38 protein-coding genes are annotated in these 51578 nt (G+C 36.9%); 21 read left to right on the forward strand and 17 right to left on the reverse strand.

Features of this window, described 5'->3' with window-relative positions; translation table 11 throughout:
* Positions 1-444 precede the first annotated feature (444 nt).
* Both FVQ77_06420 and FVQ77_06425 read right to left on the reverse strand, forming a co-directional pair.
* Positions 445-2397, reverse strand: coding sequence for a hypothetical protein (locus FVQ77_06420; protein MBW8049961.1), 1953 nt, complete (start codon positions 2395-2397; stop codon positions 445-447).
* Between the two features lie 37 nt (positions 2398-2434).
* Positions 2435-3451 carry a tryptophan 2,3-dioxygenase gene (locus tag FVQ77_06425; protein ID MBW8049962.1) on the reverse strand — a complete coding sequence of 339 codons (1017 nt, stop codon included), beginning with the start codon at positions 3449-3451 and terminating at the stop codon, positions 2435-2437.
* Positions 3452-3707: 256 nt separating this feature from the next.
* On the opposite strand from FVQ77_06425, the gene FVQ77_06430 reads away from it, so the two are divergent.
* The 9 genes from FVQ77_06430 (at position 3708) to FVQ77_06470 (ending at position 13417) form a co-directional block, all read left to right on the forward strand.
* Positions 3708-4886, forward strand: a complete 1179-nt coding sequence (locus FVQ77_06430; protein MBW8049963.1) for an acyl-CoA dehydrogenase — start codon at positions 3708-3710, stop codon at positions 4884-4886.
* A gap of 436 nt (positions 4887-5322) precedes the next feature.
* The gene (locus tag FVQ77_06435) at positions 5323-6327 is read left to right on the forward strand and encodes a hypothetical protein (GenBank protein ID MBW8049964.1); all 1005 of its coding nucleotides are present in this window, start codon (positions 5323-5325) and stop codon (positions 6325-6327) included.
* 417 nt (positions 6328-6744) lie between these two features.
* A complete protein-coding gene (locus FVQ77_06440; GenBank protein ID MBW8049965.1) occupies positions 6745-7227 on the forward strand; it encodes a 30S ribosomal protein S6 in 483 nt (160 codons plus the stop codon).
* Between the two features lie 25 nt (positions 7228-7252).
* Positions 7253-7504, forward strand: coding sequence for a 30S ribosomal protein S18 (gene rpsR / locus FVQ77_06445; protein ID MBW8049966.1), 252 nt, complete (start codon positions 7253-7255; stop codon positions 7502-7504).
* 228 nt (positions 7505-7732) lie between these two features.
* Positions 7733-8176 (forward strand): 50S ribosomal protein L9, encoded by a 444-nt coding sequence (locus FVQ77_06450; GenBank protein MBW8049967.1) that lies wholly within the window; start codon positions 7733-7735, stop codon positions 8174-8176.
* A gap of 123 nt (positions 8177-8299) precedes the next feature.
* Positions 8300-10336 carry a thioredoxin domain-containing protein gene (locus tag FVQ77_06455; protein ID MBW8049968.1) on the forward strand — a complete coding sequence of 679 codons (2037 nt, stop codon included), beginning with the start codon at positions 8300-8302 and terminating at the stop codon, positions 10334-10336.
* 205 nt (positions 10337-10541) lie between these two features.
* Complete coding sequence (locus tag FVQ77_06460; GenBank protein ID MBW8049969.1) at positions 10542-12356, forward strand: DUF262 domain-containing protein; 1815 nt, start codon at positions 10542-10544, stop codon at positions 12354-12356.
* A 22-nt stretch (positions 12357-12378) separates the two neighbouring features.
* Positions 12379-12564: a hypothetical protein gene (locus FVQ77_06465; GenBank protein ID MBW8049970.1), complete on the forward strand. Its 186-nt coding sequence runs from the start codon at positions 12379-12381 to the stop codon at positions 12562-12564.
* A 10-nt stretch (positions 12565-12574) separates the two neighbouring features.
* Entirely contained in the window at positions 12575-13417 is an 843-nt protein-coding gene (locus FVQ77_06470; protein ID MBW8049971.1) for a hypothetical protein, read from the forward strand.
* 191 nt (positions 13418-13608) lie between these two features.
* On the opposite strand, the gene FVQ77_06475 is transcribed toward FVQ77_06470, so the two are convergent.
* The 10 genes from FVQ77_06475 to FVQ77_06520 form a co-directional block, all read right to left on the reverse strand.
* Positions 13609-18000, reverse strand: coding sequence for a T9SS type A sorting domain-containing protein (locus FVQ77_06475; protein MBW8049972.1), 4392 nt, complete (start codon positions 17998-18000; stop codon positions 13609-13611).
* A gap of 291 nt (positions 18001-18291) precedes the next feature.
* Positions 18292-18909, reverse strand: a complete 618-nt coding sequence (locus FVQ77_06480; protein ID MBW8049973.1) for a nucleotidyl transferase AbiEii/AbiGii toxin family protein — start codon at positions 18907-18909, stop codon at positions 18292-18294.
* Complete coding sequence (locus FVQ77_06485) at positions 18875-19174, reverse strand: hypothetical protein (protein ID MBW8049974.1); 300 nt, start codon at positions 19172-19174, stop codon at positions 18875-18877. Before FVQ77_06485 ends, FVQ77_06480 begins: the two co-directional genes overlap by 35 nt.
* 309 nt (positions 19175-19483) lie before the next feature.
* Positions 19484-19951 (reverse strand): type II toxin-antitoxin system VapC family toxin, encoded by a 468-nt coding sequence (locus FVQ77_06490; protein ID MBW8049975.1) that lies wholly within the window; start codon positions 19949-19951, stop codon positions 19484-19486.
* Between the two features lie 299 nt (positions 19952-20250).
* Positions 20251-20487, reverse strand: coding sequence for an AbrB/MazE/SpoVT family DNA-binding domain-containing protein (locus tag FVQ77_06495; GenBank protein MBW8049976.1), 237 nt, complete (start codon positions 20485-20487; stop codon positions 20251-20253).
* Between the two features lie 93 nt (positions 20488-20580).
* Positions 20581-23454 carry a TonB-dependent receptor gene (locus tag FVQ77_06500; GenBank protein MBW8049977.1) on the reverse strand — a complete coding sequence of 958 codons (2874 nt, stop codon included), beginning with the start codon at positions 23452-23454 and terminating at the stop codon, positions 20581-20583.
* Between the two features lie 10 nt (positions 23455-23464).
* On the reverse strand, positions 23465-23851 hold the full coding sequence (locus tag FVQ77_06505) for a TIGR02281 family clan AA aspartic protease (GenBank protein ID MBW8049978.1): 387 nt from the start codon (positions 23849-23851) through the stop codon (positions 23465-23467).
* On the reverse strand, positions 23839-24069 hold the full coding sequence (locus FVQ77_06510) for a hypothetical protein (GenBank protein MBW8049979.1): 231 nt from the start codon (positions 24067-24069) through the stop codon (positions 23839-23841). The genes FVQ77_06505 and FVQ77_06510 overlap by 13 nt, the downstream gene beginning before the upstream one ends.
* A gap of 69 nt (positions 24070-24138) precedes the next feature.
* Positions 24139-24363, reverse strand: coding sequence for a hypothetical protein (locus FVQ77_06515; protein ID MBW8049980.1), 225 nt, complete (start codon positions 24361-24363; stop codon positions 24139-24141).
* A gap of 1 nt (position 24364) precedes the next feature.
* Positions 24365-25399 (reverse strand): T9SS type A sorting domain-containing protein, encoded by a 1035-nt coding sequence (locus FVQ77_06520; protein MBW8049981.1) that lies wholly within the window; start codon positions 25397-25399, stop codon positions 24365-24367.
* Between the two features lie 116 nt (positions 25400-25515).
* Here FVQ77_06520 and FVQ77_06525 point away from each other — a divergent pair, with 116 nt between their 5' ends.
* Together FVQ77_06525 and FVQ77_06530 are read left to right on the forward strand one after the other, a co-directional pair.
* The gene (locus FVQ77_06525) at positions 25516-31068 is read left to right on the forward strand and encodes a T9SS type B sorting domain-containing protein (GenBank protein MBW8049982.1); all 5553 of its coding nucleotides are present in this window, start codon (positions 25516-25518) and stop codon (positions 31066-31068) included.
* Between the two features lie 115 nt (positions 31069-31183).
* A complete protein-coding gene (locus FVQ77_06530; GenBank protein MBW8049983.1) occupies positions 31184-32134 on the forward strand; it encodes a T9SS type A sorting domain-containing protein in 951 nt (316 codons plus the stop codon).
* Between the two features lie 101 nt (positions 32135-32235).
* Here FVQ77_06530 and FVQ77_06535 read toward each other — a convergent pair whose 3' ends face one another.
* Complete coding sequence (locus tag FVQ77_06535) at positions 32236-32466, reverse strand: hypothetical protein (protein ID MBW8049984.1); 231 nt, start codon at positions 32464-32466, stop codon at positions 32236-32238.
* 84 nt (positions 32467-32550) lie between these two features.
* On the opposite strand from FVQ77_06535, the gene FVQ77_06540 reads away from it, so the two are divergent.
* On the forward strand, positions 32551-33183 hold the full coding sequence (locus FVQ77_06540; GenBank protein ID MBW8049985.1) for a tetratricopeptide repeat protein: 633 nt from the start codon (positions 32551-32553) through the stop codon (positions 33181-33183).
* A 248-nt stretch (positions 33184-33431) separates the two neighbouring features.
* Here FVQ77_06540 and FVQ77_06545 read toward each other — a convergent pair whose 3' ends face one another.
* The gene (locus FVQ77_06545) at positions 33432-34388 is read right to left on the reverse strand and encodes an aspartate kinase (GenBank protein MBW8049986.1); all 957 of its coding nucleotides are present in this window, start codon (positions 34386-34388) and stop codon (positions 33432-33434) included.
* Positions 34389-35230: 842 nt separating this feature from the next.
* Here FVQ77_06545 and FVQ77_06550 point away from each other — a divergent pair.
* Entirely contained in the window at positions 35231-36235 is a 1005-nt protein-coding gene (locus FVQ77_06550) for a class 1 fructose-bisphosphatase (GenBank protein ID MBW8049987.1), read from the forward strand.
* Between the two features lie 329 nt (positions 36236-36564).
* Here the strand turns inward: FVQ77_06550 and FVQ77_06555 are convergent, their stop codons facing one another.
* The gene (locus FVQ77_06555; protein ID MBW8049988.1) at positions 36565-36897 is read right to left on the reverse strand and encodes a hypothetical protein; all 333 of its coding nucleotides are present in this window, start codon (positions 36895-36897) and stop codon (positions 36565-36567) included.
* Positions 36898-36945: 48 nt separating this feature from the next.
* On the opposite strand from FVQ77_06555, the gene FVQ77_06560 reads away from it, so the two are divergent.
* On the forward strand, positions 36946-37560 hold the full coding sequence (locus FVQ77_06560) for a PorT family protein (protein ID MBW8049989.1): 615 nt from the start codon (positions 36946-36948) through the stop codon (positions 37558-37560).
* Positions 37561-37636: 76 nt separating this feature from the next.
* Here the strand turns inward: FVQ77_06560 and FVQ77_06565 are convergent, their stop codons facing one another.
* Together FVQ77_06565 and FVQ77_06570 are read right to left on the reverse strand one after the other, a co-directional pair.
* Positions 37637-38029 (reverse strand): energy transducer TonB, encoded by a 393-nt coding sequence (locus FVQ77_06565; protein ID MBW8049990.1) that lies wholly within the window; start codon positions 38027-38029, stop codon positions 37637-37639.
* A gap of 974 nt (positions 38030-39003) precedes the next feature.
* Complete coding sequence (locus tag FVQ77_06570; GenBank protein ID MBW8049991.1) at positions 39004-39612, reverse strand: YihA family ribosome biogenesis GTP-binding protein; 609 nt, start codon at positions 39610-39612, stop codon at positions 39004-39006.
* Between the two features lie 92 nt (positions 39613-39704).
* Between FVQ77_06570 and FVQ77_06575 the strand changes: the two genes are divergently transcribed.
* The 7 genes from FVQ77_06575 (at position 39705) to FVQ77_06605 (ending at position 51473) form a co-directional block, all read left to right on the forward strand.
* Positions 39705-41741, forward strand: coding sequence for an OmpA family protein (locus FVQ77_06575; GenBank protein MBW8049992.1), 2037 nt, complete (start codon positions 39705-39707; stop codon positions 41739-41741).
* A 275-nt stretch (positions 41742-42016) separates the two neighbouring features.
* On the forward strand, positions 42017-44047 hold the full coding sequence (locus FVQ77_06580; GenBank protein MBW8049993.1) for an OmpA family protein: 2031 nt from the start codon (positions 42017-42019) through the stop codon (positions 44045-44047).
* Between the two features lie 123 nt (positions 44048-44170).
* Complete coding sequence (locus FVQ77_06585) at positions 44171-46249, forward strand: OmpA family protein (GenBank protein ID MBW8049994.1); 2079 nt, start codon at positions 44171-44173, stop codon at positions 46247-46249.
* A gap of 81 nt (positions 46250-46330) precedes the next feature.
* Complete coding sequence (locus tag FVQ77_06590; protein ID MBW8049995.1) at positions 46331-48010, forward strand: hypothetical protein; 1680 nt, start codon at positions 46331-46333, stop codon at positions 48008-48010.
* Positions 48011-48069: 59 nt separating this feature from the next.
* The gene (locus FVQ77_06595; protein MBW8049996.1) at positions 48070-48252 is read left to right on the forward strand and encodes a hypothetical protein; all 183 of its coding nucleotides are present in this window, start codon (positions 48070-48072) and stop codon (positions 48250-48252) included.
* Between the two features lie 63 nt (positions 48253-48315).
* Positions 48316-49974, forward strand: coding sequence for a hypothetical protein (locus tag FVQ77_06600; GenBank protein ID MBW8049997.1), 1659 nt, complete (start codon positions 48316-48318; stop codon positions 49972-49974).
* A gap of 371 nt (positions 49975-50345) precedes the next feature.
* Positions 50346-51473, forward strand: a complete 1128-nt coding sequence (locus FVQ77_06605) for an OmpA family protein (GenBank protein ID MBW8049998.1) — start codon at positions 50346-50348, stop codon at positions 51471-51473.
* The last annotated feature ends 105 nt before the right edge of the window (positions 51474-51578 follow it).

Raw genomic sequence — 51578 nt, forward strand, 5'->3', positions numbered from 1 at the left:
AAAAAAATGTAGTTGATAATCAAACAATTACAACTTTGCGTCTTTGTGTCTTTGCGGTTAAATTTTTATTTTTTGACTTTTTGGAGTGGACTCAATAGTTGAAAAGTTTAAAAAGTTAACCGTAAATCATGGATATGACATTCTGTCATAATTAGATTATAATATACTAAAAATCAGCTATTTATACTAATTTAGATAAACATTTAGTTTAAATAAAAAGTAAATTGGCTATCATCGGATGACTGGATGATTATGATAGGAGGGGTCGTCCGATGAATAAGCTGGAGAAACTACCTACCCATTCATCGGATGACGCCAAACCTCATCCCAGCCAGTCATCCGATGATGGCTTATTTTATAATCATAAATCTTTAACCATAATTCTTCAATCGTAATTGGCACTTCAGCCCATACATTCGTCATTTGTACTTCGTCATTCGTAATTCAAAAAGCGTATCCTGCCATAAACCCTGCACGGATAGGAATGGTAATACTATTTTCACCAACAAAGTTTTCAAACAATTCATCATAATATTGGTCATCCGTATAGTTTTTGTTGAAGATACTATAGCCGAGCCCTATTCCTAAAAATACATCCATCGTAAAACCTGGTTTTGTATAATCTTTCATAAATCGTTCTCCAAATATTAAAGAGAGTTCATAACGGCTTTCGTTAATAGTTGCTGTTAATGGAGGCGGTATTTCTGAATTGGTAGAATCCATAATATTGAAATTAAGATCAATGGATGTAAATCTAAATTCCCAGGCGGAGTATCTCATAAAAGTGTGCCGGGGTTTATTGTAAAACTTCTGCTTCAGATCAATAGAAATTCCTTTTTTGTATATCTCATTTTCTGATAAATTTTTCAAGTTTCTCAGAAAAGGGTTCCGGTAGAGTGTGAATTTAATTTCATACCCCAAACGCCCCTGAATATAATATTCAAACGAAAACGGGATATGGCCTGTAAGCGTAGATGCAAGCCGGAATTTATCAATAACAGAGACAGCAGGGGCAAACGGATTGGTACTTAGAATTACGGTGCTGTATTCATTGGACCTGGCAACAAAATAATTCATCCATTTATGTTTATTGCGAGCCGGTGATGGGTTATAGGTGGGAGGCGAAGCAATCCCTTCATTTGTAGCACTGTCTCCTTTATCAGGAGATTGCTTCGCTCCATCCCCCAAATTCTTCTCCTGGCTCGCAATGCCACGTCTTTTTTCTTTGTAGTAATATGTTTTATAATATCCTGCAAGGCCACCCTCATCAAGGTATAATTTCCATAATCCAACTCTTTTTCCATTTTGCAGGAAACCCTCCATTTTAATATTACCATTCTGATAGAAACCGGTATAAGGCCCCTTACTTTCTTTATATAAACATTTACCTTCCAAAGCGCCAGTTTCATAATAATATTTCCAGATGCTGTCGTTTTCCCCGTTTTTTACAAATCCTTCTATTTTCAACTTTCCACTCTCATAATATTCGTTATATTGACCAGTCCCCTCTCTAAAAGTACCGCTGGCTTTAAACCCTCCGTTATTATAAAACAATTTCCAGTCACCATCTTTTTGCTCGTTTCTATGATTTCCTTCAGCGCTTAAATTTCCGTTATCATAATAATATTTCCACGCTCCCTTTTTTATTCCTTCCGAATAGTTGCCTTCACTTGCCAATGCACCATTTGAGTGATAGAATTTCCAGTATCCATGCTTTAACCCTTCTTTTTCGACTCCTTCTGCACGGATCGGGCCATTTTCATAATAGTATTTCCATAAGCTATCGCTTTTACCATTTACTATCAGCCCTTCCATCTTAATTTGACCTGACAAATAATACTCTTTATATATTCCCTTCCCTTCTACAAATAATGCCTGAGCCATCAGGGTTCCATCTTCATAATAATAATCCCAATGGCCATGCTTTTTACCATTCAAGAAATTGCCGTTTTTCTTCAAATCTCCATTTTCATAATAAAATTTCCATTCACGTTCACGGATACCATTGTCAAAGGTACCTTGCATTGACAACTTGCCATTTTCATAATAGTATTTCCAAACCCCTTGGTTTTTATCTTTCAAAATTTCTCCCTGCATCTTTAATCTTCCGCTTTCATAGTAATATTTCCATAAATCTATAGCAAAGCCATTGCTATAGTTTCCTTTAGATTTTATATTCTGATTTTGGTGATATGAAGTGTAAAGCCCGTCTAACAGGATGTTTGATAGGTGGTTTAAGACATGGTATTCTTCTTTTCTTAATTTTTTTTCATCATCATACCAGATTTCAATTTTTACTGATTGAGAATAACTATATGAACAAATAGATAAGAGAATTAATATAGAAAGCAATAGAAATGCATAGGTTGCTATGGTTTGATGGTTACTTGGCTGCATGGTTTCATGGATTCTTACCGACTCTGCTTACTGCCTGCTAAAGACTGCTACTGCTAATTGTCATCTTTCCCCAGCTTTTCAGCTCTTCCTCTGTCCACAAGTCTGGAAAAAAAACAATTTTTTGAAAACGGGGCGGCAGGTATTTTTGCCAGTTTGTTCCGCCAGTAGCTGCGATGACATCTGGTTTTTGGTCCAAATACCTGACAGCAGATTTATAATGAACCAAAGACCAATTGATATTTGCATTCATATCTAATTGACGCAATGCTTTAATTAAATCTTTGTTCTTTTGGTCCTTCTTAGGTAAAGTTTTATACTTAGCCCATAAATTTATATTTTTATATTCTTTTGCCAGCTTTATAAGCCGGTTGGAATATTTTTTTTCGAAATTCAACAAGGTTAAGGTTTTCTTACCACTGGCCAGCTCGGAGGAGCCCTTCTTCCAATATCTGTGGATGAACAATTCTTCAATAGAAATAGCTGATCTTGTTTCAAATTTTTCCCTGACTTTTGGATCAACCAACCTGATAAGGTCTGTTGAACAAATCTCGATCATTCTGTATTGAGCTGACTGAAAACCGCTCGCAGGTAATAATGCCATTCTGAATTTTAAAAATTGATCTTTTTCCATTCCGTTGATCATAATTTCAAATGACCGTGTTAAGTTTTCAAAATATTTATTGATACGGTTGACTCTTTCAATGAAAAAATCAACAGGCAGTTTATTGCCCCAACCCTCATCCTGTCCGGAGGATTTAACATTTTTTTTGTTATGTGCGATTTGATCAATTTCATGAAGTATGAGCTTAAAGTATAGTTCGGTGATCTGGTGATATATGATAAAAACTATTTCATCAGGAAAATCCGTCTGAGGATTTTGCAGGGTTAGCAAAGTATCAAGATGAATATATTCCCAGTATTTCAGAAAATTGGAATAAAGCAGACCGTCCAGGTAGGAGGTCATATCCTGCCCCATTACCTCATATTTTTGAGCTAATTTTTTTAGCAGCTCTTTATTTTTGTTGTCGGATTTAGATTTATTTCTATTTTTCATTTTTCTTTTGCCACTAAGTACCAAGGCACATATGAATCACAAAGATAATTTTAACCACAGATTACATAGATTTTTTTAAAAAAACTTTGTGTCTTCGCGTCTTTGTGGCAAGGTTTTTTTAAATCAATTTACGAAGTTATGTTAATTTACGTAAATTTGGGGATTAATCTGAAAATTAACAAAAAATGAACTAAGTTTTTAACTTCTAAAAGATAAATATCTCAAGAAAACCTGAGAATTGTAAATAAAGAATACTATGCCAATAGATAAATTCAAAGCCCCGGACTTTTATCAATTAGACGACCTGCTAACCGAAGAGCAGAAGCTCATCAGAAGCGCTATCAGGGAGTTTGTAAATAAAGAGATCTCTCCGATCATAGAAGATTGTTGCCAGAAAGCGGAGTTTCCCGTACAAATTGTAAAGAAATTTGGCAAGATCGGGGCTTTTGGCCCCACGATACCGGCTAAATATGGAGGCGGAGGATTAGATCATATCTCCTATGGATTGATCATGCAGGAATTAGAACGGGGGGATTCGGGTATGCGCTCTACTGCCTCTGTGCAGGGTTCTCTTGTAATGTTCCCTATTTTTACTTTTGGTGATGAAGAACAGAAAAAGAAGTATCTGCCTAAACTTGCATCCGGGGATCTGTTCGGTTGTTTCGGATTGACAGAGCCTGATCATGGTTCTGACCCTGCAGGGATGGTTACCAATTTCAAAGACAAGGGAGATCACTATTTACTGAACGGAGCAAAAATGTGGATATCTAATTCGCCTTATGCTGATATTGCCATTGTATGGGCTAAAAATGAAGAAGGAAGGATCAAAGGGCTGATCGTTGAGAAAGGAATAGAAGGCTATTCTGCACCTGTGACACATAACAAATGGTCATTAAGGGCAAGCTCTACGGGTGAACTGGTGTTTGACAATGTAAAGGTGCCAAAGGAAAATTTATTGCCCAATGCTGATGGTTTGGCCGCCCCACTCAAATGTCTTGACTCGGCAAGATACGGCATTGCCTGGGGAGTAGTTGGAGCAGCTATGGATTGCTATGATACGGCCAGGAGATATTCGCTGGAAAGAATTCAATTTGACCGGCCTATTGCGTCTTTTCAACTCATACAAAAAAAGCTTGCTGACATGCTTACTGAGATCACCAAAGCCCAATTGTTAGCATGGCGATTAGGTGTTTTAAAAAATGAGGGTAAAGCAACCTCCGTACAGGTTTCTATGGCTAAGCGTAACAATGTAGAGATAGCGTTAAATATTGCAAGAGAAGCAAGGCAAATACTCGGGGGTATGGGCATTACGGGAGAATTCCCTATCATGAGGCATATAATGAACTTAGAAACGGTGATCACTTACGAGGGAACCCATGAGATCCATACGCTTATTTTGGGGAATGAAATTACAGGGATCCAGGCGTTTAAATAAAAAGTTGGCAATTGGCAGTTGGCAGTTGGCAATTAGCAAGGAATATTAGTAATAAGTCCATAGTCATTGGTTATTTGCCCTCCCCTACCCCTATAGCTACCCGTGTCATTAGTCTTTAGGTCATTCGTCATAGTCATAGTCATTCGTCACTCGTCATTTGCCCTGTAGAAGTAGCTGTTTTATTATATATTGTCCCAAATACGGGACCATATACCCTGTTATCGGCAAGTGAACTTTTTGGGTACAATAAAGAATTTGGGTTTTTTATTTGAAAAAGTTTATCTAATTTTGACACTAAACAAATTTGAAAAAGTTTGTAGAATTTTATTGTCTTTGTGTAGAAGGAAAAAGACGTATAAGGCAAACCCGTACACTATTTGCTTGCAAAGCGTTGGTACAAATACTAAAAAAATAAGAAAACTTAAAAATTATAATCATGGACGAATTAATAAAAAAGACAATCAATAAAGTACAGAAAAACAGAGACCTTTACGAAAAAGGAAAAGCGGAATTTGCTGTTAGAGACCATCTTATAAACCCGATACTAAAACAGTTAGGGTGGGACACATCCGACCCTGATTTTGTAATTCCTAATTATCGGACGGGAGAGAATGACGAACCTGACTATACATTATTAAAAGATGGACAAGTTGTAACATATATTGAAGCAAAAAAACTTACTCCAAATTTAATTGAACACATTGGACAATTAGCAAGATATTGTACAAATCAGGGAATTGAATACGGAATATTAACCGATGGTATTAGGTGGATACTTTTAAAATCATTTGAAAAGGGAAAAACTATACATGAAAGAATAATCTGGAAAATAGATTTAGAAGATTACAAAAAAGAAGATATAATAGCAAAATTAAACACTATATCTTATCAAAACTTTGACGACCTAAAAGAGCTCACAAGGAAATTAGAAGTAAAAGATGACATTTGGGAAAGTATCATAAATAACCCATTAGCAATAGAAAATACAATAATTGAAATTATGCAAAAAGAAATGCATAAAACGGATTGTGAATTTGAACATTCAGAAATTAAAGAATATGTTTCACGAAAATTAAAAGGAATTAACAAATTATTTGATGTCTCGACAGAAATTGACAAAGAAGAAGACACAACTTTTTTATTAAAAACAGAATCTTCAAGTCAGAAAAAGAAAGCATGGTCATTTGAAACGTGTATCAAACGCCTCAATAACCAAAACACCCTAATATATAAACTTTATCATTACATCAAGGACAAGAAAACAGTATCAAGAGAACGACTTGAAAAATTTATTACAACTGAATGCCGAAAATCAAATGGAGAATTTTATTCATTATCAGGAACTGTCAACAGAAGTATAGAATCTTTGGAACATTATAAATACATCATAAGAGAAGATTGGATAAGTGGAAAATGGAATCAAATACGGATATTAAAATAACAATATTTAAACAAATTAAAATAGACGAGCCGGAACAAATTAATACTCGGTGGAAAGAAAAAAGTTCACCTGCCCATAACAGCGCATATATTTCATTGCGGTTGACGAGAATATTCATACCTTAGCACTATCAATAATCGTTAGGTTTCGGAGACGGAGACGTAGTTCTTGAACCGCAACGAAACATATGCGCGTCCCGTTATCTGCTTGTGGCGGGCTGAGCTGATCATTTTCATCAAATTTATTTTTACCTTTGATTTTTGGAAATTTTTTGTATTTTTGGAACGATCAAAAATTTAATATACAGTAATGTATATATTACAACAAAAAAGATGTAACTTGCGGGCTGTTATTTTTTATTTGAAATTTCATTATTTTATAGAGACAAGTCTCTACAAAAAACCAACTTAATTAACTGTGGATTTAAAAGACTACGAAACCGTATTTATTTTATCCCCTGTTCTATCTGAAAATCAGTTGAAAGACGCCATTGGTAAATACAAAAAAACTATCAAAGACAATGGCGCTGACATTATTCATGAAGAAAACTGGGGGATGAAAAAGCTTGCTTATCCGATACAACATAAATCAACCGGCTTTTATCAGCTTTTTCAGTATAAAGCGCCTTCTAAAATCGTATCTACCCTGGCTATTGAATTCAGGCGGGATGATAAAATATTGAGATTCCAGACTGTTTCACTCGATAAATACGCATTGGAATTCAACGAAAAAAGAAAAAAAGGATTGTTAAAATCTCAAAAAGAAGCCGCTGCAAATAAAGAACCTGACAAAACCCCGAAGGAAACGGGACAGGTAAAGCCGGAGGGGAAAAAAACCCCGGTACCCACGAAAGAGGTAAAAGAAACCGTTAAAAAACCCGAAACTATAAATTCTAATTAAACTATAAAAAAAGGAAATAATTACTATGGCTTTAATGAACGAACCCATTCATCAAAATGAAAAAAGGAAAAAGTATTGCCGTTTTAAGAAGTATCGTATCAGGTATATTGATTATAAAGACCCGGGATTCCTTTTAAGATTTATTAATGAACAGGGAAAAATTCTTCCCAGAAGGTTGACTGGTACAAGCGTCAAATACCAAAGAAAGCTGGCTGTTGCTATTAAAAGAGCCAGGCATCTTTCACTGCTGCCTTATCTGGCTGATGAGCTTAAATAATAAATACCTAAGCTGGCGTAGCCAGAACCAAACAAGTTATTAATCAACAGTCATCAGTCGGCAGTCAGCAACATTGGCGACTGTGGACTGCCGACTGTGGACTTGTTTCAGAATGTATAAAAATATTTTGCCAAAAAGTGTCAAGATTTAAGAATTTAGTTACTAATTTTGTCATTGGTTGGGTGGTTGGTTGGTCATAGTTAATTAGTTTTTAGTTTTGGTTTTATTATGGAAGTAATACTAAAAGAAGATATAAAAAGTCTTGGCTACAAAAACGATCTTGTAAAGGTTAAGGGTGGCTATGGCAGGAATTATTTGATTCCAAATGGTCTGGCAATTATTGCACATGAATCAAATAAAAAAGTACGTGCCGAGAATATAAAACAAGCCGCACATATTGCTGAAAAGATCAAAGATGAAGCTGATGCTTTGGCGAAAGGTATTGGCGAAATTATTCTGGAAATTCCTGCCAAGGTTAGTGAAAGCGGAAAGATTTTTGGCGCAATTACTACTTTACAAATATCAGACGCACTTAAAGCCCGGGGATTTAATATAGACAGAAAAAAGATCATCTTTGAGGCAAAAATAAAAGAATTAGGTGTTTACACTGCCGTTTTAGACATACACAAAGAGGTGCAGCATGAGGTGAAATTCAAAGTAATAGCGGATTAAACAATACGAATAGTATATTAGCATTATACGTAACTCATGAAATCACCTATCTACGTTTTAGTATTCATTCTCACCTTTTTCACAAATTGTAATTCACAAAACCAAAATGAAAAACAGGACAATATGCACCAGGATCGTAAACCCAACAAATTAATTGATCAAACCAGCCCCTACCTGCTTCAACACGCATATAATCCCGTAAACTGGTACCCGTGGGGCAAAGAAGCGCTCAATAAAGCAAAACAGGAAGATAAGCCCATCATCGTCAGTATTGGGTATTCTGCATGCCATTGGTGCCACGTGATGGAGCGGGAGTCGTTTGAAAATGAAGAGATCGCGCAAATCATGAATGAGCATTTTGTATGCATCAAGGTTGACAGGGAAGAAAGGCCTGATGTGGATCAAATATATATGGATGCGGTTCATTCGATGGGTCAACGTGGAGGCTGGCCGCTTAATGTATTCCTCACCTCAGACGCGTTACCTTTTTATGGAGGCACTTATTTCCCTCCTCAAAATTGGTCTAAAGTGTTGCTCAACATTGCTCAAATGTATGACAAGAACAGGGATAAATTAGTTTCCTCAGCAAAGCAAATAACAGAGGCGCTTAATTCAAGCGATATAGAGAAATATAACTTAATTTATTCAGATAGTGATTATGCAAAAGAAGAGTTAATATCTTTTTATTCCATTTTTGAAAAAGGTTATGATAAAAAAAATGGCGGATTTAAAGGCGCTCCCAAATTCCCCATGCCAAACATTTACCTGTTTTTATTAAGATATTACCAGATAATAAAGCTTCAACCTGTATTGGAACATGTCAAATTCACATTAGATAAAATGGCGCTTGGTGGCATCTATGACCAGGTAGGCGGTGGATTTGCAAGATACTCGACCGATGAGGTATGGTTTGCACCTCATTTTGAAAAAATGCTTTATGATAATGCCCAGTTAGTCAGCTTATATGCCGAAGTTTATAATATTACCAAAACCGATCTTTATAAAAATGTGATATATGAAACGCTGGAATTTATTGAAAGGGAAATGCTTGATAAAGAAGGCGGGTTTTATTCCGCTCTTGACGCTGACAGCGAAGGTGAAGAAGGGAAATATTATGTATGGTCTCAAAGTGAAATAGAGGAGCTGTTAAAACAGGACGCAACACTTTTTATAGAATACTACAATGTTGACCCAAAAGGTAACTGGGAACATGATAAGAATATATTGTTCATCAAAGAGGCTGACACTGTTTTTGCCAAAAAGCACGACATAAAACTGGCTGAACTTCAGAAAAAAGTTTCCGACTGGAAAAAGACACTTTTAAATCAAAGGATTAAACGTATCCCGCCCGGGCTGGATGACAAGATACTCACCTCCTGGAATGGACTGATGCTCAAAGGGTACATTGATGCATACAGGAGCTTTGATGACGAAAAATTCCTTACAATTGCCCTGAAAAATGCTGAATTCCTGAAAAACAAAATGAGCAAGGGAAATAAATTATTCCACAGCTACAAAAATGGAAAAGCTACCATAGACGGCTACCTTGAGGATTATGCTTTTGTAATTGACGCCTATATTGCACTCTACCAGGCCACTTTTGATGAAACCTGGCTAAAAGAAGCTAAAGATCTTGCTGACTATGTAATAGCGCATTTTTATGATGAAAAAGAAGGATTTTTCTTTTTTACCGCAGACAATTCAGAAAAGCTTATTGCCCGGAAAAAGGAGCTTTTTGACAATGTAATTCCTGCCTCAAATTCACAAATGGCCATCAACCTTTATTTCCTGGGGTTGCTCTATGATAATAAACGGTATAGTGAGGTATCTCAAAAAATGTTGGCTAAGATGAAAAAACTAATCACAACCCAGCCTCGTTTTTTATCAAACTGGGCGTGTCTTTATACCTACCAATTATCTCCCACTGCTGAAATCGTTATAATAGGGAAAGATTATATAGATTTCAGAAAGAAATTTGACGATCACTATTTCCCCAATATGCTGCTCATGGGCGCCAAATCAAAAAGCAACCTGCCTCTTTTTGAAAACAGAACAACCGTTGATGGTAAAACTACTATTTATGTCTGCTATGATAAAACCTGTAAGCTGCCGGTGACTAATGTGGAGGAGGCTATTAAGCAGTTGAACAGTGGGCAGTAATTAATGTAGCTCAACATGTAGCTCAACATTTATGTTGAGTAGCCCGCACCAAATAGCAGGCAGTTTGTAAACAGAAAATCAAGGAATAGGGGAATAGGGGAATAAAGGAAAGTTCGTTTACTCAAATGTTGTGCCCAATTTTACGAGGGGACTGTGCCAAATGAACAGATAATCATTTAATACAAACCATTAAAACCATACAATTATGCCAATAGACGATAGTATTCAAAACAGGACATTTGAAGACCTGTTTCAAGGAAATATCAGATATGAAGTTCCGTTCTTTCAGAGAGCTTATTCCTGGGAAAGGGCACAGTGGAAACAACTTTTTGAGGACATTTGGGATCAAATTATTATTGATGTTATTGATAGGATTAAAGAGGTAAATGGAGACCAAAAAATAACGACAAAAGTATTAGGAGAACATCTGCTTGAACACGAACACTATTTTGGTGCTATTGTTGTCCTTGAAAAAAGAACATCAGAACCATCCTTTCAATGTTTTACTATCATAGACGGACAACAACGAATAACAACTGTGTATTTGCTTTTGGGTGTTATTTCTAAAATTCTGAAATCGCAGCCCAACTTAACTGAACATACAAGGAATTACATTGAAATTCTTGAAAAATTTCTCAAAAACAGTATTGATACAAAGGGGGACGATTACAGAAAATTAAAAGTATTCAGCAATAAAGGAGACCGTCTACCAACCTATCTTAAAATATTTGGGAATAACCCGATAAGTGTATCATTACCTATTGACCAGCAATTGTATATTCCAAGAGATAATCAGATAGAAAGATTTTGGGAGTATACCTACAAAAAATTTAAAAATGAAAGTGTAGGAACGCTCTATGCTATCTCTCAAGCAGTGTTAAAGAGTTTAAAAATTGTTTGGATACCCCTTGATGAAAAAAAGGATAATCCACAAGCAATTTTTGAAGGACTTAATGATAAAGGAATGGTTTTATCCGCAGTAGAACTGCTGTGCAGTTACTTATTTAAACCATTGATTAACGAAATAACAAGACAACACGAAGTGATTCATAATGAAAAATGGCTAACGAGTATTAAGAAATTGGGTGGAGAGAAAGAGTTTGAATTTTACATAAGAAATTTATTTTCCATAGATAAGCCCAAAAAAATTGGAATAGGAAGAAAACTATACTCACATTTCAAAAACACCAATAAAAACATAAATGAAGAAACAGCATACAGCACTATAGAGGAAATCGCTGTAAATGTTGATACATTTAATCATATTTATAATCCGCAAGAATACCCTCATCAAAACCAACAAATAAGAGAATTACTTATTAAGATTAAGCAGACAGGGATGGATTCATCCATCCCTTTTACTCTTTCTTTATTGATAGCAAACAGAAAAAGGAAAATTTCCGAAAACGATACAGAGACAATTTTAAAATCCTTACTTGTCCTACTTGTAAGGAGAAAAATATGCGGTGTATCAGTTACAAAATATGATGTTTTCTTTCCAACACTTTTGGCAAAAATTATCAATGAACGAGACAAAGCAAAAGCGTTTAAAGACCAAGTTATAAAAGCAGACCTTCATATTTCAGACCAAGATTTTGAAGATGCTTTTATTAACAGAGCACTTTACAATCAAAGAGAGTTAGAATTCACACGCTTAATACTTCGAGAAATTGACAAAACTCTACAATCACACGGACAACTTCCAGATTATTCAACAATAAATACCATTGAGCATATAATGCCACAGACACTTGATGACGAATGGATAGAATATTTAGACCAAGAAGCCACGGACATAAATTTAGAAAGGTATAAAAACTCTATTGGGAATCTTTGTTTAATCAGTGGACCTGCAAACAGTTCACTTGGACAAGACCCATTTGAAAAGAAAAAAAATAGTTACACGGATGTCAGCGGCTTGACAAGAGATATAAAAACGAGGACAGGTAAGTGGGACATAGAAGCTATAAATAAACGCTCAAAAGATTTAGCAGACAAAGGACTGACTATATGGGCTTGAAATTGAAAAACTGGGTACAACATTGGGTATAGGTAATGGCAGTTGGGTAAAAGCACAGGCAATTCCAGTTGCAGTAAATCAGATTCAGAATTTGTTTACTGGCGATACAACACCGCAAAAAATTACACCCGAACAAAAGAAGTTGGAAGATAAATTCAGGAGTGAAAATTTTGATTTAATAAACTGGTTCATTATTTCTAACAAATAAATTTATATTGATGAAACGAGATGCTGTAAAAATATTTGAAGACAAAAAAGTAAGAACTCTCTGGGATGGAGAACAGGAGAAATGGTATTTGTCAATTATTGATGTAATTGCAATACTCACTGGCAGCCCAAGACCAAGGAAATACTGGAACGCTTTAAAAACAAAACTTAAAGCAGAGGGAAGTGAGTTGTCCCATAATTTGGGACAACTGAAAATGCGGTCGGATGATGGCAAATTTTACCTGACCGATGTTGCTGATACCAAACAACTTTTTCGCCTCATACAATCTATCCCATCTCCCAAAGCCGAACCATTTAAACTTTGGCTGGCACAGATAGCCGCAGAAAGATTAGACGAAATGCAAGACCCTGAACTGACTATTGACAGGGCTTTAGAACAATATCTGCAATTGGGCTATTCAGAAAATTGGATTAACCAACGGCTGAAAAGTATTGAGATACGAAAAGAACTGACAGATGAGTGGAAAAAAAGAGGATTAAAAGAAGGCGTTCAATTTGCAACCCTTACCGATATTATTACCCAAGTATGGGCTGATAAAACCACCAAAGAATACAAAGTATTGAAAGGTTTGAAAAAAGAAAACCTGAGGGATAATATGACCAACACCGAATTGATTTTGAATATGCTTGCCGAAGCATCTACCAAAGATATTTCGCAAGCGGTTAACCCCGAAACTTTTGAACAAAGCAAGAAAGTGGCAAAACAAGGTGGCAATGTAGCCAAAGTAGCAAGGCGGGAATTGGAAGCACGAACAAGTAAAAAAGTAGTTACAGCATTAAATGCAAAATCTGCATTGCAATTGAAAAAAGGTAAGGACAAAACAAAAAAATAAAAAATGAATCTCTCACCATTCAACCGCATCAGTCAGAAAATGCCTGTGGCCTTGTTGGCAAACGATGCCATCGCTTTGAGCGATGGCATCGTTAAGCAAAAAGGTAAAGTTAGCGTAAAAACTCATTCCAGGGATATTTCAAAAGGTCGATAACTTTACTAAACCTCGAAGGTTTAGTAAAGTTAATCCAATTAGTAAACAATTATCTTCTCCGTCCTTGTACCAAAAGAGCTGCTTACATTTATAAAATACACTCCCTTGTCGTGATTGGAAAAGTCAACTTGCTTTTGAAAATTACCTGACATATTATTAAACTCTTGTGTATAGATGAGCTTACCGATAATATTTCTGACTTCAAGCAGGTAATTTCCATTTGTAGAGACGTTTGTAGAAAATTGAATAATAAATTGACTGTTATTAGGATTTGGGTAAATACTGAATGGTATTCCCATATCATTTGCGGATATTCCCGTAGTCCAGGGTATGTTCACTGTTAAAGAAGCGGTGCAACCATTAGCATCTGTAACGGTTACAGTATAATTACCAATAGGAAGACTATCTGCCTTTGCGGAGGTTTGCGCTAAGGGATCATTCCATGAAAATGAATAAGCTCCGGTACCTCCGGCAACAACGGCAATAGCAACGCCATCGCTCACTGCAGGGCCGCTTGCAGGCGTTACAAATACAGTATCAACATTAAGGGGGGAAACAGGTTCTGTGATCGTTATATTAGTAATTGAATCAACACAACCATTGGCGTCAGTCACTGTAGCCGTATAAGTTCCTGCAAACAATCCTGTTGCCGTTGAATCAGTTTGCACAGGCGTTGTATTCCACGACCAGGTATAAGGGAACGTACCGCCAGTTGTAGAGACAGTCGCAGCGCCATCATTACCACCATTACACAAGACATTGGTGGAAGCCATTGAAAGGGTAAGCGGTAAAGCAGGTTCTGTAATTGCAATATTAACAATTGAATCACTGCAACCATTGGTATCAATCACTGTAACCGTATAAGTTCCTGCAGACAATCCTGTTGCTGTTGAATCGGTTTGCGCTGGTGTTGTATTCCAGGAATAGGTATAAGGCGGGGTACTGCCTGTTGCAGAGACAGTTGCATCACCATCGTTGCCGTTTTTGCATGAAACATTTGTAACGGTATTTGAGAGTAAAAGTTCAGAGGGCTGAGTTACAACCACACTTGCAGAATCCACACAAAAGTTAGTATCTGTGACAAGTACTGTATAAGTTCCGGCAGATAAGCCGGTGGCTGTAGGAGTTATTTGAGGAGGCGTAGTATTCCATAAATAAGTGTAACCGGGAGTACCACCACCGGCAGTTACACTTACCGAACCGTTAGTATCATTAAAACAAGACACATTTGCAGCGCTTGAATTGAGCGTAATTGAATTGGGTTGTGTTATATCTACCGTGATGAAAGATATACATACACCACCGGAATCTGTAACGCTAACTGTATAACTACCCACAGCCAATCCGGTTACAATAGAATCAGTTTGAACAGGGAATGTGTTCCATAAATAAGAATAGGGAGGTGTTGCGCCTGAAGGAGTCACAGTAGCTGATCCATTGCTGTCACCGAAACAAGAGACCATTGCAGTGTCTGTTATGCTTAAAACAGCGCCTCCTGCACTATTGACAACAGCGTTGCCTGAATCAACACATCCGTAAGCATCAGTAACGACAACAGTGTAAACACCGGACCCCAAGCTATCTGCTATTGAGTCAGTCTGCAGCAATGGATCATCCCACTGCCAGGTAAAAGGCGCCTGTCCGGCTGTAATAATTGCATCTGCAGAGCCGTCACCACTCCCGCAAGTTGTTTCATTTGTAATAATTATTGTTGTTATTGACAAACCGGTTGTAAAATTGTTTACAGCAATAGTATCATAGGTAGTACAACCAATTGAATCAGTAACCATAACAGAATAGTTTCCTACGATCAGGTTGGATATACTATTGGTAGTGTCTCCTCCGGGAGTCCATAAATAAGTGTATGGGGATGTACCACCTGCCGCTGAAACGCCAGCCATTCCGACACCCATATCACAGGTATCCTGCGCTGTACTCATTGTCAATGCCAAAGCTGCCGGTTCATTGACATTTACAGCTATGGTATCAGTGCATCCGGTAGAATCAGTTACAATTACTGTATAAATTCCTGCTGATATTCCGCTGATGTCCTGGGTTATTGCACTCCCCGGAGACCAGTTGTAACTATAAGGTGGTGTCCCTCCGGAAACTGTGATGTATGCAGCGCCATCTGTCCCGCCATTGCAGCTTACTTCAGTCGTTGAATCCAAAGTATTTACAATAGCAGTGGGTTGGCCAATAGTAACGGTTGCAAAAACAGAATCTCCGGCTGCATCGGTTACTTTCACGGTATAGGTGCCTGCACAAAGTCCGGTTGCCGTATCATTCGTTTGGTTAGCCGAATCGTTCCATAAATAAGTAAAAGGTTGTGTACCGTTGGCTGCGGAAACAGCAGCCCAGCCGTCACAACTGCCAAAACAGGCAGCATCCACCGAGTCTGCTATGGCAGATGAAACCAGGCAGGCAGTAAGCTCACAATACCGTGCCATAAATTCCTCCAGGTACATGTTGGCAACGACCTCATCATGAATAAAAAGTGTGTTCTCATCATTTTTTGTTTCTGCTGAAGTTGACCAGTTATGCGAGCCGGTGATAAGAGTAGGGTCTGAAGCTGAATTGGTAGCGTCAATTACAGCGTATTTGTGATGCAGCATAAAGGGGACTGACATATGAGACAGTAGATTTACGCCATTGGTCGTGAGATAAGTATACTCAGAACCCAGGTCGTTTTGATTTTCCATGATGCCTTTTACATTCACACCCCCATTATGAGCATTTAAAACTGCCGTACCCAGGTCATTTCTTGTAAATGATAACAAGGCAAACTCCAAATCGTTGTTTGATGATGAAATTGCATTTAGAATATTGCTGGTGGTATTGTCACTTGGTGAAAAATATAATTCTACCAGTCTTCCGCCAATAATGAATTCATGAGGTGTATTATTAGTTTTGTCAGGCCCGAACTTAGCATTTCCCGAATTTGGGGTAGCTGATGTATCGCCCCACATCTCTTCAAACTCCAGTGTATATGCTTTTGCCAGGGCTTGATCCTGTATGACGATCAAATTGTTATAGTCGTCAAAAAGGTTGTTAGGCGTCCAGTTAACAGACCCGCCTAATACCCATGAATTGTTAACATCATTGGCGTCAATGACCACAAACTTATGGTGCATAATGCCAGCGGTATTCCCTTTCAGTACCTGAATACCCGCATCTAAGCTGCTTAAAGCAAGGTTAAATGTAGTTAAATCAGTAACGTAACGCACTGTTACGCCCCTGTTAAGATAAGCATCATTTATTGCGCTGACGATATTGAGATTATTGTTATTATACATGCAAATATCAAGCGTACTTTGGGCTTTATCTATGTAGGCAATGATCGTATCAGGAAAATTAATTGATCCAAACGCATCTGTAACCGGTGAAGCGGTATTATCAACAGATTTATTGAAGTAAACTTTAATTTCACCGCTTGAATTGGATGCAGTTGAATAGAGGTTAATACCTGAAAATCCAGTATCCGGTGCTGCTACTGTATATGCCTGAACATAATAGAATGTTGCAGGGCTCAAACCGGTTAAAGGTAAAATATGTGCTGTGGTATTCCCACCAGGGTTAATATCTCCCAGTTCTAATGCATAGGTTAATCCATAACGAATATTTGTACTACCGGCAATGTTAGTATTCCAATTCAAATCAAATCCTGTAGAGGTAATATTTGTTTGTGTTACGCAAGAGCTAAAATTGACAGGGGAGGAAGATCCGAGGTCGCTTAAATCTCTTGGAAGAACCTGGTAACCGCCAGTAGTGAAGGTGAATTGTGATGATATGCCAACCATTGTAATTGCTCCAACCGGGATCAAGGCGCCTACAAACGGTGAACCGGTCCTTACATAAATATCTCCCTGTTCTCCATTACTTACAAATGAATATTGGTTATTGCCGGCAAAATTTGTACATCCCGCACTAAAGACCACGTTGTTGATCTGTATTAATTCACTTTCAGTTGCCTCTCCTACTTGAATGGGAGTTACTAACTGTGGTGTTGGCAGTGTGTTGCCGGTAGAGATTGTAGTAAGAGCGGTAATGGGGTCAATTTCCAATAAACCGTTATAATCTTTTAATGTTCCCGTAACTGTAATGCTGTCTCCCCTATTTGGAGTAAAAGGGACAGAACCCGCTCCCGGATAGCAGGCAACACCTGCGGTGGCGTCTTCCAAATAACGGATAATTCCGAGTTCTGTCCCATTAGTAACTATACCGGTTACCGTAACGGTGGATCCTAATCCAAAAGTTCTCGCATCAGCGATGTCTGTTTGCCCCGCACATAAATTTACTGTAAGTAATAAAGTCAGGACGCTTATCAGTCGCCTTGATCTCCGCCCAAACCAATTGTTGTGCGGGGTTTGCGCCTTTGCTGTATATAACAGCAGGCACGTAAGGGCGATAAATTGTGTGATCTTTTTCATGGTTGTGGTGATTTAGGTTAGTTTTAGTATCCACTTAACTCAAGATACAAGAATCGAAACCACTAATTAGTGTCTGTCTATAAAGTGCTTATTTCTCGCAAAGTCGCAAAGCTCGCAAAGAAAAACTTGGCGTTCTTGGCGTCTTTGCGAGAAAACAACATTGGGCAAATAGAAAATACTCTGACTTTAAAGACAGACACTAATTACACGAATTTCACTAATTAATTCGTGTAATTGGTTGAGATATTAAATGCAAATATACTAAATTTATCTGAATGATCATAAATTAGTTTAAAATGGTTGCGTAGCAGCTTCTTCTAAAAAGGCTTCTATTTCCTTATCAGCTACTTTGGTTTTTAAAAATTCTATTGGTTCGCTTCGGTCAATGTGTTTGAAATAGCCTAATTGTTCACGAAATAGTTTTTCATTAAAAAGGTTTTTAAATATTTGTTTCGTTCTTGAAGAAATTTCAAAAAAACTATAATGGTCTTTTATAATAAAATATATATCAACATAATCCCTCCATTTTGCTCTGTAACTAAGAACAAATGCCTTCATAGCCGCGAGATCCAATATATTGGGCATATTGATAATGTCATTAAATTTTACTTTTGCTTCAATCTTGTGAGGAAAATTAAAGAATGTGATCTTAACTTTATTAACTTTGATCGTAAATTCTCCTTCTTCTGAATAAACTATTTCATCAATTGTATAATTATTCTTATGGATCTTTTGTTTTACATTGCTAATTCTGAATTCTTTATCTCTGAACAGGTCAAAATCAACCGATCTTCTGTGGCCTATCTGTAATGCTATTGCTGTGCCGCCTACCAGGTAGAATTGGTTTGAGAAAGATTTGATCAAAGGTAATAGTTCAACCTGCTCTTTTGTGAGGATCTCTTCGTGCATGTCTTTTGAAATACAAATTAAAGAAATTGATCGTTCGTTTGTGGTAATTCAAGCGTTTATGTGATGTTTGTTCATAAAATATCTCAGCCGCTTTATCAATCCCAACCAGCTCAAAAAGTTTCTTCACGCTTTTTTCATCGCCATAGTTCAGGATAGTCTCAACTAATAAGCCGAGACTTATTTCATGCAGTCTTTTCGGGTCTGCCGACCAGAAGATGGTTTTGTTTTCTTTGATGAAGTTTATTATTTTGGGGGAATGGGGCATAATATAAATTATTGATAACGTAAAGTATAAAAAACGTAAGGCATTAGAAATACTAATCTGTCAACCAAACAGTAACCTGAAATATAAACACAAACTGTTCTGAAAGCACTAGTTTAGTTACCCTATATTTTTTATACAATGTTGCAAAAGTGCTTTTCTGTCGGTCAAGTAGTTTCTAGTGTCTGCGGTTTTATATTATACTTCTTGCGGATTGCTTTCATTTCTTTTTTTAAAATGTCGGGTTGTTTCCAATATTTTTCACTTAACTTTTCCCGAATTTCCCGCATCATTTGAACTGCGTCAAATTTTTTATTCTTTTTCATTGTCTTTTGATTTTAGAATTTCTCTCGGTGTTCTTATTTCAATAATTCTGTAACCTAGTCGCAGGTTAATAGAATTGTAAAGTCGTATACGTTCAAGATTTACAATGTGTTTGAAATTCCAGCTCGCCAACACATCTGTATTGTATATTGTTCCAAGTGCAATGTGCAAAGCATCATTGTAACTTTTATTGGTTAACGCACCTTCTTCAATGTATGTTTCTGCAAGTTGGATTGCTTCATCTACAATGCTGATGTTGATTATGTTTGTTTTGGGGATTTCCTTAACTTTATTTCTTACCTTTGGCCTTGCAAGTTCCAATTCTTGTAAAGTCAAGTCAGAAAGCATTAACAGTTTTGTTCCTTTCTTGAATTCATCAAAAAGTTCGTTTGACCATTTTTTAAACTCTTCGTCAAAGCAACCGCCAATTACTGAAGTGTCTGCGTAAATTTCCATTAGTCCAAAACAGATAACTTTCAGGTTTATGTGGTATTTCACCTAAAAATCTAAATTAAAAAGAAAGAAAAGTGATGTAAATATTATGATACTTCCTTAATTTAGTACAATAAAAGTAAAAAATTAAAACTTTAAACCATCACTTTTTGGGTGAAAAAATCAACACTAGGTAATTCCGGTTTTTCAATTTAGATTTTTAGGTATACTACCAAGCGGTAGCTTTTTAAATTTTTCAAACAGAGAAAGAGGTTTTTTCTTTATAATATAAATGCAGATATTTGTATCAAGTAAGTACTCCATTAGTCAATGTTTTCTCTGTTTTGTTCATCTGGCTGATCTCTATCATTCATAAAGTCTTCAGTAAAAAGACTCAGACTATCAATCATACTTTGCCAAGGCTTGTTGTAGGGTATTATATACAAGGTATTTCCAATTTTCTTTAGATAAACCTTATTATCTTTAATTTCCAGTTGCTTTGGGATTTGTATTGCCTGAAATCCCTCATTATTCTGTATATCTATTGTTTCGAATGCCATGTCATTTTTTTTTGAGTTGTACAAATTTAAAAAATAATATTGAGTTGCTTATTTTTTTTTCAAATATACGATTTTTTAGAAAACAAAGCAGGTTCAGATTGTAATTTTTAGTGATAAATTATATCTCCTCGGAAGTCCGAAAAATACGGCTGCTGATTTGGCGTCAAAGTCGTCATAGCTTTGAGTATATGAGTCGTTATTTTGGGCATCAGAAATATAAACATTATTAAGTGCATTCAGAACACTAAACCTTAAATTCATACTAACTTTATTGAATTGAAAGCGATAACCTGCATGAAAATCAACCAGGGAGTAATAGGGAATCTTCCAGGATTCCTTCGGATTGCCATTTTCGTCAGTCGCATTACTGCTGCCATCCAGCGATAAGGGATTGAAGTCTGCATAATGATTTCCAAAATAAGTAAATCTTCCTTTAATATACAAACCTGCAACGGGTTCATATCTGAGCGTAGCTGCATATTGGATTTGTGCCGCGTCTCCTACGTGAATACCTTTGGCATTAAAATAATCTTTATAGATAACCTGCCCCTGGTCATCAAAAACTCTTACCGTATCTCCCGAATCCCATTTCCAGTCACCAACTGATAGAAGTCCCTCCAGATCAAGATTTTTTGAGAGATTATAAATAAAATCAAATTCAATACCTTTGTGTAAGGCATCAATGCCATTTACGTTGGCTGTGAAGGCTTCATCATCTATTATTACCGTGATCCCACGATCAACAGGTTTATTTTTCCATTTAGTAATATATCCATTGATATTTGCTGCATAGTTTGAATGTTTATAACTATAGCCGATTTCTATTGCTTTGATCAATTCATTTTCAATGTTCCTGAAGAATTTATTATTATAGTCAATAACATTATTAAATCGCTGCGCTTTGGAAATGTAGCCAAGATTCAAAAACACGTTCATATTTTCATTGAGGTTGTAATTAACTCCGCCTTTTACAGTAACACCCGGTATCCATTTCCAATCAGTTTGAGCATATCTGGCTTCGGGTGAGTGATTTGTGTATCCCTGCGCGTTAAGAATGTAGCTGGTGTCAAGTTTACCACTAAAATTATTAACAACAAAAGTAGTGTCGTATGATGTATAGAAATTAGCTCCCCTGAAAGCCTGAATATAGTTTGTTCCGTTATAAAAGAACATTTCTTCATTTCCTACAATCTGTTCAAATACCTGCCCAACAATTACAAGGTCTTTTCTTTTGAAATAATCAACACGTTTATAGCCGGTATATGCTCCCGAGATATTAATAAATGCACTTATTAATCCTGCTTTATACTCTGCTTGAGCAAACAATCCACCCCATTTCACTAAACCATCATTGTGATAATCTATGATATCATCTTTTCTTTTATACACAGTCTTTTGATTTAGGTTAGTAGGATCGCGATATACATCACCCCCTAATAAGTCGTAAACAACACGGTAATGTTCACCTTTGTAATACCTAAAATCTGTACCACCGGATAAGGTAATGACATCATTGAGTTTATAATTTAATGTAGACAAAAAACCATACCACGTGTGGTTGTTAATGCTGCTGCGTAAGATACCCGTTGATCTTCGTTCACCGCTGGGGGTCACATTGGCAGGTCCATAAACATTTTCATCATAAGCTGCCTGGTAATTCCAACGTCCATTAGTAGATTCTCTGGGAATATCTTTATTACCCGTTCCACCACCTCTCCCAACAGACATATACAAAATATTTGAAAGATAGAGTTTATCATTTATACTCCAAAAATCCTTTAGACTAAATTGTGGTTTATGGTAATAATTCAGTTTTTCGTTCACAACTTCCATTTTTGCAGGGATAGTATCACCGTTTGGTGCGATTGTATATCTTTCAAGATATCCCCAGTTCTGGTTATAGGTTACCCCAAAATCCTTTCCCGGATTATCGTAGCTCAGTGTATCAATAGACACATCCTGGATAACCTTAGAAGCAAACTTTTTATCGAAAACGGTAATTGGATGCTTAAATGAACGCTGTCCATGTTTCTGAGGCGCTCCCATCGCTGTTAGACTGATTAGGTGATTCCCAACCATTTTTTCTAATTTTCCAAAATAAAACCAGGCTTTTGAGAAGGTATGTTCAGCCCAACCATCTCTTTTTTTATAAGAGCCGGCAAATGTATAGCCCCAACCATTGTTCAATCTGCCTGAATTGAATGCAAATGATGTTCTGGATAAACCGAAACTACCCACTTCCTGTTTCACACTGAAATTTCTTTTGTTGTCAATACCCTTTGTAAGTATATTTAATGTTCCTCCAACGGATGGTATGGCAATTTTGGAAGCGCCAAGCCCGCGCTGCACCTGGATGACCCTGGTAACAGCATCCAAACCAAACCAGTTAGACCAATAGACCCATCCGTTTTCCATGTCATTGACCGGGATGCCGTCAATCATTACGGCTACATTTCGCTGGTTGAAACCTCTTATGGTGATCCTTGCATCCCCGTCTCCCCCACCCTGTTGTGTAGCATAAACCCCCGGAGTAGAATTAAGTATCATTGGAATATCTTGTGACGCAAGCTCTTCTTGAATTTTCGCAATGGAAATATTTGAAAAAGCAACCGGAGTTTCCCGCTCTATGGCAAAATCAGCCACTACCTCAACTTCCGAAAGGATAATGGTTTGAAGTTTAAAATCTTTTACATACAGTAATTTTTTATCAAGTATAATTTTTCGTGATATGGCTTGATAGCCGACATAGGATACGTCTAAAGTATATTCACCGTAATCTGCTTTAATAAAGAATTTACCATCCAGGTCAGTGACAGTTCCAACACCTTCACCAATCAATACAGTCGCTCCTATCAGAGTCTCTCCTGTAGTTTTATCCTTAACAACTCCTTTGATTACACCTTTTTGAGCAAAGGAGTAAAAAGAAAATAATATATAAAAAAAAATAAAGAGTATATATTTAAGCATTGTGACGCTATTATATTAATTCGAAGTATCCTTTTTTGAAATTGATATGTAGGTTAAAATTTTTCAAAAAACTTAACCCCAGCAAACCATCTACATGGCTTTTGGGAGGAAGGTCGTGCACTATTGCTATTACATTTTTAACCTCATTTCCTGCGACACTAATTGATTCTAAAGTTACAAGAGGTGTTATTTCCATTCCAGAAGCAGTAATCATTTCTATTTTTTCTTTAGACAATTCCGGCTTTAATCCTAAAGATTCTGCAATATTCCATGGTATCATTACATAAGATGCCCCTGTATCTAAAGCCATTTTGGGTCTCACTTTCTGGTCGCCTACTTGTAGTGAAACATGAGCAATAATAACTCCTGATTTATTATTAAAATTTATTTTTGCCATATAAAAGCAACCGCATAGCCCTTTGTAGGAATTTCACCTGTATAAAAGTGAGCGATATCTTTAGCTTTAGTTTGTTTCATTGCTTCATAAGTGTCATCCCTGTTCTTGCTATGGGCTATAACTTTTCCCACGATAGGTTGTTCCAATTCATTGACCTTGGTAACTTCAACCAACACCCATTCATCCCTATACTTTTTTGTAATTTCTTTAATGCTCATGTTATTTTAATATTTTTTGCTTCTTTGTTCCCAAAATAATTACATTTGTGTCTGGTGCGAAATTTACTTTTACCATCGGTAAGCCACGGCATAACCTTTTTTAGGAATTTCCCCCGTGTAAAAATGATATGTATATTTTTCTGCATATTTTATCATTGCAGAAGAAGTATCATCCCTATTTTTGTTATGAGCTAATAATCGCACTTTTACAGGATTGAAACCCTTGTCCTCCTGAAGGACTTCTACGAGTACCCATTCATCCTTATACTTTATCGTAATTTCTTTAATGTTCATATTATTTTACTATTTTTTTTGTGATTATTGTTCCATCCTTAAAATGTACCTTCAAAAAATAAACCCCGGAGTTTATTTCATTGAGAGTTATCACAAACTGTTTTTGGTTCTCAATTAATCCTGATTGATAAACTTTTTGTCCCAGCAAATCGTAAACCTCAGTAGATTTTAATACTTTGCCGGAGGTGATTGTTACTCGATTGTTTGATGAGGGATTGGGATAGATTATAAATGTATTTTTATTAGTTAATTCATCTATTGAAGTTACTGTACAACTGGAAACAATAGATGAGCTACAAAAGCAATTGTGAAAACCCAAACTATCAAAGGTGTTTCTTGGAAGCGAATCCCACTCTATAGTAGGATTAAAAGCGCCCGGAACGCCGTATGGAATTCCCGGATTTGTAGTAACTCCTGCCCCAATATTATATTTACGGATTAATGTCTGGTCTTTTGTCCAGTAAGCACCGATGCCGTCCCAATAGTTGGGCGCATTGGTCCAACCGGCACCGGTTCCTCCGAGAGCAGTCTGGGGCCTTTCACCAATCAACCCGAACAGGTCAATCATGATCCAATTATTTACTGCCGTGTCTTTTTCAAGTGATATAGCATCATCACCATTAAAAGGCAATACTCTATCACCACCATTGGAGCAGAGATAACAGGGGGAATAGAAACCGGCATTGCAGGTATTTCCAAAATTCAACAGCTCGGCAAAAAGAATCGTATCAAACCCGGTTCCTAAAGGGTCCCGTCTATCAAGAATTGCAACAAAAGTGCCATTAGAAGGAATACTGTCTGCTGCTGATAAAGACTGAACATACCGGATGTCCTGGTCTGAAGTTGTGCTGCCATTTGACCATCTGATTATCCTGTAATTTCCAAGATAAATGGTTTGTGACGTTGGATTGTATATCTCCAGCGCTTTGTTATTATGGCTGCCTTCTACGTACTCTGAAAAGAACAGTTCTGTACATTGTGCGTTTGCACTGTAAGCCGCTAATATGGCTGCGATTGGTAGTAATAGCTTTTTCATAATTATAAAATTAAAAAGTTGCTTTGCTTACAAAGGTAAGAAATATTACTTTTTTTAAAAAAATTTTGTACTAAATATAATATCACTATCTTTGAGTTGTGAAAAAAAGTATAAAAATGTGTTCATGTGTTCACGCCTGCCTGTCGGCAGACAGGTATTCAAGTGTTCCGGAGAAACTTAACATCAATACATGTATATATGAATATTATTTTGGTATGAAAATAGCATATATAACTTTTTTTTTACTATTATCACTGTTTGGTTTATCTTATGGACAGGATACCTTAACGGTAATGTTTTATAACCTGCTGAATTTTCCTGACGGCCGGGATGATTGTACCCCAAATATGGTGATCGCAGGAAGATATGACACTTTGAGAAAAATTGTCCAGTATGTAAAACCTGATCTTTTTTTGATCTGTGAACTTCAAAATGAAAAAGGAGCAGATAGTATTTTAAATCGCTCTTTAAACCAATTTGGAAATTATCAGCGCGCAAACTTTGTAACCAATCAATCTGGCGGGCCTTTTTTAAATAACATGCTATTTTATAATAGCAATAAAGTTTCCCTTTATAGCCAGGATGAAATAATTACTGATCTGCGTGATGTGAATCGCTATATTGTGTATGGAAATGATCCCAACCTGTCTGCACATAATGATACCACCTTTATAGACCTATACGTTACTCATTTAAAAGCAGGAAGCAGCCCATCTGATGAATCACGAAGGCAGCTTGAATGTGATTCTATAAGAAGCTACATAGATGCCTTACCTGCCGGCAGAAATCATATATTAACAGGAGATTTGAACCTGAAAACAAGCAATGAAACCGCTTATCAAACTTTAATAAACACAGGAACCTATCCTTTTAATGACCCCATAAACAGCCCGGGCAACTGGTATAATAATTTTGCTTTTACTGATATCCATACGCAATCAAGCAGACGAACTATTAGTATGGATTGCGGGGCATTAGGAGGAATGAATGACAGGTTTGACTTCATCCTGGTAACAGATAATGTGCTGACCGGAGCTGACCGTGTCCAGTATCTTTCTAATTCATATGCAAATTTAGGTAATGATGGAAACCATTTCAATTCATCTATTATAGCTTCTCCCCCAAATTTGTCTGCTCCTGACAGCGTGATCAACGCACTTTACTACATGAGTGATCATTTACCTGTTTTTATGAAAATAATTATTACTTATCCGCCTGATACTGTATTGAATTCAAACTTTACAATAACGCTCCCTTCTTGTCCGGGGTTTGCTGATGCTGCCATTGATCTAACAGTTTCCGGAGGTACTTCTCCATATACTTACCTTTGGTCTACTGGTGACACCATACAGGATATTACAGGGCTTGCAGCAGGTACTTATTCAGTGATAATAACAGATTCAATCAATAATACTTTGAATGATACTATTAATATAAGTGATCCAATTCTATTGACTACAAATATTATTGGCATTGATGTTTGTGGAGGCGGCAATGATGGAGGAGCTGATATGACCGTTTCGGGAGGAACATCACCATATAGTTATAGCTGGTCCACTAGTGATACCACAGAAGATATTGCAGGCATACCGGCAGGGACTTATACTGTTATCGTTACAGACTCTTTTGGCTGTACTACCAGCGATTCTGTAACAATTTCAACAACAGCAGCATTAACTGTAAATATAACAGATTATACCAATGTATCGTGCAATGGAAGTACTGACGGAAGCGCTACTGCTACCCCATCAGGAGGTACTCAACCCTATACTTATTCCTGGTCTCCAACTGGCGGGACAGATTCAATAGCTACAGGCTTGTTGGCTGATACTTTTTTCGTTGATGTTACAGATGTGAATAGCTGCACAGGTACCGACACAGTTATCATAACCGAACCCGCTGTTTTTACTGCAACAATAACAGATAGTACAAATGTTTCCTGCAAAGGAGGCAGCAACGGAACTGCCATTGTTACGGCATCGGGGGGAGCGCCACCTTATAGCTATTTATGGTCAAATGGTGGTACTGATTCAATTGCCATTGGCTTAGGAGCAGGGACTTATACTGTAACAGTAACTGATGCAAACTCATGTAAAGCCAACGGAGGAACGCCTCTGTCAAAGTGTCTTGAAATAACAAGTATTCTGATAGATGCATGCGCACCGGGTGGTGGCTGGGAAGGGGAAAATGAGATGGTGCGATTTGAAGTTGGTTCTATAGATTTAGACACCGCTGATATTTTTATTGACTGGCCAAATAATCCATGGAGGGGAATTTGTCAGAATTCTACTACTTCTGCTATTGTTGATAGCATTAATGCTAACATTACTGCCGGAGGCACTGTTCTTGAGCCGGTGGGTGGTGTTCTTCCTGCCGGAGCAATCGTTATGATCGCAACCAGTACAAACTTCGATTGGGCCACACATGACTGGTCTGGCCTGGACTATACCATTTATTTGATCTTTCAATGTCCCGGAAATACAAATGGACATTTTAAAAATGCTGATTGTGCATGTGGAACCTGTGCGAATGATCGTACCTTAATAATCCAATTTGGGCCATCATGTGCCGATACCGTAGCGTATGTGCCTTGTGATTTGCAAAATGCAGGAGTTGGTGGTAATGGGGCTGCAGTTGACTTTGATGCACCCGGCAATCCCACTTATTTAAACATCGGATGTAAGCCACCGGTAGTTTTATCTACTCCACCAATGAGTGTTACTATATCAGAACCGGCAACTTCCTTGATTGTTTCAATAATCGACTCTGTAAATATTGTCTGTAATGGAGATTCTACAGGGTCAGCAACGGTAACTACATCTGGTGGAACGCCACCCTACACCTGGTTGTGGGATGATCTTGCTGCACAGACCGATTCCATTGCCACAGGATTAACAGCAGGATTGTATGCAGTTTTTGTAACCGATTCGAATGGTTGTACGGGAAATGATGTCGTTGAGATCACAGAACCCGCTGCAATCTCTTCAATTATTTCCGATTCAACTATGGTGTTATGTTTTGGTGACTTGACTGGCTCAGCAACAGTATCAGTAACCGGGGGTACAGTTTCATACAATTATTTATGGAATGATCCGCTTTCACAAACAGATTCCACAGCTACCAATTTACCAACAGGCGCTTATACAGTATTAATAACAGATAGTAATAATTGTGTTGATTCAGCTTCTGTAACAATTACTCAACCCGCAACTGCCTTATCTGTTAATATTTCAGATTCAAATGATGCCTTATGTTATGGGGATTCCAGCGGGTCAGCTACCGTTGTTGTAATATCAGGCGGGGCACCTTCCTATTCTTATCTTTGGAATGATCCCACCTTGCAGACAGATTCTAATGCGACCGGCTTAGCTGCGGGAACATATACTGCAGTTGTCACTGATGCCAATGCATGTACTGATTCTGTTTCTGTTACCATCAACCAGCCGATGGCTTTAACCTTAGTGATAACAGATACAAATTATGCAAACTGTGGATTATCTAACGGCTCCGCAACTGTAACACCTTCAGGAGCTACAGCTCCCTATACATATTTGTGGAGCGATCCTTTATCTCAAACTGATTCGGTTGCAACCGGTTTATCTTCCGGTCCTTATACGGTTACAGTAACAGACACTAATCTATGCACTGATTCAGTATCTGTCAACATTAATGATATAGGAGCGCCTCTTATTAACATTTCTGATACTACGCACATTGCCTGTTTTGGTGATTCAGTGGGTTCTGCTACTGTATCGGCTACCGGTGGAGCACCACCTTATTCTATTTTATGGAATGATCCTAAAGCACAAACAGACTCAATAGCTGACAGTCTGACTGCGGGTAGTTACACAGTTAGTGTCACAGATAGCGCTGGCTGCACTACCTTAGCTGCCGTTATAATTACTCAACCACTTGCTTTAACTTTATCATTTTCTAATATTATACTGGTTGGATGTTTTGGAGATAGCTCCGGCTCAGCCACTGTTTCAACTACAGGAGGTATTCAACCATACAATTATTTATGGGACGACCCTAATGGTCAAACCGATTACATTGCAACTGGTCTGGTTGCAGGAACTTATACAGTAAATGTTACAGATTCCAATAGCTGTATTGACTCAATTTCTGTAACGATCACTCAGCCTGCTGCTGCCTTGTCGCTCAGCATTACTGATACCACAAACGTTGCCTGCAATGGTGATTCTACCGGGCTGGCTACTGTTACCCCAACCGGAGGAACTACACCATACACGTATTTGTGGGATGATCCTAACGGTCAAACCGATGCTACTGCAACTGGTTTATCGGCAGGAAACCATACAGTAATTGTTACTGATACGAATAATTGTATTGACTCAATCTCTATAACGATCACGCAGCCTGCTGCTGCCTTGTCGCTCAGCATTACTGATACCACAAACGTTGCCTGCAATGGTAATTCTACCGGGCTGGCTACTGTTACCCCAACCGGAGGAACTGCACCATACACGTATTTGTGGGATGATCCTAACGGTCAAACCGATGCTGCTGCAACTGGTTTATCGGCAGGAAACTATACAGTAATTGTTACGGATACGAATAATTGTATTGACTCAATTTCTATAACGATCATTCAGCCTGCTGCTGCCTTGTCGCTCAGCATTACTAATACCACAAACGTTGCCTGCAATGGTGATTCTACCGGGTTGGCTACTGTTACCCCAACCGGAGGAACTGCACCATACACGTATTTGTGGGATGATCCTAATGGCCAAACAGATTCTACAGCAACAGCGTTATCTGCGGGAACTTATCAGGTTATTATAAATGATGCTAATAATTGTAGTGATTCTGCTGTGGTAAATATTAGTCAACCGCCTCCAATTTCTATTACGGAAACAGAAATTATTTGCAACAATGACAGTATCTTTTTGCAGGGTGCCTGGCAAAACAATGCCGGAACATACCTGGACACCTTTTTATCTGTGTTTGGTTGTGATAGTTTAATTACAACTACGTTAATAGTTACTCAAGTATTTACTATTGCAAAATCATCAAAAATCTGTTCTTATGATAGTATCTTCCTTCAAGGCGCCTGGCAAAACACTGCAGGGGATTATTATGATACTGTTGCATCAGTTAGCGGCTGTGATACTGTTATTGTAATGACTTTAACAGTAAATCAGGTACCGACAATATTATCATTTTCTACTATCAATGAAAGCGGACCAAATTTCGCTGATGGTTCTGCAAATGTACAAGTGAGTGGTGGCACTCCATCTTATTCATATCTATGGGATGATTCTCTTTCTCAAACAACAGACGCTGCAACGGGTTTGTCTGCTGGCTTATATATTGTAACTGTAACGGATGCTAATGGTTGTATTGATACTGCTATGGTACAAATAAGCTTAGAACCTGGAGAAGAATGGCACATATTTACCGGAATAACGCCTAACAGCGATGATGAAAATAATACCTGGAAAATAATTAAAGGAAGCTTTAAAGATGTAAAGTTAAAAGCAACCATCTACAACAGGTGGGGTGACCTGGTATGGAAATCTGCTGATTATAATAATGATTGGGAGGGAACAAATACGAAAGGTGATCCATTGCCGGATGGTACCTATTTTTATATAGTGGACAGAGGGGATAAAGTTTTTCCTGGCTGGGTTATTATTACAAGGTAAAATAAAAATTATTTAAAGTTGAAAAAAGTATTAACAGCAACTATTTTATTATTCGTATATTAGCATTTTATTATTCGTATATTAGCATTTTATTATTCGTATAAAGGAGGTAATTATGAAATTCAAAATCACTGTTTTAAGCCTTATCTTGTCGTTATGCTTTTGTAAAGTAACAAAAGCACAGCTTACGCTTACAATAGATACTGTTATCCAAAATCCAAATAATTTATGTGCAGGAGTTGCGATCATTTATACAGTTTCAGGTGGAAGCTACAACTTTGGCAACGTTTTTACGGCACAGTTATCCGGATCTATAGATTTTGATTGTTTTTTATCTATATTTCCTCCAATGTTTTCTAATCCAATTGATATAGGAACATTACCCTTTTGGGGCAGCAGTTTCATGTTAGGAACTATTCCAGACAGTACAACTTTTGGTACCTACAGAGTTCGGATAATTGCAAGCAATCCTCCTGATACGAGTAATTTAAGCCCTAATTGTGTTATCGTTACCAATTTACCACAAGAAATAGATTTCACTTCAATTATTCCCAATGATACTATTTGCCAGGGAGATACTATAAACTTATCAGTTATTGATCCGTTTGCATTATATAGCTATTTATGGTCAAACGAAGAGACCACCCAGAGCATCGCTGTAACCCAGTCAGGATCATATACAGTAACGATAAAGGATACCTTCAGTTGTGAAAGCACTTCCGACACAATGGTTGTAACGGTTGAAAATTGTCCCGTGGGAATTACACAAACTCAAAACCAGGGCAACATAAAAATCTATCCCAACCCTGCACAAGGTACTTTAACGATAGAAAGTGAAGGTGGTCAAAATGTCACCCTGGCAGGCGACTCCCGAGTACTCGGGATGGAAAATATGACTATATTGATGAAGAATATTTTAGGAGAAAGCCTTTTTGTATCTGATAATAAACTATTGCCAGGAAGGTATCGCAAACTAATAGATATTGGGCATTTGCCTCCGGGGATGTATTTCTTATATATAAATAGTAGAGATCTTCACGTGGTTAAAAGGATAATAAAAGAATAACTAAATTTTTTCAAGACTCCGCCCTTAATTTAGTACGTTCACAGTAGATTTCCCCGAAGGGCTTTTTTATCCCGACAAGGCGGGAGAAAAAATTTAGGGACTTATTCGGGTGAGATAGAATTTTCGATTTTTTTGGAAGCAGAATTGGCAATTATTATCTGTTTTAAGGGGTCTGGAGTTTTATAGCTCGAAAAAACTTCGTTGCTAATTTCTTTAACAGGCTCATTGCGGGATCTAATCTTATGATCAATAAAACCCACCGCTATAAGCACCATTAAGCTCATTATCTTTAAGGGGAATGGAAATGTTTTATGTATATCACTTCTGGCCATTTTAAATTTTTTTTGATTGACTTTTATTTAATACTTGTTTATGTGAACAGGTAACCTTAAATTTGGGCGTTTTACTTCTCTCTGATGAAAAATTTGTTATTTTCAATTATCCTAATTCTTAACACTGTATCACTATACTCACAGGAGACAGCAGAGGATTATTATAAAAGAGGTATGGAGAAATATGATCAGCAGGATTACAATGGTGCAATAAAGGATTATTATACGGCAATCAAGTTGAACCCTGAGTATATTGAGGCATTTTATAGCCGGGGAATTGCTAAATTTTATATGCGAGATTACAAAGGGGCGATCGAAAATTACAATAAGGCAATAGAGTTGAACCCTGAAAATGCTGATCTATATCTTAGCAGGGGTGTTGCCAAAGATCATTTAAGAAGATATAAAGAAGCTATACAGGATTACAATAAGACAATAAAGATAGACCCTTATGATGCAGAGGCCTGGTATAATAGAGGTGTTGCCAAATATAATTCAAAAGACTACAATGGCGCCATATATGATTATGATATGGCCATAGAGTTAAGACCCGATGATGCCTGGGCACATAATAACAGGGGAACGGTTAAATATTTATCTGGTGATAAAGCGGGCGCCTGTGAAGATTGGAATAAGGCGGGGGAACTTGGGCATGAAAAGGCTTATGAAGAGTTAAAAAGGTATTGTAAATCCAAAAAGCAAACATATTTGGATTAAAAGTTTCTTTATACCAAATATCAAATATCCGGCATCCAGCCTCATCACCACACATTGTCTATCATCTAAGATTAACCCTGATTTCATCCAGACATAAAGGAAACCACGAATTACACTAATTTCACTAATTTTTTTCGTGTAATTCGTGTAATTCGTGGTTTATTTTTTATTTAGGTATATTTGAGGTTGGAGTAACCCGGGATCAACCCCAATTTCATCGGGATTTCGCTGAAGCTCAACAATCCGTGCTACCTCACCACCACCTGAAACGTCCCCCTAGTCATCTGTTCAAGTAATATTTCACGGTTTCGGGTTAAATCTTTAACGGTTTTGACATTAAAATTCATAATAGTAATAAGCTGCAGGTTCTCATTAGATCGAAAAATGAATTCATTTTTTAGGTTTTCTCTTAACTTTTCTATCTTTTGAGAATCATTATCTACACAAATCGAAAACGAAATAGCAGAATTTTGCATCAGGTTAATTTTAATGTTGAGATGCGCTAATGCATTAAAAATAGTACTCAGATTTTTCTCACTAACAAAAGAATAATCTTTCACTGAAAGAAACATCAGGCATTGATCCCGTTTAAAAATTATTGAGGGTGTACCTTGTAGAATATTTTTTTGCAATTCATGGGAAACTTTTTTTTCTATTTTTGTAGCCCGTCCACTATAAGTTATCGTTGTTCCTTTTTTTTGTGGTTCTTTAAAAGATCTGACATACAATGGAATAGATTTATTTTCAAGCGGCTTTATGGTTTTGGGATGGATCACCGAGGCTCCGTAATATGCCATTTCGATGGCCTTATCGTATGAAAGCTTTCCATACTTAGTGGTATGCTTAATAATTTTAGGGTCTGCATTAAGAACGCCTGGTACATCTTTCCAGATGGTTACAGAATCAGCATTGAGGCAATAAGCATAAATAGCTGCACTAAAATCTGATCCTTCCCGGCCTAATGTAGTGGTAACCCTCCCGCCACTATTCCTTACCGAATTGGTGAATGGGTGAATCGGTGAATCGGTGAATCGGTTCGTTTTTTTTCTCTCCGTTTCTCCGATTCCCCGTTTCTCCGATTCAGGGAGGCTTGGAGTTAGAGGGTGGCTGGTACCCCCAATAAAGCCCTGCGTTAATACCACACCCTTATCGAGTAATTCAGGAATATCTCTTTTTATTAAATTCCCAGTCTGTGCCCAATTTATCTTTGCCTCACGCCAGCTATTATCAGTTTGAATGTATTTTCTTGAATCTATCCATTGACAATGGATATGCTGCTGAATTAAATATTCAGAAATGATCTTTGATGAGAATAATTCACCGTAACTAATTACCTGATCATAGCCCTCGTTATAAGATCGTGGAGGCCCCCCCCTAACAGCCCCCCCTAAATCCCTCCCGCCACTATTCCCTACCGAATCGGTGAATGGGTGAAAGGGTGAATTAGTGAATTGCTTCGTTTTCCTTCTCTCCGTTTCTCCGATTCCCCGTTTCTCCTTTTCAGGGGGGCTGCTGGAGCTTGGAATTATAAGTTGCTCTTCAAGCTGAATGAAAAGTTGATTTAATATGTTGAAAATTGGTGATTCAATGTTAGGAAAAAGCTCTTTTGCAATGCTTAAATGATATTCCCTGATTTTTTTAAAGTGAGACTGATAATCTTTATTTTGATAATAAGCATCAAATAGTTTTTCTAAAGCATTGGTTGTTTTTCCCATGGCAGAAATAACTATAAGCAAATTGTCTTTATAATATTGATTTTTTGTAATTTTACATAGATTTTTTACAGCTTCTACATCTTTAATAGAAGCGCCACCGAATTTGAATATTTTGATTTTTTTCATATTATTCACAAAAATATTATTTTTTTACTATACCCGATGCCAATATACGTATGTATAATGCTAATATACGAATTTATACTAATGATACTAATGGCCTACGCTGAAACCTGCAGAGATCAATGCTAATACTGTTAATGTGTCCTTTCTTTAATTCGTATCATTGGTATTCATTCGTATATTAGCATTTTTCATTCGTATCATTAATTATGGAACAACAAGTAATTGAAAACAAAACCATAACAGCCCCCATTGGTATATCTTTAGGAAGATTTATTAAACGGAGCGAAGATATGTATTCAGAAGCAACGGGAGAGTTATCACAATTGATGCGGGATATTGCCTTAGCATCAAAGCTCATACACAAAGAGGTAAACAGGGCCGGTTTAGCGGATGTTTTAGGTTCGTACGGTGTAGAGAACGTTCAGGGTGAAGAGCAGCAAAAATTAGATGTAATAGCAAATTTTCGGTTTATCAACTCTCTCAAGCATGGCGGAGAAGTTTGTGCTGTTATATCAGAGGAGGAGGAAGATATTGTGTATACTGATAATGACCATGGAAAATATGTTGTAGCCATAGACCCCCTTGATGGTTCTTCAAATATTGATGTGAATGTTTCTATAGGTACTATATTTTCCATATACAACAGAAAATCAAAGGTTGAAAGCCGGGCAATTGCTGAAGATTTTTTACAAAAAGGCACTGGGCAGGCTGCATCAGGATATGTTCTTTACGGTTCATCTACTATGCTAGTATATACTACAGGACGAGGTGTAAACGGATTTACCTATGATCCTTCCCTTGGAGAATTTTTCCTTTCACACCCTTTAATGAAGATCAAAAAAAGCGGGGAAATATATTCCTGTAATGAAGGGCACATCAATAAATTTCCCCTGCCTGTAAAACAGTATATTGACTATTGTAAAGAGCAAGGTTATACGGCAAGATATATTGGTTCGCTTGTAGCAGATTTTCACAGAAATCTCCTCAAAGGCGGTATTTTTATCTACCCATCTACTACAAATAATCCTGGGGGCAAGCTGAGATTATTGTATGAATGTAATGCCCTGGCATTCATTGTTGAGCAGGCAGGAGGAAGCGCTTCTGATGGTAAAAACAGAATATTGGGAATACAACCAACAAAATTCCATGAAAGGACACCGCTCTTTATTGGATCAGCAGACATGGTAAATAAAGCGAAGAGTTACTTCTAGTGTAGCAACAATTTAGTTTTGCAACATTAATTTGTAATAAATAGATTCTTTCGTTATTAATCAACAAATGGTTATATGGCTATATGGCTTTATGGCAACTAAATTGCCAGCAATTAAGCAGCGAGTTTAAACCTATGAGATTAGTAACTCTTTCAGCTAATCACAAACCATTTAACCATATAGCCATATAACCATATAACTATCTTAACAATTGAACAATGAAATAATATATTTTATGATTACAATATTACGTAATTAAATTGTTGCTACACTAGGTTTTGAAATTAGAAAATTTAAAAATTCATAAATCACAGATCAAAAATGATGAATTACCGGATGAGGGGTTTGTTAGATTGCCTATGTTTTGCCCTGGTAACAACTTTCTGCAACTCTCTTTCAATTACTAAAACTGCTATTACTTCAGCAATTTTCTCCGGTGGTAAGTAGGTAAGCAGCTCTGATAATTTTTTTTCACTGATGTCTATCCGGTATAAGGCATTATAAAGTTTTTGGTGGTCTGTATCAATCAAATATTGTATGTTTTTAGTTAGCTGTTTTTTAAGATTTTCATAATCAGATACATCCAAATTTTGTTTGTCTATAGCAAGGTCTTTGGCGATAAGTGCCGCGCATTGGTTAATATTGTTTTTATTATGCTTCATGTGTAAATAATTTGTTTTTTGAAGGCAATTTCTCAAAGGTTCCTCTAAATTCGCACAAAAAAATTGAAAAAAATTCTTTTCATAATTTTAATCTTGCAAATTTACCATTCTGCAACAGCCCAAAATTTTAAGGGTAAAATTATTTTGGGCATCAATGGCTCGCAAGTGGATGGAGATAAATTAGGTGGTTATGACAAACCTGGTATGTTATTTGGCGCTGGCACCGAATATCTATTGAACGAAAAAGTAGGTTTACAAAGCGAAATCCTATTCAGCCAAAAGGGAAGTAAAAGCACGGAGAAAGATCCCGACTATTTTATATTGAGAATAAACTATTTAGAAATTCCTTTATTATTAAATTATCATACGAGCAATGGTATACTGCTCCAGGCAGGAATTTCATTTGATTATTTAATCTCAGCTAAACTAGATGATGGAGCCGGCTTTGCCGACCGGAAAGAACCACTCAAAAGTTTTGATTTTTGTTATAATATTGGTTTTGGCTATGATGTAACTGAAAATATTAATTTAAATATCAGGTTTACTTATTCAATTCTACCTATAAATATCACAGCAGTCAATAATTTGCCTGCTAATAGATTTGGTTTATTTAATAATACCTTGTCTTTTACTTTCAGATATTTACTGAATAAAGGTGCATAGCCCCTCCGGTAGAGACGCCCAATTTGGACGTCTCTACCGGAGGGAATCAACCCCGAGTACTCGGGAGCCATGCGTTTTAAAGCCTAAACCTTACAGGGATCGTACCTTTATAATCATAACCAGGGGCGCTAAATTCAATCAATCTTGCTATTCTAACTGCTTCCTCTCCTAATCCACCACCAATATTCTTTAAACACCTTACACTCTTAATCCCCCCATTAGCATCAAGAGATATTTCAACGATACATTCTCCCTGAATTCTATTTTTTTTAGCCATCATAGGATAAATCATCTCTTCATAGATGAAAGCAAGTAATGAATCCTGTCCACCTTCAAAATACTTAGCAATAGGAATTAATTTTTCCTTTTTCTCGCTTTGATCAGTATTTTTCTTTTTGTTATCCTGAGCATTTATGTTAAAACATAAAGCTATAAGGAAAAAAGCCAATAATAAGAACTTGTTTTTCATAATAAATTATTTTATAGGGTTTAATAGCTCTATACCAGGTTGCAATAATATTACTTTTTATTTTTATATTCAAAGAATCCATCAATTAATATGCCAAATAAGAGAATCAAGGATGTAAGGGTAGAAAATGAGGATACTTCTTAAAGAGTTGGCAATCATCTGATGACTGGATGATACGAGGGTTGGCGTCATCCGATGAATGTGTGAAGGGAAAAGCCACCTAGATTTTGAGGCGGGAAAAAGCCCCAAGCCCCAAATTCCAAGTAAAAAGTAAAAAGTAAAATGAAAAAAACTGCCTCCATATTTTTACTTTTTACTTAGAATTTGGGACTTGGGACTTGGGACTTTGGACTTAAATTTAATTATATAGATTATTTATGCAATTTAACAGTAGAATGAATGCAAATAAGAATATAGGTATATGCGTTTAGGTCGCACAAGATTTATACTTTTGAATATGTATGAGTGACTAACCACGCCATTTATGGCGTGGACATTAAAGAATAAAACTGACAGGGCTTTAGTCTAATTATGCTAAAAACGGGCTAAAGCCCAGGGTTTATATAGTTTATCTCCGCCATAAATGGCGGAGTTAGTCAGTCATAAATAGACACGATCTTCAATTTGCTTATAAAAAGAATGGTAGAGAATGAGCTAAAGCACATAAAATCAATAACTTAAAGGTGATACCTAAACGCATATACCTATAAGAATAAACGCAAATATGACCAAGAGCAAGAAACCTTCTAACAAGAAAACTTCGGAAATTCCCTCCCATATTCCATCTGAAATTTCCGAAGGTTGTGAAATGAAAATTTAAAATGAAAAAAACTGCCTCCATATTTTTACTTTTTACTTGGAATTTGGGACTTGGGACTTTGGACTTAAATTTAATTATATAGATTATTTATACAATTAAGCACTTCTTATAGACTTATATCCCTATATCCCTATATCCCTATTTCCCTATTCCCTTATTTCCCTTTTTCATTGCATTGTTCATTGATCCTATGGATAAATTCCAGCAATTCCTTCTTCCCTGCTTCTGTTCTTGTAGAGCTTAAGAAATATTCAGGGACTTTTTCCCAGGTTTTAAGCATCGTTTTTACGTAATTATCAATCAATATCAAAGTTTTTGACTTTGATTGCTTGTCAATTTTTGTAAAAACAATTACAAAAGGTATTTTGAGTAGCCCCAGCCATTGGAAGTACTCCAGGTCAACTCTTTGAGCAGGAATCCTTGAGTCTATTAATACAAACACGCATTGCAGGTTTTCTCGTTCCAAAAGATATTTCTTTATCATATTTGTCCATCTCTGCTTATGCTGCTTACTAACTTTTGCCCAACCATATCCGGGTAGGTCCACCAGGAACCAATTATCATCAATTAAAAAATGATTTATCAATTGGGTTTTTCCCGGCGTTTTCGAAGTCTTAGCCAAATGAGTATTTACAAGCAAATTTATCAGGGAAGATTTTCCTACGTTACTTCTTCCAATAAAAGCGTATTCAGGATAAACAGGCTTGGGGCATAGTTTTGGGTCTATATTACTGCACAAATATTCCGCTTTCTTTATTTTCATTTTTTTTATTTTTTACTTTTTACTTTTTACTTTTTACTTTAACTTTGCAGCCAATTTAGTTATTAGCTTGTTAGTTTTTACTAAAAAAGATTATGAAAAATTTTCTAACAAAGATAAATAAATCAGCATTACTAATATTGTTACCTGCAATATTACACGCCCAGGATGAGAAGGCAATAAAACGATTACAGAACGAGGCAAAAGAACACTTCCGTATTGAAGAATTTAATAATGCCTTGCCTTTGTTTTTACAGCTTGACAGTATTTTTCCTAATAATCCTGAATATAATTATGGTATCGGGGTTTGTTATCTGAATTCAAACTATAAGTCGTATGCATCGCATTACCTGGAGGCTGCAAAAAACCTGTCTAACGTCCCGGGTACTCAGGACGGGCAGGAAGGACTGAATTATTCCGAACCGGAATTAAATTACTACCTTGGTAAAGCCTACCATTTTGATCATCATTTTGATAAAGCGGTCAAAACGTTCCAGGAATACATACAAACCCTCAATCCTGATGATCATGAAAGAATGGAAGAAGTAAACCGTTACATCGGGCAATGCCATGTTGGTAAAAAATTAGTAGCAAATCCTCTCAATGTCACCATTAAGAATATTGGTAAGGTTATCAATAGCCGTTATGCTGATTACGTACCGGTGATCTCTGCTGATGAAACAATGCTTCTTTTCACTTCAAGAAGAGATAATACCACGGGAGGGGTGATTGATGAAGTAGATAACCAATATTTTGAAGATATATACCTTTCTTATAACGAAAATGACCAGTGGTCTGAACCTCAAAATTTGCCAATAAATACGAATACACATGATGCCTGTATTGCCCTGTCTCCTGACGGACATAAGCTTTTTACGTATAAACCTAATGTAAAAAGGGGTGCAAGATCAGGTGACATTTATGAGAGCGAATTGACCGGCAAAGAATGGTCAACACCAAAGAGGCTGGAAGGGGAAGTAAACTCCAAAGGATGGGAGCCGAGCTGTAGTATTTCTGCCAATGAAAAAAAACTTTACTTTTCATCTGACAGACCAGGTGGATATGGAGGAAGGGATATTTATGTGTCTAAGAAGCTGCCAGATGGCACATGGGCTAAACCCATAAATATTGGCCCTAAGATCAACACGCCCTACGATGAAGACGCCCCTTTTATCCACCCTGACGGAAAAACACTTTATTTCAGTTCTAAAGGTCACGAAGGTATGGGAGGTTTTGATATTTTTACATCTATTTATCCTGTCTCTGATAATTTGATGGATGTCCAGGGAATCCTTAGTGAGGACACCTTAGATTGGTCTGATCCTTTAAACATTGGCTATCCCATCAATACAGCAGGAGACGATATTTATTTTGTCTGGTCTGCTGACGGGAAAAGGGGATATTTTTCCTCGGTTAGGGAAGATAGCTATGGGGATAAGGACATCTACATGGTTTACAGGCCTGAAGCTAAAGTTGCCCTGATCGTTTTCAAAGGAAGGGTGCTGGATGCTGACGCCCAAAATCCAATTGGGGCAAATATTATCGTTATGAATAATACTGACCAGGAACTATTCGGCATATACAACTCAAACAGCTATACAGGAAGATTCACCATAATATTACAACCAAACACAAGCTATGGGATCAACATTGAAGCGCATTCACCTGGTTATTTATTTTATTCGGAAAATATAGACATCCCTCAATTAGATGAATATCTTGAGGTTGACCTGGATATTTTGTTAGAACCCATTGAGGTAGGTAAAAAAATTATACTACGCAATATATTTTTTGATTATAATAAATCAGAGATCAGGAGTGAATCTGAAGCAGAATTAAACAGGTTACTCAAACTTCTTACAGAAAACCCTGCCCTGAAAGTACAACTATCAGGCCATACCGACAACATTGGCTCCCATGAATATAATATGGAGCTCTCCCAGGCAAGAGCCGATTCTGTAGTTGAGCATCTTATAAAAGCAGGAATAGAAAAAGAAAGATTAGAAGCGGTAGGATACGGTGAAACAAAACCCATAGCTCCAAACGAGAACCCTGACGGAAGCGATAACCCCGAAGGAAGGCAGTTGAATCGCAGAACCGAATTTGAGATCATTGATATATTGAAGAAGTGAAGCGCAGAGCCAGACAAAGTAAAAAGTAAAAAGTAAAAAGTAAAAAATAAAAATGCCACAAAATCACAAAAACACTAAATCCCACAAAACCCTAAAAATCAATTAGTTAATTTTTAGTGGGATTTTGTGCTTTTGTGGCAAAAAAGACTTTTTAGAGTGGACTCATTACTTAAAATGAAAAAAACTGCCTCCATATTTTTACTTTTTACTTTTTACTTTTTACTTTTATTCGTGCCTGTCCCGTACCTTTGGTCGGGATAGTTCCTTTATTACAAATGAAATTACATATAACAATATTATTGCTATACTCATTGAGTTTTTTGAACGCCCAGGACGAAAAACTAATAAAACGTCTGGAAAAAGATGCAAAGGAATACTTCCGTATTGAAGAATATCATAATGCACTGCCCCTCTACTTAAAGCTCGATAGCATATCCCCGGATAATCCTGAATACAATTACAGAATAGGGGTTTGCTACCTGCACTCAAATAATGAACCGTTTTCGTTGACTTATTTACAACGGGCAGAAAAGATGAATTATAAAGATGAGAAGCTAAATTATCGTCTGGGCAAAGCGCTGCATTTTAATCATCAGTTTGACGCAGCAATAGAAGCGTTTCATAAATACCTGAGAACCTTGAAATCTGATGACACTGGCGACAGGAAATTGATGGAAGAAGTAAACCGCTACATTGGCCAGTGCCATATAGGAAGAAAATTATTAACGAAACCATTGGATATTCGCATTGAAAATCTAGGCCCTGTAATTAACAGCCGTTTCCCCGATTATGCACCGGTAATATCGGCTGATGAAACAGTACTTATTTTCACATCAAGGAGAGATAATACCACTGGCGGCTATATTGACGAAGAAGGTAAATATTTTGAAGATATTTACATTTCCTATAAAGAAAAAATTTATATAGACAATGAAAAACAATATAAATACTCAGATCTACTCAAAAAATTTGGTATAAAAAAGACTGATACATTGATAAACCAGGGTACCTTTAAGGTAACGGAGCAATGGACAAAACCACAAAACATGAAGATCAATACCGAAACGCATGATGCCTGCGTTGCAATTTCTCCTGACGGGCAAAAGCTTTTTACCTACAAAACCAACAGAAGCGCTATCAGGTCTGGCGATATTTATGTAAGCGAATTGACCGGCAATGAATGGTCAATCCCCCAAAGACTACCCGATGAGATCAACACCAAAGGATGGGAACCAAGCTGCAGTATTTCTGCTGATGAAAAAAAACTCTTCTTTTCTTCCGATAGAGAAGGCGGATTTGGTGGAACCGATATCTATATGTCTGTAAAACTACCAAATGGTAAGTGGTCAGTAGCCAAAAATATAGGCCCGAAAATCAATACACCCTATGACGAAGATGCTCCTTTCATTCATCCGGACGGAAAAACACTCTATTTTAGCTCAAAAGGCCATGAAAGCATCGGGGGATTTGATATTTTTACAAGCGTTTATGTTGAGGAAATGGATGACTGGTTTGCAGCAAAAAACATTGGCTATCCTATCAATACTTCCGGGGATGACATTTTTTTTGTGTGGTCAGCCGATGGAAAAAGAGGGTATTTTTCATCAGTCAGAGATGACAGTTATGGAGATAAGGATATCTATGTTGTTTACAGACCTGAATCAGAAATTTCACTTGTGGTATTAAAAGGGCATGTATTAAATTCCAAAACGAATGAACCAATAGGTGCTACTATTGTATTTATGAATAATACCGATACTAAATTAATTGGATATTATAATTCAAACAGCTTTACCGGTAAATACACCATCATATTACCACCCGGCAAAAATTACGGAATCACTGTAGAAGCGCCTGGTTATTTATTTCATTCGGAAAATTTTGACCTCCCTGATCTTCAAGATTATAAAGAAATAGAAAAGGATATTTTATTAGACCCTATTGAAATCGGGAAAAAAAGCATACTCAGGAATGTATTTTTCGATTATGCAAAAGCGCACTTAAGAGATGAATCCAAACCGGAATTAGAAAGATTATATGTGCTTCTAAAAAGAAATTCTACCTTGAAAATAAAGATCTCCGGCCATACTGATAACCATGGATCCCATGAATACAATATACAGCTTTCCCAGTCAAGAGCTCAATCGGTAGTTGACTGGCTCATTAACAGAGGCACGGAAAAAGAAAGATTAACTGCGGTAGGACAGGGTGAAACACAACCAATGACTCCAAACGAGAACGCTGACGGAAGCGATAATCCCGAAGGCAGGCAACTGAATCGCAGAACGGAGTTTGAGATAATCTAAAGCGCATGGCCCCGCCAGTTGGCGGGGCTATGCAAAATAAATTTAGAATATAATTTGGATTAAACATTTTCGTTAACTAATTTTGAACTCATTAACTAAAAAACTAATAACTAAACTAATACTATGAAAAACATCAAGTCTCTATATACACTATGCCCCGCCAACTGGCGGGGCCATGCGCTATGCACCATGCGTTTATTTACAACAGGGCTGGCTTTAATAGTTTTTACAAATGCTTATGCCCAGAATATAAAAAAAATCATGCAAAAGGCAGATTATTTTTTCGAAGAAAGTGATTATAAGGCTGCTATACCGTTATATCTTGAGGCATTGGAATTAGACCCTCAAGGGGTAAACAAATATTACAAAAAAACTTTTGCCGGTGTAGCTACTACGCAATACAGGTTAGGACTTTGTTATTTACAAACCACCTTCAAAACAAAATCTATCCCGCATCTTAAAAAAGCGTTTAAAATGAATCCTTTAGTGCATGCCGAGGTACAATACCATTTAGGGTTGGCCTATCAATTAAACCATAGATTTGATGAAGCAATCGCTTCTTTCAGATCATTCAAAGGAACTTTGAGTGAAAAAGAGCAGATAAAAATTCAGGAATTAAACCGGAAAATACTAGAATGTAAAAATGGGATTGAGATGGTCAAAAATCCTGTAAAAGCAAAATTAGATAATTTAGGGCCAGTTGTCAACTCTAAATATAATGATTTTGCACCTGTTATTTCAGCAGATGAATCAATATTAATGTTTACTTCAAGGAGACCGGGTTCAATAGGGGGCGATCAAGATGAATTTGGAGAACATTATGAAGACATTTACACTTCATACAATATTGATGGCAACTGGACAGAACCCCGTAATATGGGAAAACCCATCAATACTAATGACCATGATGCCACGATAGCGCTTTCTCCTGATGGTAAACGGCTATTTATTTATAATAGTGATAATGGAGGCGATATCTTTTATTCAGAACTTAAGGGAGATATATGGTCGAAACCCCAAGGCTTTGGTAAGAATATTAATAGCAAAAATACAGAACCATCAGTATCTATGACTTCTGATCATAAGACAATTTATTTTTCATCTAATAAACCTGGCGGTTATGGGGGATTAGATATTTATATGAGTAAGCTAGATGCAAAAGGTAAATGGGGGCAAGCAATTAACCTTGGCCCGGTTATCAATACTAAATACGATGACGATGCACCTTTCATACAAGTAAATGGCAGAGATTTGTATTTTAGCTCAAGGGGACTTAAAGGAATGGGAGATTATGATATTTACAGGTCTACCTTGAAAGGAGGCGTATGGTCAGAACCGGAAAACCTGGGTTATCCTATTAATACTGCAGGCGCTGACATATATTTCGTTCTTTCTGCTGATAATAAACATGGTTATTATGCTTCTGATAAAGAAGACGGGATAGGTGCAAAAGATATCTATATGATATCAATGCCTGAAAGAAAAAAAATTGCAGCGGTTACTACCAAACGAAAAACGATCAAAACAAACCCCAAAAAGAAAATTATAGCGCCCGTAAAGAAAGTCAAAACAGTCACTGCGATTACTATACTTAAAGGCACAATCAGGGATGATTTTACCAAGAAACCTTTGGATGCAAAGGTCGTGGTAATTGATAATGCAAAGAATCAAACGATCTTTCAAGAAACAGCAGATCCACTTACCGGTAAATACCAGGTTGATCTGCCTTCAGGGAAAAACTACGGCATTCGTGCTGAAAAAAAAGACTATATGTTCCATTCAGAAAATGTTAACATTCCTGCAAGCGAAGGTTTCCAGGAAATCACCAAAGATATATATCTGAAGAAAATCGCTATAGGCACCAAAGTAGTGCTTAAAAATATATTCTTCGATCTCGGTAAAGCTAACCTGAGACCTGAATCAGGAGCAGAGCTGGTAAAATTGGCAACGCTTCTTCAGGAAAACCCTACGATAAAAATAGAAATTTCAGGACATACAGATAACGCAAGCTCCTGGGCATATAATAAAAAACTTTCAGAGAACCGGGCAAAGTCGGTAGTTGATTATTTAAGGTTTGAAGGCATTGAAGAATGGAGGTTGAGATATGCGGGTTACTCTTTCGACAAGCCCATCGCTTCTAATGATACTAAAGCAGGCAGACAGTTGAATCGCAGGGTGGAATTTGAGATTATTGGAAACTAATCACAAACCATTTAACCATATAGCCATATAACCATTTGTTGATTAATAACGAAAGAATCTATTTATTACTAAATTTACGCCATGAGACATGGGTATGTGTTTATCATATTATGTTCTATATCATTTTCTTCTGCACTTAAAGCCCAGGTTGAAGGTGATTTGGTTGCTCTTGCAGATGAGATGTATTCATTTGGAGATAAAAGAGGCGCCCAGGGAGTATATCTGGAAGCGCTTACTACTAACCCGGACAATGCGAGAGCCAACCTGATGGTAGGCGTAAGTTATCTTGAAACCATCTACAAAAATAAAGCTGCCCCCTATTTAGAAAAAGCCTATCAACTTAACCCTGGTATTCAGGCGGATATACTCTTACTGCTCGGAAGTGCGTTCCAATATCAATATAAATTTGACAAGGCTATAGAATTTTACAATAATTATAAGTCTAAATTCACTGACGATGATACGGATTATGACCATGGTGATGATATCATCAGGCTGATAGATCGAAAGGTCTATGAATGCAATAACGGGAAAGAATTTATAGCTAATCCCGTTGATATAGCAATTCATAATCTCGGACATATGAACAGCCCGGAACCAGATTATGCTCCCCTCATCTCTGCCGGAGACGATATACTGATCTTTACATCAAGAAGAGAGGGCAGCACAGGTGAAAATAAGGATATAGACAATATGTTTTTCGAAGATATATACATTTGCCATAAAAAAGGCCATCGTTGGTCTAACCCTGAAAATATCGGGCCGCCAATAAATACCAAATTCCACGATGCCAGCGTAGGATTATCAGCTGACGGTAAACGACTTTATATTTACCAGGATAATGAGTTTGGAAGCGGGGGTATTTTTTATTGTAATCAGAACAGCAGTGGCAAATGGTCCAAACCCAAACCTGTCATGGCAATTAATTCTGAATATATTGAAAATTCTGCAACTCTATCGGCAGATTTCAAAAGCTTATACTTTTCAAGCAACAGGCCAGGTGGATATGGTGGATTGGATTTATACGTGTGTAAAAGAAATGAAAAACATAAGTGGGGAAAGCCCATAAATCTTGGACCAACAATAAATACGGAATACGATGAAGACAACCCTGTTCCTGATATTGATAACAAAACCTTATATTTCAGCTCCACAGGCCATAAGGGAATGGGAGATTATGATATATACAAAACTATTTTTATAAACGAGGATGAAGGATGGACAGAGCCTGAAAATATGGGTTATCCCGTTAATTCTCCTGATGCTGATATACACTTTGTGCTTTCCGGTGATGGAAGGTTTGCTTATTATTCTTCAATTAAAGATTATGGTGTTGGGGAGCAAGACCTGTTTATTATGAAAATGCCTGAAAGAGCATACCAGGATGAAGTGTTGATTAATTTAGCTAATATTACGGGAAAAACAGTAGTTGAACTCAAAGAAGATCAAAAAATTCATAATCAATCATTTGTTTATACAGCAAAGGTTGACGAAAAAGTCAGAGTAAAACAGGATCTTTTAGCACGGATGGATACATATGATGAAGATACTCAAGGATTACCGCAAATATTAGCTGATGCTTTAGCAGGTGTATCATTTGATCAGAGTCCTTTGTTCAAAGATACAGATTCGGACAATAATCACTGTATTACTACCTTTGAGATATATTCTATGATTGACATTTTTTTTGAGGGAAAAACAAATTATTCGGTCAAACAAATATATAGACTGATTGATTTTTACTTTGAACAAGACTGTTGAAAAATAAAGTAAAAAGTAAAAAGTAAAAAGTAAAAATATGGAGGCAGTTTTTTTTATTTATGAATAAATTGAGTATTTTTTTTCTTGGGACTTGGAACTTGGAATTTGGAACTTGGGATTTGGAATTTGGGACTTCGAGTTTCGGATTTCGAATTTCGGATTTTGGATTTGGAATTTGGGACTTGGGACTTCGTGATTTTTACTTTTTACTTTTTACTTGGAATTTGGGACTTGGGACTTAAATTTAATTATATAGATTATTTATACAATTAGACAGTAGTATTTCGTACTTCTTACAACTAAATATGTATAGATTATTAACAATATCGCTTATTCTGTGTTTAATAGTGATCTCTAATAATAGTCTTATGGCTCAGGATGAGACAGAATTGATAGAGCTGGCGCATGAGATGTATAATTTTGGTGATAAGCAGGGTGCTATGGAAATATATTTACAGGCATTAGAAATAAATCCGGATAAACCCATTGCTAACCTGATGGCAGGCATCTGTTATCTTGCAACAGCAGATAAAGCAAAAGCTATACCTTTGCTTGAAAAGATATATCCGGTTGAGCAACAGGTTATTGAAGAGCTCTTTTATTTTGTCGAATTCCCGGACGATGTATATGATCTGTGGGAAGAAACAGATTATATATTATATTTAATTGGTGAGGCATATCAATTTGACTATCAATTTGATACAGCTATAGTATATTATCAACGGTACAAACAAGATATTGTGGATAAGGAGGTAAAGCGCAAAAAAGGTTATAAAGAAAATACGCTGGAACTTCTGTTTAATAAAATTGACAGAAGAATCTATGAGTGTAATAATGGAAAAGAGTTCGTAGAATTTCCTATTGGTGTGATCATTCAAAATGTTGGTAAAGATGTTAATTCGTCTTATTCCGAATACGTCCCTTTGGTTTCAGCAGACCAGAGTAAATTAATTTTTACATCAAGACGAGAAGGGTCTACAGGCGGAAGAATGTATATAGATAATCAATATTACGAAGATATTTATATTTCTCATAAAGATGGCCACCGCTGGACTCCCGCTCACAATATTGGTTCTAATATCAATACCGATCTACATGATGCCTGTATAGGTTTATCACCGGACGGCTCGCAATTGTTTGTGTATAACACCTCTAATGGAGGAGATATTTATACGTCAGCGCTGGAAGACAATAACTGGACAGTTCCTAAAAGCTTTTATAAGCCAATAAACTCTAAGTTTTTAGAAGCATCTGCTTCTATTACTGCTGACGGCAATACGTTATATTTTACAAGCACCAGGCCGGATTATAAAGACCTGGATATTTATATGTCTGTCAAAGATCAATACGGGATTTGGAGTGAACCTGTTAATCTTGGAACTAAAATAAATACCGAATATGATGATGACGCACCATTTATATTATCCGATAATGTTACCCTCACCTTTAGTTCAAAAGGCCATAAAGGTATGGGAGGATATGATATATTCCGCACAACTTTAAATGAAGACAGCTCCTGGTCAGAACCTGTAAATATGGGATTTCCTATCAACACTACCGGTGATGATGTGTATATGGTATTTTCAGGCGATGGCAGTACAGGTTATTTTTCTTCTGTAAGAGAAAGCGGGTTTGGAGACCAGGATATTTATAAAGTAACATTACCCAGGATGATGTCTGTATCAGAATCCGGAGAAGAAGGAGGACTTTTGGATTATATTTCAACGTATGATGTGAAAAAAAAGAAATCTCTGGATAGCAAAGTATTAAAAGAGGTATTAGCTGGTGCTCCGCAAACTAAAACTTCTAACTTACCGGCAGAATTCAGGGAAGCAGACCTGGATCGTGATAATTATATTTCTACAGAAGAAATTTTTAATATAATTGACGCTTTTTTTGAAGATGAAACAGATTTTACCGTTGACCGGATCTATGCGTTGATAGACTATTTTTTTGAGCAATGATCTTTAGTTATTAGTTAGTTGGTTTACCCGCCTGCCATAGGCCTTTGGCGGGCAGGTAGTTATAGTTTAATTTTTAAGTTTTGAAGTGGCAAATGAAATAGCAAATCGCTACACTATATTAATGAAAGGGATCAATGGTTATACAAGATTTCTTAAAGGGCATCTCTAAAAACTACATATTTTTTAAAACACACCCCTTGCCCCTCTTGATAGAGGGGAATGTATGGTGTAGTTTTTAGAGATGCCCTAAATTAAATGACTTAACAAACCATAAACCCAAGAAACCAAAACAAGTAACTAAAAAACCATAACCCCGCACATAAATTTATATGCGGGGTAACTAACCAACTAACCAACTTAAAACTAATTATATGCTAAAAAACATCATTATACTCTTAAACATCGTTATTCTAATAACCCGTCACGCATATAGTGATAATCGCTATGCGCTATGCACTATGCGCTATGCGCCAGATGACGTAAAAGCAACGACCTACCTGCCTGCCTCTGCAAGTCCGGGCAGTGAATTCAATGTACAGGTAATCATCAACAAAGGCGCCACATCGGGTTTTGGAAAGCTTCAGCAAGAGTTACCTCAAGGTTTTACAGCAACAGCCATGGAAATAAAAGGAGGAAACTTTTCATTCAAAGACCAGACACTGAAAATAATCTGGATGTCATTACCTCCTGAGCCTGAATTTACAGCATCCTATAAGGTTTCAGTTGCCCCTGATGTATCGGGTGAACAGACGATAGGCGGTAAATTTCAATACCTTAAAGATAATCAACGGACAACTTTTAATATTAATCCTGTCAGCATTTCTATTAAGGTGGTAACAACTGTAGTCTCAGCAGAACAAACTGCCTCTGCAAGCACCAATAAAGTATCTAGCGAGCCCGCAACTAAAAAATTTGTTAAAAAAAGTGTAGGAGCATTACCAATGACCGGGTCAAAAATAATTTTGAAAAATGTATATTTTGATTTTGGTAAATATATAATAAAATCCGGGTCTAACCCGGCTTTGAACAAGCTAATTGACTTTATGGGCAAAAATTCCACACTAAAAATTGAAATTGCCGGCCATACTGACAATGTAGGTTCGAGAACAGTTAATTTAAGATTATCTCAAAAAAGAGCTGAAGCAGTGGTGAATTATTTAGTTGGTAGAGGAATTGCCAAAAACAGGCTTTTCCCGAAAGGTTACGGCCCTGATTCTCCTATGGCATCCAATGATGATGATGATGATGGCCGGGAGCTCAACAGGCGTGTTGAATTTCAAAGACTCAGCGATGATTACACCCAAAGCGCCTATGCCAATCAAAGCTATAGTGGGGGCCAAAAAAGCAATGAAGGAATTACTTACCATATCGTCAAACCGCTGAATACTCTATACTCCCTTTCTAAAATGTATGGCCTATCAACACGTGAATTAAAACGGCTCAATGGATTGACCTCCAATAAAATACGGATCGGGCAGAAGTTGAGGATTTCGAAATGAAATATGAAGAATGACTAATCCGTTAGCTGTTAGCTGTTAGCTGTTAGCTGTTAGCTGTTAGCTGTTAGCTGTTAGCTGTTAGCTGTTAGCTGTTAGCTGTTAGCT

This window comes from Cytophagales bacterium, from assembly GCA_019456305.1.
Taxonomy (GTDB): Bacteria; Bacteroidota; Bacteroidia; order Cytophagales; family VRUD01; genus VRUD01.

Excerpts from the sequence above, each read along its gene's own strand:
- FVQ77_06420 (MBW8049961.1), bottom strand. The coding sequence starts at position 2,397 with ATGCAGCCAAGTAACCATCAAACCATAGCAACCTATGCATTTCTATTG.
- FVQ77_06425 (MBW8049962.1), bottom strand. The coding sequence starts at position 3,451 with ATGAAAAATAGAAATAAATCTAAATCCGACAACAAAAATAAAGAGCTG.
- FVQ77_06430 (MBW8049963.1), top strand. The coding sequence starts at position 3,708 with ATGCCAATAGATAAATTCAAAGCCCCGGACTTTTATCAATTAGACGAC.
- FVQ77_06435 (MBW8049964.1), top strand. The coding sequence starts at position 5,323 with ATGGACGAATTAATAAAAAAGACAATCAATAAAGTACAGAAAAACAGA.
- rpsR (MBW8049966.1), top strand. The coding sequence starts at position 7,253 with ATGGCTTTAATGAACGAACCCATTCATCAAAATGAAAAAAGGAAAAAG.
- FVQ77_06450 (MBW8049967.1), top strand. The coding sequence starts at position 7,733 with ATGGAAGTAATACTAAAAGAAGATATAAAAAGTCTTGGCTACAAAAAC.
- FVQ77_06455 (MBW8049968.1), top strand. The coding sequence starts at position 8,300 with ATGCACCAGGATCGTAAACCCAACAAATTAATTGATCAAACCAGCCCC.
- FVQ77_06460 (MBW8049969.1), top strand. The coding sequence starts at position 10,542 with ATGCCAATAGACGATAGTATTCAAAACAGGACATTTGAAGACCTGTTT.
- FVQ77_06470 (MBW8049971.1), top strand. The coding sequence starts at position 12,575 with ATGAAACGAGATGCTGTAAAAATATTTGAAGACAAAAAAGTAAGAACT.
- FVQ77_06475 (MBW8049972.1), bottom strand. The coding sequence starts at position 18,000 with ATGAAAAAGATCACACAATTTATCGCCCTTACGTGCCTGCTGTTATAT.
- FVQ77_06480 (MBW8049973.1), bottom strand. The coding sequence starts at position 18,909 with ATGCACGAAGAGATCCTCACAAAAGAGCAGGTTGAACTATTACCTTTG.
- FVQ77_06485 (MBW8049974.1), bottom strand. The coding sequence starts at position 19,174 with ATGCCCCATTCCCCCAAAATAATAAACTTCATCAAAGAAAACAAAACC.
- FVQ77_06490 (MBW8049975.1), bottom strand. The coding sequence starts at position 19,951 with ATGGAAATTTACGCAGACACTTCAGTAATTGGCGGTTGCTTTGACGAA.
- FVQ77_06495 (MBW8049976.1), bottom strand. The coding sequence starts at position 20,487 with ATGGCATTCGAAACAATAGATATACAGAATAATGAGGGATTTCAGGCA.
- FVQ77_06500 (MBW8049977.1), bottom strand. The coding sequence starts at position 23,454 with ATGCTTAAATATATACTCTTTATTTTTTTTTATATATTATTTTCTTTT.
- FVQ77_06505 (MBW8049978.1), bottom strand. The coding sequence starts at position 23,851 with ATGGCAAAAATAAATTTTAATAATAAATCAGGAGTTATTATTGCTCAT.
- FVQ77_06510 (MBW8049979.1), bottom strand. The coding sequence starts at position 24,069 with ATGAGCATTAAAGAAATTACAAAAAAGTATAGGGATGAATGGGTGTTG.
- FVQ77_06515 (MBW8049980.1), bottom strand. The coding sequence starts at position 24,363 with ATGAACATTAAAGAAATTACGATAAAGTATAAGGATGAATGGGTACTC.
- FVQ77_06520 (MBW8049981.1), bottom strand. The coding sequence starts at position 25,399 with ATGAAAAAGCTATTACTACCAATCGCAGCCATATTAGCGGCTTACAGT.
- FVQ77_06525 (MBW8049982.1), top strand. The coding sequence starts at position 25,516 with ATGTGTTCATGTGTTCACGCCTGCCTGTCGGCAGACAGGTATTCAAGT.
- FVQ77_06530 (MBW8049983.1), top strand. The coding sequence starts at position 31,184 with ATGAAATTCAAAATCACTGTTTTAAGCCTTATCTTGTCGTTATGCTTT.
- FVQ77_06535 (MBW8049984.1), bottom strand. The coding sequence starts at position 32,466 with ATGGCCAGAAGTGATATACATAAAACATTTCCATTCCCCTTAAAGATA.
- FVQ77_06540 (MBW8049985.1), top strand. The coding sequence starts at position 32,551 with ATGAAAAATTTGTTATTTTCAATTATCCTAATTCTTAACACTGTATCA.
- FVQ77_06550 (MBW8049987.1), top strand. The coding sequence starts at position 35,231 with ATGGAACAACAAGTAATTGAAAACAAAACCATAACAGCCCCCATTGGT.
- FVQ77_06555 (MBW8049988.1), bottom strand. The coding sequence starts at position 36,897 with ATGAAGCATAATAAAAACAATATTAACCAATGCGCGGCACTTATCGCC.
- FVQ77_06565 (MBW8049990.1), bottom strand. The coding sequence starts at position 38,029 with ATGAAAAACAAGTTCTTATTATTGGCTTTTTTCCTTATAGCTTTATGT.
- FVQ77_06570 (MBW8049991.1), bottom strand. The coding sequence starts at position 39,612 with ATGAAAATAAAGAAAGCGGAATATTTGTGCAGTAATATAGACCCAAAA.
- FVQ77_06575 (MBW8049992.1), top strand. The coding sequence starts at position 39,705 with ATGAAAAATTTTCTAACAAAGATAAATAAATCAGCATTACTAATATTG.
- FVQ77_06580 (MBW8049993.1), top strand. The coding sequence starts at position 42,017 with ATGAAATTACATATAACAATATTATTGCTATACTCATTGAGTTTTTTG.
- FVQ77_06585 (MBW8049994.1), top strand. The coding sequence starts at position 44,171 with ATGAAAAACATCAAGTCTCTATATACACTATGCCCCGCCAACTGGCGG.
- FVQ77_06590 (MBW8049995.1), top strand. The coding sequence starts at position 46,331 with ATGAGACATGGGTATGTGTTTATCATATTATGTTCTATATCATTTTCT.
- FVQ77_06595 (MBW8049996.1), top strand. The coding sequence starts at position 48,070 with ATGAATAAATTGAGTATTTTTTTTCTTGGGACTTGGAACTTGGAATTT.
- FVQ77_06600 (MBW8049997.1), top strand. The coding sequence starts at position 48,316 with ATGTATAGATTATTAACAATATCGCTTATTCTGTGTTTAATAGTGATC.
- FVQ77_06605 (MBW8049998.1), top strand. The coding sequence starts at position 50,346 with ATGCTAAAAAACATCATTATACTCTTAAACATCGTTATTCTAATAACC.